Annotated in this window: 40 protein-coding genes, 3 pseudogenes and 4 riboswitches (1 of these 47 only partly in view); of the genes and pseudogenes, 24 read left to right on the forward strand and 19 right to left on the reverse strand. The window is 68.7% G+C overall.

The window, feature by feature from the left end; genetic code table 11:
• The 3 genes in view from galT to K3M35_RS18490 are tightly spaced (at most 40 nt apart) and all read left to right on the forward strand, a layout consistent with a single transcriptional unit that may run on beyond the window.
• On the forward strand, positions 1-239 hold the 3' portion of the coding sequence (gene galT, locus K3M35_RS18480) for a galactose-1-phosphate uridylyltransferase (RefSeq protein WP_217579510.1). 877 nt of this gene lie to the left of the window's left edge; only the last 239 of its 1,116 coding nucleotides appear in the window; its start codon lies beyond the left edge, outside the window; its stop codon occupies positions 237-239.
• Positions 236-1,357 (forward strand): galactokinase, encoded by a 1,122-nt coding sequence (gene galK, locus K3M35_RS18485; RefSeq protein WP_217579511.1) that lies wholly within the window; start codon positions 236-238, stop codon positions 1,355-1,357. The genes galT and galK overlap by 4 nt, the downstream gene beginning before the upstream one ends.
• 40 nt (positions 1,358-1,397) lie before the next feature.
• Positions 1,398-2,126 carry a lysoplasmalogenase family protein gene (locus K3M35_RS18490; protein WP_033096220.1) on the forward strand — a complete coding sequence of 243 codons (729 nt, stop codon included), beginning with the start codon at positions 1,398-1,400 and terminating at the stop codon, positions 2,124-2,126.
• Here K3M35_RS18490 and K3M35_RS18495 read toward each other — a convergent pair.
• Complete coding sequence (locus K3M35_RS18495; RefSeq protein ID WP_019291044.1) at positions 2,117-2,557, reverse strand: hypothetical protein; 441 nt, start codon at positions 2,555-2,557, stop codon at positions 2,117-2,119. The genes K3M35_RS18490 and K3M35_RS18495 overlap by 10 nt on opposite strands.
• A 67-nt stretch (positions 2,558-2,624) precedes the next feature.
• Between K3M35_RS18495 and K3M35_RS18500 the strand changes: the two genes are divergently transcribed.
• The 4 genes from K3M35_RS18500 to K3M35_RS18515 all read left to right on the forward strand — a co-directional run bounded on the left by K3M35_RS18500 (position 2,625) and on the right by K3M35_RS18515 (position 5,984).
• Positions 2,625-3,407, forward strand: a complete 783-nt coding sequence (locus K3M35_RS18500; RefSeq protein WP_033096219.1) for an SDR family oxidoreductase — start codon at positions 2,625-2,627, stop codon at positions 3,405-3,407.
• A gap of 59 nt (positions 3,408-3,466) precedes the next feature.
• Positions 3,467-4,075 carry a hypothetical protein gene (locus K3M35_RS18505; RefSeq protein ID WP_217580287.1) on the forward strand — a complete coding sequence of 203 codons (609 nt, stop codon included), beginning with the start codon at positions 3,467-3,469 and terminating at the stop codon, positions 4,073-4,075.
• A gap of 2 nt (positions 4,076-4,077) precedes the next feature.
• Entirely contained in the window at positions 4,078-4,764 is a 687-nt protein-coding gene (locus K3M35_RS18510) for an RNA methyltransferase (protein ID WP_019291047.1), read from the forward strand.
• A gap of 77 nt (positions 4,765-4,841) precedes the next feature.
• Positions 4,842-5,984: a glycoside hydrolase family 76 protein gene (locus tag K3M35_RS18515; protein WP_041803825.1), complete on the forward strand. Its 1,143-nt coding sequence runs from the start codon at positions 4,842-4,844 to the stop codon at positions 5,982-5,984.
• 72 nt (positions 5,985-6,056) lie between these two features.
• Here K3M35_RS18515 and K3M35_RS18520 read toward each other — a convergent pair whose 3' ends face one another.
• On the reverse strand, positions 6,057-6,794 hold the full coding sequence (locus tag K3M35_RS18520; protein WP_024101889.1) for a VTT domain-containing protein: 738 nt from the start codon (positions 6,792-6,794) through the stop codon (positions 6,057-6,059).
• A gap of 165 nt (positions 6,795-6,959) precedes the next feature.
• On the opposite strand from K3M35_RS18520, the gene fbaA reads away from it, so the two are divergent.
• Positions 6,960-7,994 carry a class II fructose-bisphosphate aldolase gene (gene fbaA / locus K3M35_RS18525; protein ID WP_006552988.1) on the forward strand — a complete coding sequence of 345 codons (1,035 nt, stop codon included), beginning with the start codon at positions 6,960-6,962 and terminating at the stop codon, positions 7,992-7,994.
• 132 nt (positions 7,995-8,126) lie between these two features.
• Here the strand turns inward: fbaA and K3M35_RS18530 are convergent, their stop codons facing one another.
• Complete coding sequence (locus K3M35_RS18530; protein WP_308257087.1) at positions 8,127-8,981, reverse strand: hypothetical protein; 855 nt, start codon at positions 8,979-8,981, stop codon at positions 8,127-8,129.
• A gap of 244 nt (positions 8,982-9,225) precedes the next feature.
• Here K3M35_RS18530 and K3M35_RS18535 point away from each other — a divergent pair, with 244 nt between their 5' ends.
• From K3M35_RS18535 to K3M35_RS18545, 3 genes are all read left to right on the forward strand, one after another.
• A complete protein-coding gene (locus K3M35_RS18535) occupies positions 9,226-9,642 on the forward strand; it encodes a DUF3151 domain-containing protein (protein WP_006552986.1) in 417 nt (138 codons plus the stop codon).
• 10 nt (positions 9,643-9,652) lie between these two features.
• Positions 9,653-10,816 (forward strand): aromatic acid exporter family protein, encoded by a 1,164-nt coding sequence (locus K3M35_RS18540; protein WP_220666849.1) that lies wholly within the window; start codon positions 9,653-9,655, stop codon positions 10,814-10,816.
• Between the two features lie 85 nt (positions 10,817-10,901).
• Complete coding sequence (locus tag K3M35_RS18545; protein ID WP_006552984.1) at positions 10,902-11,831, forward strand: cation diffusion facilitator family transporter; 930 nt, start codon at positions 10,902-10,904, stop codon at positions 11,829-11,831.
• Between the two features lies 1 nt (position 11,832).
• Here K3M35_RS18545 and K3M35_RS18550 read toward each other — a convergent pair whose 3' ends face one another.
• Positions 11,833-12,381, reverse strand: a complete 549-nt coding sequence (locus K3M35_RS18550) for a histidine phosphatase family protein (protein ID WP_094980101.1) — start codon at positions 12,379-12,381, stop codon at positions 11,833-11,835.
• An 80-nt stretch (positions 12,382-12,461) separates the two neighbouring features.
• A riboswitch (cobalamin riboswitch) is annotated at positions 12,462-12,531 on the forward strand.
• A 54-nt stretch (positions 12,532-12,585) separates the two neighbouring features.
• Here K3M35_RS18550 and K3M35_RS18555 point away from each other — a divergent pair.
• From K3M35_RS18555 to K3M35_RS18570, 4 genes are read left to right on the forward strand one after another with little or no spacing between them, the layout of a single operon-like run.
• A complete protein-coding gene (locus K3M35_RS18555; protein WP_006552982.1) occupies positions 12,586-12,780 on the forward strand; it encodes a CbtB domain-containing protein in 195 nt (64 codons plus the stop codon).
• A 14-nt stretch (positions 12,781-12,794) separates the two neighbouring features.
• Positions 12,795-13,565, forward strand: a complete 771-nt coding sequence (locus tag K3M35_RS18560; RefSeq protein WP_019291054.1) for a CbtA family protein — start codon at positions 12,795-12,797, stop codon at positions 13,563-13,565.
• Positions 13,566-13,569: 4 nt separating this feature from the next.
• On the forward strand, positions 13,570-15,048 hold the full coding sequence (locus K3M35_RS18565) for a cobyric acid synthase (protein ID WP_220666850.1): 1,479 nt from the start codon (positions 13,570-13,572) through the stop codon (positions 15,046-15,048).
• Positions 15,045-15,875: a cobalt-precorrin-6A reductase gene (locus K3M35_RS18570; RefSeq protein WP_019291055.1), complete on the forward strand. Its 831-nt coding sequence runs from the start codon at positions 15,045-15,047 to the stop codon at positions 15,873-15,875. The genes K3M35_RS18565 and K3M35_RS18570 overlap by 4 nt, the downstream gene beginning before the upstream one ends.
• Here K3M35_RS18570 and K3M35_RS18575 read toward each other — a convergent pair.
• Positions 15,778-16,326, reverse strand: a complete 549-nt coding sequence (locus K3M35_RS18575) for a hypothetical protein (protein ID WP_024101881.1) — start codon at positions 16,324-16,326, stop codon at positions 15,778-15,780. The genes K3M35_RS18570 and K3M35_RS18575 overlap by 98 nt on opposite strands.
• A gap of 121 nt (positions 16,327-16,447) precedes the next feature.
• Positions 16,448-16,969: a hypothetical protein gene (locus K3M35_RS18580; RefSeq protein WP_220666851.1), complete on the reverse strand. Its 522-nt coding sequence runs from the start codon at positions 16,967-16,969 to the stop codon at positions 16,448-16,450.
• A 102-nt stretch (positions 16,970-17,071) separates the two neighbouring features.
• On the opposite strand from K3M35_RS18580, the gene K3M35_RS18585 reads away from it, so the two are divergent.
• The gene (locus K3M35_RS18585; RefSeq protein WP_064061289.1) at positions 17,072-17,773 is read left to right on the forward strand and encodes a haloacid dehalogenase type II; all 702 of its coding nucleotides are present in this window, start codon (positions 17,072-17,074) and stop codon (positions 17,771-17,773) included.
• Between the two features lie 185 nt (positions 17,774-17,958).
• Here the strand turns inward: K3M35_RS18585 and K3M35_RS18590 are convergent, their stop codons facing one another.
• The 4 genes from K3M35_RS18590 to K3M35_RS18605 are packed head-to-tail and all read right to left on the reverse strand — an operon-like array spanning position 17,959 to position 23,751.
• On the reverse strand, positions 17,959-18,876 hold the full coding sequence (locus K3M35_RS18590) for a cobalamin biosynthesis protein (protein WP_024101880.1): 918 nt from the start codon (positions 18,874-18,876) through the stop codon (positions 17,959-17,961).
• Positions 18,873-21,248, reverse strand: coding sequence for a cobyrinate a,c-diamide synthase (locus tag K3M35_RS26695; RefSeq protein WP_308257088.1), 2,376 nt, complete (start codon positions 21,246-21,248; stop codon positions 18,873-18,875). Before K3M35_RS26695 ends, K3M35_RS18590 begins: the two co-directional genes overlap by 4 nt.
• The gene (gene cobO, locus K3M35_RS18600; RefSeq protein ID WP_006552973.1) at positions 21,245-21,859 is read right to left on the reverse strand and encodes a cob(I)yrinic acid a,c-diamide adenosyltransferase; all 615 of its coding nucleotides are present in this window, start codon (positions 21,857-21,859) and stop codon (positions 21,245-21,247) included. Before cobO ends, K3M35_RS26695 begins: the two co-directional genes overlap by 4 nt.
• Positions 21,859-23,751 carry a VWA domain-containing protein gene (locus K3M35_RS18605; RefSeq protein WP_094980103.1) on the reverse strand — a complete coding sequence of 631 codons (1,893 nt, stop codon included), beginning with the start codon at positions 23,749-23,751 and terminating at the stop codon, positions 21,859-21,861. Before K3M35_RS18605 ends, cobO begins: the two co-directional genes overlap by 1 nt.
• Before the next feature lie 22 nt (positions 23,752-23,773).
• A riboswitch (cobalamin riboswitch) is annotated at positions 23,774-23,970 on the reverse strand.
• A 41-nt stretch (positions 23,971-24,011) separates the two neighbouring features.
• Between K3M35_RS18605 and cbiE the strand changes: the two genes are divergently transcribed.
• On the forward strand, positions 24,012-25,232 hold the full coding sequence (cbiE, locus tag K3M35_RS18610) for a precorrin-6y C5,15-methyltransferase (decarboxylating) subunit CbiE (RefSeq protein ID WP_220666853.1): 1,221 nt from the start codon (positions 24,012-24,014) through the stop codon (positions 25,230-25,232).
• Entirely contained in the window at positions 25,229-25,990 is a 762-nt protein-coding gene (locus tag K3M35_RS18615; RefSeq protein WP_006552970.1) for a cobalt-precorrin-4/precorrin-4 C(11)-methyltransferase, read from the forward strand. The genes cbiE and K3M35_RS18615 overlap by 4 nt, the downstream gene beginning before the upstream one ends.
• A gap of 102 nt (positions 25,991-26,092) precedes the next feature.
• Here the strand turns inward: K3M35_RS18615 and K3M35_RS18620 are convergent, their stop codons facing one another.
• From K3M35_RS18620 to K3M35_RS18630, 3 genes are read right to left on the reverse strand one after another with little or no spacing between them, the layout of a single operon-like run.
• Complete coding sequence (locus tag K3M35_RS18620) at positions 26,093-27,649, reverse strand: precorrin-2 C(20)-methyltransferase (protein WP_039585528.1); 1,557 nt, start codon at positions 27,647-27,649, stop codon at positions 26,093-26,095.
• Positions 27,646-28,296, reverse strand: a complete 651-nt coding sequence (locus K3M35_RS18625; RefSeq protein ID WP_006552968.1) for a precorrin-8X methylmutase — start codon at positions 28,294-28,296, stop codon at positions 27,646-27,648. The genes K3M35_RS18620 and K3M35_RS18625 overlap by 4 nt, the downstream gene beginning before the upstream one ends.
• Positions 28,293-29,363 carry a cobalamin biosynthesis protein CobG gene (locus K3M35_RS18630; protein ID WP_308257089.1) on the reverse strand — a complete coding sequence of 357 codons (1,071 nt, stop codon included), beginning with the start codon at positions 29,361-29,363 and terminating at the stop codon, positions 28,293-28,295. Before K3M35_RS18630 ends, K3M35_RS18625 begins: the two co-directional genes overlap by 4 nt.
• 37 nt (positions 29,364-29,400) lie before the next feature.
• Positions 29,401-29,595: riboswitch (cobalamin riboswitch) on the forward strand.
• Positions 29,596-29,647: 52 nt separating this feature from the next.
• Between K3M35_RS18630 and cobN the strand changes: the two genes are divergently transcribed.
• Both cobN and cobF read left to right on the forward strand, forming a co-directional pair.
• On the forward strand, positions 29,648-33,259 hold the full coding sequence (gene cobN, locus K3M35_RS18635) for a cobaltochelatase subunit CobN (RefSeq protein ID WP_220666854.1): 3,612 nt from the start codon (positions 29,648-29,650) through the stop codon (positions 33,257-33,259).
• Complete coding sequence (cobF, locus tag K3M35_RS18640) at positions 33,256-34,002, forward strand: precorrin-6A synthase (deacetylating) (RefSeq protein WP_071935610.1); 747 nt, start codon at positions 33,256-33,258, stop codon at positions 34,000-34,002. Before cobN ends, cobF begins: the two co-directional genes overlap by 4 nt.
• On the opposite strand, the gene K3M35_RS18645 is transcribed toward cobF, so the two are convergent.
• A complete protein-coding gene (locus K3M35_RS18645) occupies positions 33,985-34,776 on the reverse strand; it encodes a class I SAM-dependent methyltransferase (RefSeq protein WP_220666855.1) in 792 nt (263 codons plus the stop codon). The genes cobF and K3M35_RS18645 overlap by 18 nt on opposite strands.
• A gap of 60 nt (positions 34,777-34,836) precedes the next feature.
• The gene (locus K3M35_RS18650) at positions 34,837-34,974 is read right to left on the reverse strand and encodes a hypothetical protein (protein WP_220666856.1); all 138 of its coding nucleotides are present in this window, start codon (positions 34,972-34,974) and stop codon (positions 34,837-34,839) included.
• Between the two features lie 126 nt (positions 34,975-35,100).
• On the opposite strand from K3M35_RS18650, the gene K3M35_RS18655 reads away from it, so the two are divergent.
• The gene (locus K3M35_RS18655) at positions 35,101-35,901 is read left to right on the forward strand and encodes an SDR family oxidoreductase (protein ID WP_019291067.1); all 801 of its coding nucleotides are present in this window, start codon (positions 35,101-35,103) and stop codon (positions 35,899-35,901) included.
• Position 35,902: 1 nt separating this feature from the next.
• Here the strand turns inward: K3M35_RS18655 and K3M35_RS18660 are convergent, their stop codons facing one another.
• The gene (locus K3M35_RS18660) at positions 35,903-36,436 is read right to left on the reverse strand and encodes a hypothetical protein (protein ID WP_006552961.1); all 534 of its coding nucleotides are present in this window, start codon (positions 36,434-36,436) and stop codon (positions 35,903-35,905) included.
• 264 nt (positions 36,437-36,700) lie between these two features.
• Between K3M35_RS18660 and K3M35_RS18665 the strand changes: the two are divergent.
• Positions 36,701-36,811: pseudogene (locus tag K3M35_RS18665) on the forward strand (SDR family oxidoreductase); the annotation flags it as partial.
• Between the two features lie 70 nt (positions 36,812-36,881).
• On the opposite strand, the gene K3M35_RS18670 reads toward K3M35_RS18665, so the two are convergent.
• Positions 36,882-37,598: a polysaccharide deacetylase family protein gene (locus K3M35_RS18670; protein WP_220666857.1), complete on the reverse strand. Its 717-nt coding sequence runs from the start codon at positions 37,596-37,598 to the stop codon at positions 36,882-36,884.
• A 48-nt stretch (positions 37,599-37,646) separates the two neighbouring features.
• A riboswitch (cobalamin riboswitch) is annotated at positions 37,647-37,843 on the forward strand.
• A 55-nt stretch (positions 37,844-37,898) separates the two neighbouring features.
• Here K3M35_RS18670 and K3M35_RS18675 point away from each other — a divergent pair.
• Positions 37,899-38,245, forward strand: a pseudogene (locus K3M35_RS18675) (ABC transporter substrate-binding protein); the annotation flags it as partial.
• A 2-nt stretch (positions 38,246-38,247) separates the two neighbouring features.
• Positions 38,248-38,496: pseudogene (locus K3M35_RS18680) on the forward strand (citrate/2-methylcitrate synthase); the annotation flags it as partial.
• Positions 38,497-38,608: 112 nt separating this feature from the next.
• On the opposite strand, the gene K3M35_RS18685 reads toward K3M35_RS18680, so the two are convergent.
• Both K3M35_RS18685 and metE read right to left on the reverse strand, forming a co-directional pair.
• The gene (locus K3M35_RS18685) at positions 38,609-39,823 is read right to left on the reverse strand and encodes a cobalamin-independent methionine synthase II family protein (protein ID WP_220666858.1); all 1,215 of its coding nucleotides are present in this window, start codon (positions 39,821-39,823) and stop codon (positions 38,609-38,611) included.
• Between the two features lie 29 nt (positions 39,824-39,852).
• The gene (gene metE / locus K3M35_RS18690) at positions 39,853-41,520 is read right to left on the reverse strand and encodes a 5-methyltetrahydropteroyltriglutamate--homocysteine S-methyltransferase (RefSeq protein WP_259444217.1); all 1,668 of its coding nucleotides are present in this window, start codon (positions 41,518-41,520) and stop codon (positions 39,853-39,855) included.
• Positions 41,521-41,638 lie beyond the last annotated feature (118 nt).

Genomic DNA, 41,638 nt, shown 5'->3' on the forward strand with positions numbered 1-41,638 from the left:
TCGGCCGCGTCGACCGGTTCTTCCCCGGCGTCGACCGCGCCCCCTACATCGCTGCCTGGCACCAGGCGCCGGTCGGTGCACCTCGCGGGGACATGCGGCTGTTCTGCCAGATCTTCTCGTTGCGGCGGGCCCCGGACAAGCTGAAATATCTCGCAGGGTCCGAATCCGCGATGGGCGCGTGGATCAGCGACACCACCCCCGAACGGATCGCCGAACGCCTGCGTGAGGTGGCGCCATGACGTTCGCAGAGACCGCCCGCGCACTGTTCGCGACCGAGTTCGGCACCGAACCCGAGGGCTGCTGGTGCGCCCCCGGGCGCGTCAATCTCATCGGCGAGCACGTCGACTACGCCGGGGGTCTGTGTCTGCCGATGGCGATCCCGCAGATCACCGTCGTCGCGGTGCGTCGGCGCTCCGATCATGTACTGCGCGTGCGCAGTTCCGGTTTCGACGGCGTCGACCTGGATCTGCGCGACCGGCACGTCGACGGCTGGGCCGCCTACGTCGCCGGCGTGATCTGGACGCTCGACCCGCCGGGATTGACCGGTGCGGACATCGCGGTCGCGTCGGACGTGCCCGTCGGAGCGGGACTCTCGTCGTCCGCGGCGCTCGAGACGTCGGTCGCGGTGGCGCTCGCCGACCTGTGCGGGCTGCCCCTCGGCGACGACGGCCGTGATCGACTCGCCGCGGCGTGTGTGCGCGCGGAGAACGATTACGCCGGTGCCCCCACCGGTGGGCTCGACCAGCGGATCGCCCTCCACGCACGTCCGGGCCACGCGCTGCTCCTCGACTTCGCCGATGGCAGCAGCGAACACATCCCGTTCGACGCGGAAGCCCGCGGGCTGACCGTGCTGGTCGTCGACACCGGGGCCGGACACGAGCTCGCCGACGGACAGTACGGACAGCGTCGCCGTGAGGTCGAGGACGCCACCCGGTTCCTCGGCGTGGAGAGCTTGCGCGACGCCTCGTCGGCGGACCTGATCGACGATCCCGTCCTACGTCGCCGCGCCCGGCACGTGATCGACGAGATCGCCCGCGTTCAGAAGGCTGCGGAGTTGTTGCGGGCAGGGCGGATCCGGGATCTCGGACCATTGCTCGATGCGTCGCACCGCTCGTTGCGCGACGACTTCGAGGTCAGCTGCCTCGAACTCGACACCGCAGTCGACGCGGCCGTCGCTGCCGGTGCACTCGGCGCCCGGATGGTGGGCGGCGGTTTCGGCGGGTCGGCGATCGCGCTGTGCGAGGACGACCGCGTGGACTCGGTGCGGAAGGCCGTCGCCGACGCCGCTGTGCAGCGCGACCTGCCGGCGCCGACCTTCCTGCGCGCCACGGCGTCCGGCGGTGCGCGCCGTTGCTGAAGCTTGCGGGACGATCGATGCAGCCGGGTACTGTGCGCGCATGGGTTGGTTCAGTCGCAAGAGGTGGGGCGTCGAGCACGCGGTGTTCGCGGCGGCGTCGGCCGCCACCGTCGTCGGGGGAGTGTCGGGGAACGAGAAGTTGCAGCAGATCGCCAAACCGCTCATCGCACCCGCGCTCGCCGTGCGGGTGCTGCGCCGCTCCCGCGACACCGATCGCGCCGACACCGCCCTGCTTGTCGCAGGTCTCGCAGCCGCCACCCTCGGTGACATCGCCATGATCCGCTCCGACGAGGACCGCCGGATCCTGAGCGGTGCAGCCTGTTTCGGTGTCATGCAGACCGCCTACTCGAGCATCCTCGTCCGGCGCGGTGCGCGGGTGTCGAAGCCGGTCGCGGTGCAGCGTGCCGGTGCCCTGGCCGGTGCGGCCGGTCTGCTCGCCGCCCGCAACCGCTCGGTGGCCGCGCCGCTGACCGGATACGGCGCCCTGCTCGCCACCACTGCGATCCTTGCCGGAGACCCCGCCCTCGCACCCGGTGCGCGAGTGCGCGCAGGGCTGGCCGTGCCGGGTGCCGACAGGCGTAGTCGGCTCGGTCTCGGCGGCCTGATCTTCACGCTGTCCGACGGATCGATCGTGGTGCGCCGCACCCTCCTGAAGGACGAGAAGATGCGCGCGGCAGCGGAAGGGTTCGTGCTCGCCACCTACACCGTGGCCCAGCTGTTGCTCGTGGAAGGGCTCCTTGCTCTCACGAGCCGGAACAGTCAGGGATAGAGGACGATCCGGTCGCGGTCGAGCGGGTCCACCCAGATGCTCACGACCTCCCCGGGCGCGTAGCGCTGCAGGTTGCGACGGTCGACCTCGTAGACGACCGTGCCGCGATAGGACTCCGAGCCGGGCACCGTGAGCTCGAGATCGAGCCGGGTCAGCTGACCGGTCGAGGTCAGATCGAGCGGGGTCGCGGAACGGATGGTCGCCCATCCCTCGTACCCTTCGCGTTCGATACGGCGCATGACCTTCGAGCGGCGACCCGCGAGCGCCATCGACAGACCGAGCACGGTGCCGTACAGGCAGACGAGGAAGACCACCTGGAAGCCCTCGGTGCCGGGTTCGGAGATCGGCAGGAACAGGTGCATCCACAACGCGAGAACGACGACATATCCCACGGTGACGAACGCGACGGTGGCAACGATACGACGATTCACAGCTCCTCCGATCCCAGCCTATCCCCGCTGTGCGCCGTCGGCTCCCGCCCGTGACTAGGGTGATGCCATGTCTGCCCCCAGCGTGGTGATCACCGGAGCCGCCGCCGGTATCGGCCGCTCCACAGCTCTGTTCTTCGCCCGTCACGGTTACCGCGTCGGCGCCTTCGACATCGACACCGCGGGGCTCGCGAGCCTCGCCGAGGAGGGCGCCTCGGTCACCGCGGGGCAGATCGCCACCGGTGCCCTCGACGTCACCGACACCTCCGCGTGGACCCGCGTACTCGAGGAGTTCTGCACCGACGGCCGGCTCGACGTCCTCGTCAACAACGCCGGGCTGCTGTCGTCCGGGCCGTTCGAGGACACCCCGGCGAGCCGGCACCGGCAGCTCGTCGACGTCAACGTCACCGGTGTCGTCCTCGGCTGCCACGCGGCCTTCCCGTATCTCCGCGACACCCCCGGCGCGCACATCGTGAACATGTGCTCGGCGTCGGCGCTCTACGGACAGCCCGAGCTCGCCACCTACAGCGCCACCAAGTTCGCGGTGCGCGGCCTGACCGAAGCACTCGAACTCGAGTGGGCACGCCATGACATCAAGGTGCAGGCGTTGTGGCCGCTGTTCGTCGACACGAACATGGTCGACGGGATGGACATCGGCTCGCGACGCTCCCTGGGCGTGAACCTCGGCGCCGACGACGTCGCCCGCGCGGTGTTCGACGCGACTCGTCCCACGCGGCGCTCGGGACGGGTGCATCGGCCCGTGGGCCGGCAGGCGACCGTGCTCGCCACGCTCGCCCAGGTGTCGCCCGGATGGATGAATCGCCTGGTGAACCGGCGCCTGACCGGCCACTGACGCCGCTCGATAGAGTGACACCCGCACGTCGTCGGGAAGGGTGTTGCGTGAGAATTCGGATGTGGCCGGTCGCAGTCGTCGCGGGTGTGGCACTGTTCGTCGCAGGATGCGGAGGCTCCGCGGACGGGCCGGAGGCCGACTCCGAAGCGACGTCGACGACGACCTCCGCGGCTGCCTCGACGACCCCCTCCACGACGGTCGCTGCGAGCACCACCGAGGAGGCGACCCCGTCGACGACCGAACCGGCTCCCGAGCCCGAGACCTCCCCGGAGGAACCGGCTCCGCTCGCGCAGGTCGAGTACCAGCGCAACGAGTCGTACTACTTCAGCAGCCCCGACGGCACCTTCGAATGCGGCATCGTCCGGCTGCCCACCCGCACCGAGGCGGGCTGCGAAGGACCGACCGATCCGATCCCGCCGCGCCCCGAGGACTGCATGGTCAACTGGGGACTCGGCATCCGCGTACAGGACTCCGGAGAAGGCGAGTTCGTGTGCTCGGGCGGACCGGTCTACCTCTCGCCCGACGGGGCGAGCCCCGTCCTGCCGCCGGGATCGTCGTTGTCGCAGCTCGGCTACACGTGCGCCACCACCGCAGCCGACGTGACCTGTACCAACGACGCCACCGGCCACGGTTTCCGTGTCGCAGCAGGTTCGAACGAGACGTTCTGACGGTGACCGACACGCATTCCGAACCGGCCGTCGAGGACGTGGCGGGCCCCACCGAATGGGGTGAGCACCCGCACGGCGTCGGACCGTGGATCGAGGAGTTCGGCACCGAGCCGCCCACCGACCCGCGCTACGACCCCGAGCTGCTCGCCCACGGCGACCGGCGCAACGTCGTCGACGCCTACCGCTACTGGACCCGCGAGGCGATCGTCGCGGACATCGACCGTCGCCGGCACCCGCTGCACGTCGCCATCGAGAACTTCGCCCACGACGCGAACATCGGGACGGTCGTTCGCACCGCCAACGCGTTCGCCGTGGGCACCGTGCACATCGTCGGGCGACGCCGATGGAATCGGCGCGGAGCGATGGTCACCGACCGCTACCAGCATCTGCTCCACCACTCGGATGTCGACGCGCTCGTCGCGTGGGCGGCCGAACAGGACCTCGAGATCGTCGCGGTGGACAACACCCCCGGCTCGGTCCGGTTGGAGACGGCGACCCTGCCGCGCCGCTGCCTGCTGCTGTTCGGGCAGGAGGGTCCCGGCGTCACCGAAGCGGCCCGCAACGTCGCCTCGATGACGGTCTCCATCGCCCAGTTCGGCTCCACGCGGTCCATCAACGCGGGTGTCGCCGCGGGGATCGCAATGCACGCGTGGATCCGGCAGCACGCCGATTTCTCGGACGCCTGGTAACACCTGCCCCGCAATCCGGGATGAAAGTCGCGCGGACCGTCGTCGGGGCGGCCGCCGGTCGGGCAGTGTGGAGGGTGATGAACACCGCAGCAGGACAGCGTTCGGACGGAGTCGAGGCCGCCCGGTGGTCGGAGCGGGCCGACGCCGCGGAGGGTGCGATCGTGTCGCGACACATCCGTCGTCTCTGGGCACTGCCCGGCACCGCGCTCGGGGTGGTCGGATGGCCCGCCGTCCGACGTGAGCGACTGTTCCTCTCCTGGCACTACTGGTGGCAGGCGCACCTGATCGACGCCGCCGTCGACGCCGCCGAGCGCGACGCCACCCCGCGCCGCCGGCGCCGTGTCGTGCGGCTCGCACGCACCCACCGCATCCGCAACCTCACCGGCTGGACCAACAACTACTACGACGACATGGCGTGGCTCGGCCTGTCGCTCGAACGGGCCGAACGGCATCTCTACGTCGACCACCGCGGCGCGATCGCGACCCTCGTCGACGAGCTCGTCGACGCCTGGCAACCCGAGAGCGGCGGCGGCATCCCGTGGCGCCGGCGGGACACCTTCTTCAACGCCCCCGCGAACGGTCCGGCGGCGCTGCTGCTCGCCCGCACCGGCAAGGTCTACCGCGCCGAGGAGATGGCCGACTGGATCCACGACGTGCTGCTCGACCCCGAGACGGGCCTCGTCCTGGACGGCATCCGTGATGGCGTGCACGAACGCGCGATCTACAGCTACTGCCAGGGGGTGACGCTCGGCCTCGAGACCGAGCTCGCCCTGCAACTCGACGACCCCAGGCATCGCCGCAGGGTCCACGCGCTCGTCGCCGCGGTCGACGATCACCTCACCGAGCGCAGCGTCGTCACCGGCGGGGGAGGCGGCGACGGGGGACTGTTCAACGGGATCCTGGCCCGCTACCTCGCGATGGTCGCCACGACACTGCCCGTCGTCGACCGCGACGACATCCGCGCCCGCAACGTCGCGGCACGGATCGTGCTGGCGTCGGCGGAGGCCGCCTGGGAGAACCGGCTGCAGGTCGAGGAGCTGCCGGTCTTCGGCCGCGACTGGTCGCGGCAGGCGCGGCTACCCGGCCTGGGCACCTCGGTCGCGCGGTTCGCGGGCGGCACCGTCCGCGAGTCGGCCGTCGCCGAACGTGACATGTCGGTGCAGCTCGGCGGGTGGATGCTCATGGAAGCGGCCTACGCTGTCGCGGCCTCGCGGTCCTGAAACGGAAGAAGGTGGATTCCGACCCGTTCGTTCGACGGGCGGAAGCCACCTTCTGTGGTGCCAGGTTCGTTCCTACGTGCTCTCGATGCGGTTGATCGGCATCGTCGCGGCCTCGGCGGCCGGCGCCTCACCGTTCTTGGCCGCACGACGCGAGTTGAGCACGCGCTTGCCGACCTCCGTGATGATCGGGATCACCGAGACGAACACGATGCCCAGGAAGATGATGTCGATGTTGTCGGCGATGAAGCTGATCTGTCCCAGCAGGTAGCCGAGCAGCGTCACGCCGGCGCCCCACACGATGCCGCCGATGATGTTGTAGGTGATGAACACGCGGTAGGGCATCTTCGCGGCGCCCGCGACGAGCGGGGCGTAGGTGCGCACGATCGGCACGAAACGTGCCAGGAAGATCATCGCGGGTCCGTGGCGCAGGAAGAAGCGGTGCGCTTCGTCGATGTAGGCCTGCTTGAAGAGCTTCGAGTCCGGCTTGAACAGCCTGGTCCCGCCCTTCGCGCCGATGAGATAGCCGACCTGGTCGCCGAGGACCGCCGCGATGGGGATCGTCACCATCAGCACCCACAACGGGGCGAACGGTTCGACCTCCGCCGACTTGGCCGCCGCGATCAGGCCCGCGGTGAACAGCAGCGAGTCGCCGGGCAGCAGCGGGAACAGCAGACCGGATTCGATGAACACCACGAGCAGCAACCCGATGAGCATCCAGGTACCGAACGAATTGAGTAGATTGACAGGATCCAGAAACCCCGGTAGCAGGGCCAGATTGGTCACGGACTCCGAGGCTTCGAACACAGTCACGCGATCCAGGGTACCGGCGGCGTCCACCTCCCCCCGAATCCCGACACCCACCCCGGACGGCCCGAGTATCGAACGGACGTGTCACTTGACATACTGCAAGGACAACCGGGCACCCACCACATCCCGGTGGGGTGCCAATCGACTCTCATCTGGAGGACAGCCGCTGTGCCTATCGCGACTCCCGAGGTCTACGCCGAGATGATCGCCCGCGCGAAGGAGCACTCCTTCGCGTTCCCGGCGATCAACTGCACGTCGTCCGAAACGATCAACGCCGCCATCAAGGGCTTTGCGGACGCCGGCAGCGACGGCATCATCCAGTTCTCGACCGGTGGCGCCGAGTTCGGCTCGGGCCTGGGTGTGAAGGACATGGTCACCGGCGCCGTGGCACTCGCCGAGTTCGCCCACGTCGTCGCCGAGAAGTACGACGTGACGATCGCTCTGCACACCGACCACTGCCCGAAGGACAAGCTCGACGGCTTCGTCCGCCCGCTCATCGCGATCTCGCAGGAGCGCGTGAACAACGGACAGAACCCGCTGTTCCAGTCGCACATGTGGGACGGCTCGGCCATCCCGATCGACGAGAACCTCGAGATCGCGCAGGAACTCCTCGCTGCCGCCAAGGCCGCGAAGATCATCCTCGAGATCGAGATCGGCGTCGTCGGCGGTGAAGAGGACGGCGTCGAGAACGCCATCAACGACAAGCTCTACACCACGGTCGAGGACTTCGAGAAGACCGTCGACGCGCTCGGCGCCGACAAGGGCCAGTACCTGCTCGCCGCTACCTTCGGCAACGTCCACGGCGTCTACAAGCCGGGCAACGTCAAGCTCAAGCCGTCCGTCCTCGCCGAGGGCCAGGCCGCCGCGTCGAAGAAGCTGGGTCTGCCCGAGGGGTCGAAGCCGTTCGACCTCGTCTTCCACGGCGGTTCGGGCTCGCTGAAGTCGGAGATCGACGAGGCGCTGAGCTACGGCGTCGTGAAGATGAACGTCGACACCGACACGCAGTACGCGTTCACCCGCCCGATCGCGGGACACATGTTCACCAACTACGACGGTGTGCTCAAGATCGACGGCGAGGTCGGCAACAAGAAGGCCTACGACCCGCGCAGCTACCTCAAGAAGGCCGAGGCGTCCATGACGCAGCGTGTCATCGAGGCCTGCAACGACCTCAAGTCGGCGGGACGCTCGGTCTCGGCCAAGTAAGGCCCCACCGATACCAGGAGGGCGCCGACGTTCTCGTCGGCGCCCTTCGTCGTCCCTACGGTGTGCAGAAATCCTCGCGACACGCCGAGGGCGAACGACGACTTCTGCACACTCGTGGTCGCTGTCGTCCCGTTATTCGCTGCAGACCTTCCACTGCTCACCGTCGAGCGTGAGGTCGAAGGTGCGGTCGGTGACATCGTCGGGATCGTTCACCGTGTGCGCGGTGACCTGCGCGATGGCGGTGCCCTCGGTGATCTGGATGCGATCGACGCTCGTCACCACCGGGATCTCGCCCTGTTCGACGGCGAGCCGGTGGATGTCGCGGAAGTTCTCCGGATCGACCGTCTCGTAGAAGTCGGAGAGCGCTCCGCAGGTCGACTCCCGCAGAGTCCCCAGGTCGCCCGATTCGAGTGCTCCGACGAAGGTGTCGATGCTCGCGCGGATCCGGCTCTCGGGGGAATTGTCGGCGCGGTCCTTCAGGAACACGATCACCCCGGCCGCGACGATCGCCACGACCACCAGCACGGCCGCTGCTCCGACAGCGATCAGCCGACGACCGCGGCTCTTGTCGCGGGCCGGCGGGATGCGCGTGGGCGTGGGCTGGACGGCGACGCGGACGGGCTCGGGCTGAACCGTCGGTTCCTCACGGCGCGGAGCGATGCGCTGCGGCGGCGCCTTCGGCACGTGGCTGCGGACCGGGATCTGCACCGTGGGCGCATCGGCGGAGGTGACATCGGGCGCGGGCTCGGATTCGGGGGTCGGGCGGGACTCGACGGTCTCGGGTTCGACGAAGGGAAGCGCCACGGTCTCGTCCGTGGTGACGCTCTCGTCTGCAGCCTGTTCCGGCTCATCGCTGCTCGCGTCCTCACCCGAGGACGCCGCATCGGTGGTCGGCTCCTCAGGTTTCTCGGAGACCTGCTCCGCCGGCTCGTCGGCCTTCTCGGTTCCCGCGCCCACTGCATCCTCGGGCACTGCATCCTGGGGCACTGCATCCTGGGGCACTGCATCCTCGGATACCGCTTCTTCTGCGGCTGCTTCGTCGGTCGCCGCCGGCTCGACAGGGGGTTCGTTTTCCGCACTCTCGTCCGGTGTCTCGACAGAAGGGGTCGTCGAAGTCTGCTCGGGTGACTCTTCGTTCTTCGGGTCCGACAACGTGCTGCACCTCGCTCGACGGCCTGCGGTTACCCGGGGACTCTATCGAGCCTTCGCCACGGAAGGGCACAATGACCCCATGACGTCTTTCGGTGATCTTCTCGGACCGCAGCCCACCCTTCTCCCCGGCGACGACGACGCGGAGTCGGCCCTGCTGAACAACGAGGACCCGGCGAAGGTCGCAGCCGACCATCCCACCGCCTCGATCGCCTGGGCGTACCTCGCCGAGGCCGCACTCGACAGTGGCGAGACGATCCAGGCATACGCCTACGCACGCACCGGATATCACCGCGGTCTCGACCAGCTGCGCCGCAACGGCTGGAAGGGTTTCGGTCCCGTGCCCTACAGCCACGAACCCAACCGCGGTTTCCTGCGTTGCGTCGCCGTCCTGGCCCGGGCAGCCCGAACCATCGGTGAGTCGGACGAGCACGCCCGCTGCCTGGACCTGCTCGAGGACTGCGACCCGCGGGCAGCGGAAGAACTCGGCGTCGAATAGACGCCCGTACATGTCTGTGTTGAACAGACTGTCCGCGGCGACCCGGCGTCGACCCACCCGTCAGGGAGCTCGTAAACGCCTGACCGACTCGTTCGAACGGCTGCGCACATCGGCGCTGCCGATCGTGCAGTGCGCGCTGGCGGCGGGCCTGGCGTGGTGGGTCGCGAAGGATCTGGTCGGGCACCAACAGCCCTTCTTCGCCCCCATCGCGGCAGTCGTCTCCCTCGGGCTCGGTCTCGGCGCCCGATTGCGGCGTTCCGTCGAACTCGTCTGCGGTGTGACCGTCGGGATCGGCGTGGGCGACCTGCTCGTCTCGCTGATCGGCAGCGGACCGTGGCAGATCGCGCTCGTCGTGACCATCGCGATGAGTACGGCGGTCGCGTTGAACAGCGGCCCGATCTTCGCGATGCAGGCCGGGAACTCCGCGGTGCTCGTGGCGACGCTGCTGCCACCCGGTGGCACCGGTGGGCCCGATCGGATGGTCGACGCCCTGGTCGGGGGTCTCACGGGCATCGCGGTCGTCGCGATGATCCCCACCCATCCGGTGCGGCGTGCCCGGCGCAACGCCGCCGAGATCCTCGCCACGGCGAGCGAGGTCCTGAGGAAGGTCGAGACCGGGCTCGTCGAGAACAACCCGAAACCGATCGAGGACGCCCTCAAGCAGGCGCGGGCCACCCAGCCCGCGATCGACTCGATGCGCACCCACCTCAAGGGCGGTCGGGAGATCAGCCGGATCTCGCCGCTGTACTGGAACAGCCGCAAGCGTCTCGCGGTCCTGACGGCTGCCGCCGACCCGATCGATCACGCGATGCGCAACATTCGCGTGCTCGCGCGCCGGTCGCTGACCCTCGTCCGCGACGACGAGATCCTTGATCCGCGGCTCGTGCAGCTGTTCGCCGAGTTGGCCGATGCGGTGGACGTGCTCCGCGAGATGGTTCTCGCGGAGCCGGGGGAGCAGCCCGACCAGGCCGAGGCTGCACGTGTGCTGCGCAGCATCGCCAAGAAGATGGATCCCGAACTCATCGCCGGGGCAGGAGTGTCGGCCACGGTGGTGTTCGCGCAGATGAGGTCACTGATCGTCGACCTGCTGCAGACCGCCGGACTCAAGCGGATCACCGCGATCGCGACCCTTCCATCCACCGTCGAACATCCGGCCTACCACCCGGACGAGTAAGCCCTCCGAGCCCGCCGGGCACGTAGCCGTTGAAACATATGCGCATTCGTGCATACGATGGCCCGAGGTTCGGAGAGGGAGTTCGATGGGTTCGGGTCACGGGCACTCACACGGCGTCGGCCACGGTCACGGTCAGGGCGCCGGTCCCACGCGCGCCGTCATCCGGCGCATGGCCTTCGCGCTGGGCATCCTCGGAGCGTTCTTCGTACTGGAGGCGTTCGTCGGTCTCCTGATCGGTTCTCTCGCCCTGCTCGCCGACGCGGGCCACATGCTCACCGACGTCGTCGGGGTGTCCATGGGCATGGTCGCCCTCATCCTCGCCCGACGCGGGAGCAGCGCGGCCTCGCGCACCTTCGGCTGGCATCGCGCCGAAGTCCTCACCGCGATGGTCAACGCGGTGCTGCTGCTCGGCGTCGCCGGCTGGGTGTTCTACGAGGCGATCGACCGCATCGGCGACGCCCCCGAACTTCCCGGCCTGCCCATGATCGTCACCGCCCTCGCGGGACTGGCCGCCAACATCGTCGTGATGCTCATGCTGCGGGCCGACGCGAAGGACAGCATCGCGGTGCGCGGCGCCTACATGGAGGTGCTCGCCGACGCCGTCGGATCCGTCGGCGTCCTCATCGCGGGCGCACTCGTCATGATCTTCGGCTGGAGCCTGGCCGACGTCGTCGTCGGTGTGCTCATCTCCCTGTGGGTCGTGCCGCGCGCCCTGCGACTGGCCGCCGAGTCGCTGCGCATCCTCACTCAGACCTCGCCGGCGCATCTCGACGTCGACCTGCTGCGCACCGACCTGCTCGCGCTGCCCGGCGTGTGCGGCGTGCACGACCTGCACGTGTGGACGCTGACCACCGGCATGGACGTCGCGACCGTGCATCTCGTCAGCGACCACGACCCGCAGTGGATCCTCGACTCGGCGCGCACCGCGCTGTCGTCGCACGGGCTCGAGCACGCCACCGTCCAGGTGGAGTCGACAGTCGACGGCAAGCAGTGCGAGAAGGACGTCACCTGGTAGCTCACCGCGCGAATCGGTTCGGCCGCAAAGTCCACCGACCCGGCCCGCCGTAGAGCCGGACGACGTCCAGCGGTCCCACGTCGACCCTCCGGAACGACGCCGCCGGAGCGTCGAGAGCGCACACCGTCGCCGCTCGCACGACCGCCGGGTGTGTCACCACCCCGACCCGTTCGTAGCCGTCGTCCTGTGCCGCCAGCCAGGTGCCGACCCGGCGGATGAGGTCCTCGACGGACTCGCCGCCGTGCGGTGCGGCCGCCGGCTCGGTCAGCCACATCGCCAGCTCGCCCTCGGGCACATCGCCCATCGCCGCCCCGCACCACCTGCCGTAGTCGAGCTCGCGCAGCGCGGAGTCGATCTCGGCGGGGACACCGAAGGCGTGGACCGTGTCGACCGCGCGTCGCTCGGGTGCACATACCCACCGGTCGACGACCGGCACCGCGAGGCGTCCGAGTTCGCGGCGGCCCCGATCGGAGATCGGTTCGTCGCACGGAAATCGGGCCTGTTCCGTCGCGCGCGTGGAAGCGTGTGCGACGACGAACAATCGGGTCACGGCAGGTACGTCCTCTCCGCTTGACATCGCACAACGCCCGGTGCGAAGGTGCGTCGGTAAAGATGTGCCGAGGTGTAGGCAATCCGGTGGAAAGCCGGAGCGGTCGCGCCACTGTAACCGGAGATGTCGAAATCTCCGGAAGCCAGAAAACTCCCGCGGCACATGACGGAATCGAATGGGGCGCGAAATCCCAGGAGGATTGTCATGGCTGTTGTCCATACCCCCGACGAGTCGCTCGGCTCCGCCGCACTCGCAGTCGCTCTCGCCGCAGTGATCGTCGCGGCTTTTCTCGTTCTCTACCTGGTCGGATTCGATCAGGGCGCGATCTCGCGCACCGGCATGTTCATGCACGAACTGATGCACGACGGCCGGCACCTCCTCGGTCTTCCGTGCCATTGAGAACGGGGACCACGATGCCCGGAACCTACCTCCACCTGCTGCTGCGGGGCCTGCTCGCCGGACTCGTCGCGGGTCTGCTCGCCGGCGGTGTCGCCTTCGTCGTCGGCGAACCCCACATCGAATCCGCGATCGCGCTCGAAGAAGCTGCCGGCGAAGCGCATTCGCATGATCACGACCACGCTGCGACCACCGGGGAATCCCACGGTCACAGTCACGGCGAGGATGCGCTCGTCGACCGTACCGGGCAGAAGGCCGGACTGTTCCTCGCGACGACTCTCGCCGGTCTCGCGTTCGGCGCCCTCTACGCGTCGGTGCTGCACTTCGCGCGTCGCCTCACCGACATGCCGGGCTGGAAGCTCGGATTGTTCGGGGCGGCCGGAGCGTGGCTCGCCGTCGAGGCCGTCCCGTTCGTGAAGTATCCGGCGAATCCGCCGGCCGTCGGTGATCCCGACACGATCGATCAACGCACCCTGCTGTGGCTCGCCTCGGTCGTTCTCGGACTCGTCGCGATCGCCGTGGCCGTCGCGGTGGCGAAGGCGCTGGCCGCCCAGGATCTGCACACCGTCCGCATCGCAGGCCCGGCGGTTGCCTTCCTCGTCGTGGTGGGTCTCGGATATCTCGCCTTGCCGAAAATCGACGAGGTGGGGGAGGGCTTCCCCGCGACGCTGCTGTGGGAGTTCCGGGTCGCGTCGTTCACCGTGCAGCTCACCCTGTGGGCGGTGCTCGGTGTGGTCTTCGCGTACCTCACCGAACGCGCGTCCCGTCGCGTGACGATCCCGGCCTGACGGCATGGGTTCGGGTCTGCTCGTCGCCGGAACGACCTCGGATGCAGGAAAATCCGTGGTCGTCACCGGGATCTGCCGATCCTTGGCGCGGCGCGGCCTGAAGGTCGCGCCGTTCAAGGCGCAGAACATGTCGAACAACTCGATGGTGACGAGCGAGGGCGCGGAGATCGGGCGCGCCCAGTGGATCCAGGCAGTGGCTGCCCGTGCGATCCCCGAGGCCGCGATGAACCCGGTGCTGCTCAAGCCCGGCGACGACCGGCGCAGCCACGTCGTGGTTCTCGGGCGGCCGGCCGGAGCGCTGGAGGCGGGTGAGTTCGCCGGTGGACGAAAGCATCTCGCCGACGCGGCATTCGGTGCCTTCGACGACCTCCGGCGTAGATTCGATGTGGTGGTGTGCGAAGGTGCCGGGAGCGCGGCCGAGATCAATCTGCGCGACCACGACTATGTGAACATGGGTCTGGCGCAACATGGTTCGATGCCGACCGTCGTGGTCGGCGACATCGACCGCGGTGGTGTGTTCGCCTCGATGTACGGGACGCTGGCCCTGCTCGACGCCGCGGATCAGCAGTTGATCCGCGGCTTCGTGATCAACAAGTTCCGCGGCGACGTCTCGCTCCTGAAGCCCGGACTCGACACGCTCGAACGGCTCACCGGCCGCCCGGTGCTCGGCGTGCTGCCATGGCAACGCGACCTGTGGCTCGACTCGGAGGATTCACTCGCCCTCACCTCCCGTCCCGCACACGATGGTGACGGCGCACTGAGCATCGCCGTCGTGATGCTGCCGCGGGTCAGCAACTTCACCGATGTCGACGCGTTGTGCCTCGAACCGGACGTGCGGGTCCGCTTCGTCGACGACCCGCGAGCGCTCGCCGGCGCCGACGTCGTGATCGTGCCCGGAACACGCGCGACCCTCGCGGATCTCGCGTGGCTGCGCTCGCGAGGACTCGACACCGCGATCGTCGACCACGTCCGCCGAGGTGGACCGGTCCTCGGTATCTGCGGCGGCTTCCAGATGCTCGGCACGCGCATCGACGACCCGCACGGCGTCGAGGGTGTTCCCGGCGCAAGCGCGGCGGGTCTCGGGTTGCTCCCGGCCCGAACCGAGTTCGGACACGAGAAGGTCCTCCGATTGCCGAGGGGGTCAGCGTTGGATGCGGCTGCCTCCGGATACGAGATCCATCACGGACGCGTCACCGTCGACGGTGGCACCGAATTCCTCGGTGGCACCCGGGAGGGTTCGGTGTTCGGCACCATGTGGCACGGCGCCCTCGAAGGGGACGCGTTGCGCTGGGCGTGGTTACGCGAGGTCGCTGCGGTGGTGGGCCGCGAGATCCGCACCGGGGAAGTGAGTTTCCCGGCCGCACGCGAGGTCCGCATCGAGGCGCTCGCGGACCTCGTCGACGAACATCTCGACATGGACGCTCTGCTCACCATGCTCTCCGACGAGCGAACCCTGCCCGTGCTGAGGGGAACCCTGCGGTGACGGTCCTCATCCTCGGTGGGACGGGGGAAGCCCGTTCCCTCGCCGCGGCATTGGACGACGCGGACATCGCGTTCGAATCCTCCCTGGCAGGCCGGGTCCGCAATCCACGCCTGCCCGTCGGTCCGGTGCGCATCGGAGGGTTCGGCGGAGCGGACGGTCTCGTCCGGTACCTGACCGAGCGCGGTATCCGAGCCGTCGTCGACGCCACCCATCCGTTCGCCGCGGGCATCAGCGCGAACGCCGCCGCGGCATGCGCCGCCGCGAACGTGCCACTGGTGCGCCTGCAACGACCGGGCTGGCACGACGCGCACGGCCGGTGGACGTGGGTCGACGACCACGACGGCGCCGCGCACGTCGCCGCGACCGGCCGGAGGATCTTCCTCAGCACCGGACGGCAGACACTCGACCGCTTCGTCGGACCGCTCGCCACGCACGACGTGCTCGTCCGCGTCGTCGATCCACTGACGACCGAACTGCCACCGAGCTGGTCGGTGCTGCTCGGACGCGGCCCCTACACGGCGAGTGACGAACGGAAGCTACTGCTCGACAACGGGATCGATACCCTCGTCACGAAGGATTCGGGTGGTTCGCTCACCCGCGGCAAACTCGACGCCGCCGATGAACTGGGCGTGCGCGTGATCGTCATACGCCGCCCGCCCACACCCCGCGGTGTCGCCGCGGTGGAGACCGTGACGGTAGCGCGGGAATGGGTCCTCCGGGTGGCGGAGGTCAGACCTGCGGACCTTCGGAACGCAGATCGTCGACCTTCTTCATCGCTTCGCGCAGTTCCCGGAGCCACTGCTCCGAGTGCTGCCCCACGAGCCTGACGGTCCACTTCAGTGCGTCCGAACGGGACCGCGCGACACCGGCGTCGACGAGGGTGTCGAGCACCTTCCGTTCGGGTTGGCGCAGTCGCGTCATGACCGGGACGGCGAGGTGGGTGAACAGGTCGGTCCGGTCGCCGACCGTCACGCCCCAGGCCACCTTGCGGCCGTAGCGGGCCTCGGCCTCGTCGGCGATGCGCATCCGGTCGGCGCGCGTGGTCTCGCGGAATCGAGCGATGCGTCCGTCGATCTCGGTGTCGCTCGTGCCGTCGGGTACCCCGAGGGGGCCGACGACGAAGATTTCTTCTCTGTCGATCTCGATGTCGGGCGGTCCGGTGAACCAGTCGTCGGGGAGCCTGCCGGCGAACCACTCGGCGGCATCGCTCGCGTCGGGGACGTCTGCCTGTTGCCAGCCGCCCGGTCGTCCGAATCCGTGGATGTGTGAATGTCGCATGATGTCCTCCTCGGGACGCGACCCGGTGCGTGTCGCACCGATCAACCTGTGCGCGTTGCACTGATTACAGTGTTGCACCGCAAGCGTGTCGTGCGCCACTGTCGAGCGGCGAACGGTGCGGTCAGCGACCGTTCCGGGGAGTCAGAACTCCGGAGGTGACCGGAGGGGCGCTGCGCAGGGGAGCGGTGGAGAGCACGACGGGTAACCACACCGCGGTGGATGCCATCACCGCGCCCCAGCACAGATACAGGCCGACGTGCGGTGCGTGAGAGGTGTGGGCGACCATCCCGGACTGTGACCAGACGGCGAACAGTCCCACCATCGACGCCGCCCCCGAACCGAGCATCGCGAGCGTTGCGGCACCCCACCGGCGGCGGAGCAATGCGACGAGCGGTACGAGGATGCCGAACACCACCACGAAGACGTCGAAGACACGGAGGGGAAGGGTTGCGGCCTCGGAGTCCCAGCGCAGAAGGGTCGTCAGGGACGTCACCGAAGTGGCCTGGGGAAGCAGCAGACCCATGACCAGCAGCGCGACGCACCCGGCCAGGATCCGGACCCGCGAGCGGCCGACGACCACCTCACCGGCGACGCGGTGTTCGATGCGATCGAGATCGTGACGGAATTCCGCCAGGTCGTCCATGGTGCACCCCCGGAGCGCGGCGACGCTTCGGTCCCAGTATGCGACGCGGGTCACATCGGCGTGCGGGTTCGGGAAAGCAGTTTCGGGCAGGCGCGATCGGGCATGCTCCAAGGCGTGAGCCGATACGACGCGTACATCTTCGACGTGCAGGGCACGCTGATGGACTTCTACACCCCGGTCACCCGGGCGGTGGCCCATGCGCTCGGACCCGATGCCGATCCGGCGACCGTGGGCGACCTGGTGCGGGCCTGGAGGGGCGACTACTACGAACGCATCCTCCGTCTCGACCAGTCGGTGGAGAAGTGGTATCGCGTGCAGGACTCCTACGTCGACGGACTCGGCGACGTGTGCGAGCAGTTCGGGATCGACCTTCCCAAGGACGTGCGCGTCGAGACGGCGCGGGCCTGGCAACGCCTCGAGGCATGGCCGGACGTGCGGCCCGGGCTGAACGAACTCCGTTCGCAGGCAGTGGTGGCGACACTGTCCAATACGGACATGGCCACGATGATCGCGCTCTTCCGCGACCAGCAGCTCGAGGCCGATGCCATCCTCACGGCCGAACTGTTCGGCGCCTTCAAACCCGAACGTTTCCTGTACGAGCGCACCTGCCGGTATCTGGGCGTCGATCCCTTCCGGGCCGCGATGGTCGCGTCGCATCCCTACGATCTGCGGGCCGCCCGCGAAGTCGGACTGAACACCGTCTTCGTGTACCGGCCGCTCGAGAACGGCCGCGTCGAGGACTCGGTCGACGACACCGAGGGGGAGTTCGACCACCGCATCGAGGACCTGCGGGACATTCCGTGACAGGTTGTCGGCCGTGGACGCCGACGTGTTGTCGGAGTTGACGCGACCGACTCGGCGTGGCGCAGTGCGCCATGTTCGTCGCGCACAGCAACCGGAGTTACGTTTCGGGCAGAACGAACACGGATTCACCCCGGAATTTCACCCTCGGCCGGAATTCCCGTCGTGGCTGGGTAATATCGGGGAGGCTATCGACGGACGAGGGCGACCGCGATGGCGGTCGCCACGGCTCCGAGTCCGACCTTGGAGGCGAGTCGCGCGGTACGGCCGATATCTTCCGGGGCCGGCGCGGGTCCGTCGCCGAGCGTGCCGCGATCCTCGACCACACCGTGGTAGACGTTCGAGCCGCCGAGCCGGATCCCGAGAGCACCGGCGAACGCCGCTTCGACCGGACCGGCATTCGGACTCGGATGCTGACGGGCGTCCCGGCGCCACGCCCGGACCGCGCCCCGGCCGTCGTCACCGAGTGCGACAGCCAGCAGGGCGGTGAGGCGAGCGGGGACGAGATTGAGCAGGTCGTCGAACCGGGCCGAGGCCCAGCCGAACCGTTCGAGCCGCGGTGTGCGGTGACCGACGCGCGCGTCCAGGGTGTTCGCGGCGCGGTACCCGAGCAGGCCGGCCGGACCGAGGACCGCACCCCACCACAGCGGGGCGACGACGGCGTCGGAGGTGTTCTCGGCGACCGACTCGATCGTGGCGCGCGCGATCCCGTTCTCGTCGAGCCGAGACGGGTCGCGGCCCACCAGGTGGGTCACCTGTTGCCGCGCCGCGGCGAGATCGCCGTCGCGGAGTTGGGCGTCGATCGTCCGGGCCTCGAATCCGAGGGAGCGGCCGCCGAGCACGGTCCAGGTGGTCAGCGCCGTGACCGCCACCGCCGGCACCGGACGACCGCGGGTCGCGTGGTCGGCGACGTATCCCAGCGCTCCGGCAGAGCCGACCAGCAGCGAGGTGAACACCACCCCGGCAACGCGGTGGTCGGCATACAGCCGGCCCTCGGCGGCGCGCGCCAACTTCCCGAAGCCGCTCACGGGATGCCACCGCTGCGGGTCGCCGACGAGTTGGTCGGCGGCGTAGCCGAGCGCCAGTCCGAGTGCCCTGTGCTTCACAGGATCGTTCTCCACGCCTCGACGAGCGTTGCCGTGGTCGCCGCGTCGCGCACCGCGATCCGTACCCAGTCGTCACCGAGGCCGGGGAAGGTGTCGCCGCGACGCAGCGCGAAGCCCTTCTCCCGCAATCTCTCCCGCGTTCCCTCTGGCGTTTCCGCCAGCACGAACGGGGCTGTCGCGGGGGAGACCACGTGGATTCCGAGTCCGGTGAGGGCGTCGACGAGAACCTTCCTGTCGCCGGCGATCTCCTGTGCGATCACCTCGGTCTCGCGTACTGCGTCACCGGATGCGCACGCGATCATCGCGGCCCCTGCGGGAGTGGACACCGACCAGGGTGGTTGCTGCGCGGCGAAATCCGCGAGCACTGCGGCGTCGCCGACCACGTATCCGGCGCGCAGACCCGGGATCGCCCACGTCTTGGTGAGCGACCGCAGCACCACGAGTCCCGGAACGAGCTGTCCCGTCAACGATTCGGTTTCGCCGGGAACGGCGTCCATGAACGCCTCGTCGACCACGACCACCCGTCCCGGTCGGGTCAGTGCCAGGAGCGTGTCGGCCGGGTGCAGGACCGAGGTGGGGTTCGTCGGATTGCCGACGATGACCAGGTCGGCATCCTCCGGGACCGCACCCGGATCGAGGACGAACCCGTCATCGCAGCGCAACACGACCCGCGTGACACGATGTCCGGCGGCCAACAGTGCGGCCTCCGGTTCGGTGAACTGCGGGTGCACCACCACCGGCTTCCGCCACGCCCGTGCCCGAGCGATCAATGTGAACGCCTCGGCACCTCCGGCGGTCGGGAGGACCTCGTCGACGCTGCGGCCGTGACGATCGGCGAGAGCGGCGCGTGCATCGCTCGGGTCGGGATACCGGGCGAGATCGTCCAGCGATGCACGCAGGGCGTCGTCGAGCCATGCCGGTCGCGGTCGGCGCGAGACGTTGACGGCGAGGTCGACCAGCCCCTCGGTCGCGTCGCGGTCGCCGTGATGGTGCAGGTCGGGTTCGGGTGTTCGACGACGCGCAGGTGCCGAGGTGGGTTCGGGGGCGGGTTCCGCCGACCGTGCGGCGTCTGCGAACCGTCGTGCGAGATCGGGATGTCCGGCCCAGTGCGTGTGCAGGTACGACGCATGCACCGTTGCGGTGGCGATGCCGTCCGGCCGGCCGTCGAGCAGCCACGCGGCAGACGAGCCGGAATCGATCACGGTGCGGTGGAATTCGTGGCCGGTGACGCGGGTGCCGGCGGAGGCGAGCAGGGTGTCCTGCGGCGCGATCGCGGTGCGGTAGCCGAGGGTCAGGCGCGGGGTCATCCGTGCCGCAGTGTCGAGGGCTCCCACCATCTCGTGCCCGTCGACCTCACGCCCCAGATAGAGCAGACCGGCGCACTCGGCGACGGTCGGAACTCCGGCCGCGATCGCGGCACGCAGGTGCGTGCGCAAGGGGAGGTTCGCGGCGAGGTCGGCGGCATGTACCTCGGGGAACCCGCCGCCGAGGTAGATGCCTGCGGCGCCGGCGGGCAGTCGTTCGTCGCGCAGGGGATCGAAGGTCACCGGTCGGCATCCGTGTGCGCGCAGCAGTTCCTCGGTCTCGGTGTAGCGGAAGGTGAAGGCGCGGCCTCCGGCGACGGCGATCACCGGCCCGTCCTCGGTGGATGTGCCCGGTGACCACGGTGTCGCCGACAGAGCGGGTGCTGCCGAGGCGATACCGAGGATCTCGGTGAGGTCGATGCGCTCGGCGATCCGCGCGGCGAGACGATCCACCTGCGCGGTCGCCTCGTCGCGCTCCTCGGCGGGCACCAGGCCGAGATGGCGCGAGGGGACGGTGACGCCGTCGTCGCGACCGAGCACACCGAGCACCGGGATACCGGTCGGTTCGAGGGCGCGGATCACCTCGTCCGAATGTCGCTGCGATCCGGCCTTGTTCAGGATCACGCCGGCGATCCGCGTGCCGCGGTCGTAGGACGCCATGCCGTGCACGATCGCCGCGATCGACCGGGAGGCGTGCGAGACGTCGACGACGAGGATCACCGGTGCGGACAGCAGGGCCGCGGTGTGGGCGGTGGACGCGTACCCCTCGGTGCCGATCATCCCGTCGTACAACCCCATGACCCCTTCGATCACGGCGATGTCCGCACCGGCGGCGCCGTGCAGGAAGAGAGGAGCGACGAGGTCCTCGCCGACGAGGTGCGGGTCGAGGTTGCGGCCCGGTCGGCCGGTGGCGAGCGAGTGGTAGCCGGGATCGATGTAGTCGGGACCGATCTTGTGCCCCGACACGATGTGGCCGGCGCGACGCAGTGCCGCCATGAGACCCGTGGCGACGGTGGTCTTCCCATGCCCGGATGCCGGTGCGGCGACGACGACGCGTGGAACCCTCACCACTCGATCCCTCGTTGGCCCTTCTGTCCCGCATCCATCGGATGCTTGACCTTCGTCATCTCCGTCACCAGGTCGGCGACCTCGACGAGTTTCGGGTGCGCACGCCGCCCCGTGATCATGACGTGCTGGTGTCCCGGCCGTGAGGTCAGCGTATCGACGACCTCGTCGATGTCGACCCAGCCCCAGGCGATCGGATAAGTGAACTCGTCCAGCACGTAGAGGCCGTGCTGCTCCGCGGCGAGACGTCGCTGGATCTCACGCCACCCGGCGAGCGCATCGGCGGCATGATCCTCCTCGGTGCCTTCCTTGCGCGACCACGACCAGCCGGAACCCATCTTGTGCCACTCGATCGGCCCCCCGGTGCCGCGCTCGGCGTGCAGATCGGCGAGGGTTTCGAAGGCGGTCTGCTCGCCGAGTCGCCACTTGGCGGACTTGACGAACTGGAAGACGGCGACCGACCAGCCCTGGTTCCAGCCACGCAGTGCGAGGCCGAATGCGGCTGTGGACTTTCCTTTTCCGTCGCCGGTGTTGACCATCAGCAGCGGCCGGTTGCGGCGCTGCCGGGTGGTGAGACCGTCGGCGGGGACGACGGTGGGTTGTCCCTTCGGCATCAGGCGGCCCTCTCTCGGACGATTCCGGTCAAAGCGTCGGCATCGACCTCACCGACGGGCACATACTCGGCGCCGAGGCGTTCGGCGAGACGGGCCGCGAGACCCATCCGGAACCGGCCCGTCTCGGAATCGACCACCACGGAGGAGATTCCCTGTGCAGCGATGACGTCCGCGGCGTCGAGCGAGCGCTGCACAGCGTCCGGTCCGGCGGTGGCGCGACCGTCGGTGACCACGACGAGCAGGGCGCGTCGACGCGGATCCCGCAGGGAATGACGCCGAAGGGTGGTGGCCGCTTCGATCAACCCCTCCGCCAGCGGGGTCCGCCCACCGGCGGGAAGTTCTCGCAGCCGTGCGGCAGCCACGTCCACCGAATTCGTCGGCGGGAGTGCGACGGTCGCACCGGTGCCGCGGAAGGTCACGAGTCCGACGGTGTCGCGACGGCGGTAGGCGTCGAGCAGCAGCGACAGGACAGCGGTCTTGACCTGCACCATCCGGTTGCGTGCTGCCATCGACCCGGATGCGTCGACGCAGAGCAGGACGAGATTGGTCTCGCGGCCTTCGATGATCTTGCGGCGCACCTGCAGACCCCGATCGGTGAAGGCGGACGCGCGGATCGTGGCGGGCAGATGAACCGGGCCGGTGTCGCCGCGGCGACTACCCACGGTACGGCCGATCGTGGTGACCGCCCGCGACCGGCGACCGGCCGCCCCGCGCCCGACCCGATCGACGGAGAACACCCTGGCGCGAAAAGGATCCGTCGCCGACGCCAGGCTGGTGGACGACCGATCACCCGAACCGGAGGACGTCTCCGCCGCCGAGTCGTCGGGTGCGCTCTCGCCACCACCGGGATCGTCGTCGGGGCCAGGATCCGGATCGTCTCCACCGAGAAGTTCGTCGAGCAGATCGTCGCTGCTGGTGGGGGCGTCGAAGGGGTTGCGGCGCCGACGGTGTGGCAGGGCGAGTCGGGCCGCTGCCGCGATGTCCTCGCGTGTCACCTCGAGCCGGTCGTGCCAGGCCGCGTGTGCGATCGCCGTGCGGGCGGTGACCAGGTCGGCGCGCATGCCGTCCACGTCGAACGCCGCGCACACCTCGGCGATCGAGACCAATGCGTCGTCGCTCAGTGCGACCTGCGGGACGAGTTCGCGGGCGGAGGCGACTCGCCGCGACCACTCTGCGTCCCGATCCGCCCATCGCGCGGTGAACCCGGCCGGGTCGGCGTCGAAGGCCATCCGCCGCCGCACGATCTCGGCGCGCATGTGCGGGTCGCGGGGCGCGGTCACGTCCACGGCGAGTCCGAAGCGGTCGAGCAACTGCGGGCGAAGCTCACCCTCCTCGGGATTCATCGTTCCGACCAGTACGAATCGGGAGGCGTGCTCGACGGAGACCCCGTCGCGTTCGACGGTCGAGCGGCCCATCGCCGCGGCGTCGAGCAGCAGGTCGACCAGGTGGTCGTGCAGGAGGTTGACCTCGTCGACGTACAGCACGCCGCGGTGGGCCAGTGCCAGAAGACCGGGTTCGTATTCGGCCGTGCGGTCGGCCAGTGCCTTGCCGAGATGCAACGCTCCGGTGACGCGATCCTCCGCCGCGCCGACGGGTAGTTCCACCAGCCGGACCGGCCGGACATGCGAGGCCGCACCGGGCGGATGGGGGCCGTCCGGGCAGGACGGATCGGGGGCGTCCGGATCGCACGAGAACCGGCACCCGTCCACGACGGTGACCGGGGGCAACAGTGCGGCGTGGGCACGCACCGTCGTCGATTTCGCGGTGCCCTTCTCGCCACGCACCAGCACACCGCCGATCGTCGGCGACACCGCACACAGGGTCAGGGCCAGCGCGAGGTCGTCGGAACCGACCACCGCACCGAACGGATACACGTGCACTTCGACCTCCACAGGCTCCCGCTGGGATGTTTTTCGCGGCAAGCTGTTCGAAGGCCGGTATTCGGACTTCCCGGTCGGACGCCGTGCGATCGCCTTCCCGGACCGGACGGTCCAGTGGCTGCGCGGATGCGCGTGATCGACGACTCCCGGGTCACCGCAGCGGGCCTGTGCCGGATTCTCACCGGCTTCCCGATTATCCCCGTGAGGGGCACCTTCGATCGCCTTGCCACGGCCGAGTCTAGGCCATGGCGCGTGGGCTATGGTTCACCGCCATGGGACCGATACGACAGACGACAGGCATCACCGTTGTCGGAATCGGGGCGGACGGATGGTCCGGTGTGCCGTCCACCGTCCGGGAGCGGATTCTCGCGGCCGAGGTCCTGCTCGGCGGCCGGCGCCACCTCGACCTGGTTCCCGCCGGCACAGCGGTGCGCGAGGAGTGGCCGTCGCCGCTCCCGTCCGGGCTCGACGACCTCCTCGACCGGCACGCCGGCAAGGACGTCGTCGCGCTCGCATCCGGTGATCCGCTGGTCTCCGGGATCGGCACCACGCTGATCCGACGCCTCGGAGGCGACGCCGTGGAGGTGATCCCGGCGATCTCGTCGGTGGCACTTGCCCGTGCACGCATGGGCTGGTCCGCGGAGGAGTGCGAGACGATCACCGTCGTGGGTCGCGAGATCGATGCTCTGCGCAGAGTTCTGACGCGCGGACGCAAACTCGTCGTCCTCGTCGACGGTGCACGTGTCGCGGATGTTGCGATGCTCCTGGAGGCCGCCGGTTTCGGGAACTCACGGGTCGCGGTGTTGTCGCATCTCGGTGCTGCGGACGAGTCCCGGATCGATGCGAAGGCGGCCCATCTGACCGATACGGGCGTCCGGTCTCTGAGTCTGATGTGCGTCGAGGTCGACGGACCCGCCGGGTTGTCGGTGCTGCCCGGTCTCGACGACTCCCTGTTCGAGCACGACGGGCAGCTCAGCAAGCGGACCGTACGCCTCGCGGCGGTGTGCGCACTCGCACCGCGACCGGGCGAGTTGCTGTGGGACGTCGGTGCGGGAGCCGGGTCCGTCGGAATCGAATGGGCGCGAACCGATCCGCGCTGTCGTACTCTCGCGATCGAGAAGGACGAGCGGCGCGCCGGCGCGATCGAACGCAATGCCGCCGCGTTGGGTGTGCCGTCGATCGTGCGCATCGTCCGAGGTGCTGCACCTGCCGCGCTCGTCGGACTCCCGACGCCCGATGCGATCTTCGTGGGCGGGGGAGGAAGTCGCGAGGGTGTGCTCGACACGTGTTGGGACGCATTGCCTCCCGGCGGTCGGCTCGTCGCGCACGCGGTGACGCTGGAGACCGAGGCGGTCCTGGTGCAGTGGTGGAAGACGCACGGCGGTGAACTCACCCGTCTGTCCGTCGAACACGCAGATCCCATAGGAACATTCACCGGCTGGCGTGCGCAGCGACCGGTCGTGCAATGGAGCGCAGTGAAAGGCGAACGATGACCGTCCATTTCGTAGGATCCGGACCCGGAGCGGCCGACCTGCTCACGCTGCGAGCGGTGAATTTGCTGCGCGAGGTCCCGGTCGTGCTGTACGCCGGTACCTATCTCGATGCCGACACGCTCTCGCACTGTCGTGACGACGCCGAACTGGTCGACACGCAACACCTGGACCTCGACGAGATCACCGCGCATCTCGTCGACGCGCACCGGCGCGGGCTCGACGCCGTGCGGCTGTGCTCCGGCGACCCGTCGCTGTACTCGGCGCTCACCGAGCAGACGCGACGGCTCGACGCCGCGGGCGTGCCGTGGGACGTCACACCCGGTGTGCCCGCCTACGCCGCGGCCGCGGCGGCACTCGGTACCGAGCTGACGGTCCCCGAACTCGTGCAGACGGTCGTGCTGACCCGCACGCAGGCCCGATCGACGGCGATGCCCGACAGCGAGGCTCTGGCGCGGGTCGCAGGAATCCGGGCGAGTCTCGTCCTGCACCTGGCGATCACCCGCATCCGCGTCCTTGCCGAAGAACTCACTGCCGAATACGGCGCCGATTGCCCCGTCGCGGTGGTCGCGTTCGCGTCGCGACCGAACCAGGTCGTGCTGCGCGGCACCCTCGCCGACATCGCCGACGGTGTCGAGGCGGCGGGACTGAAGCACACCGCGGTGATCGTCGTCGGACACGCTCTCGGCGTGCGTGAACGGCCGGATGTGGCCTGTTCACACCTCTACGACCCTTCCCGCGAGCGCGCCGGTCTCGGATAGCTCCATCCTCGCGCGCCGAACCGGGGTTCGCCCCGGTTGCAACAGTGGCGAACCCCGGTTCACCGCGCGAACCTGTTGACAACCCGCGGGTGAACACCGCAGTCAAACGGTTGTCGAGGATCCCGAATGGCGACCGCCGACCGACCGTTTCGTCCACACCGCACCCGAAGGCATCACGAAGGTGCCCGCAGCGCCGACGATGAGCAGGCACTTCATGTCGATGCTCGCCGGATCGAGCTTCTCGAGTGTCGTGACCTCGAGCGACTCGCCGGACCGTCCCACATCGCGCCCGATCACGACGACGGTGTCGGCCGGACGATGCTTCAGCAGTACCGTTTTCGCGTCTGCGACCTGCGTCGTCCGAGACCGCGACGCCGGGTTGTAGATGCCCAGGACGAGATCGGCCTCGGACACCGCTGCCAGCCGCTTCTCGATCACGTCCCACGGCTTGAGTCGATCCGACAGGCTCATCACCGCGAAGTCGCCGCCGATCGGGGCGCCGGCACGCGCCGCGACGGCCTGCACCGCGGAGACCCCCGGCAGGACGCGGATCGGCACCGACGCGTATGTCTCGTCCTGCGCGGCCTCGAACACCGCCGACGCCATGCCGAACACCCCGGCATCACCGCCGGAGACAACGGCGACCTTCTCACCCGCCAGGGCGAGGTCGAGAGCGAATCGCGCGCGGTCCACCTCGACGGTGTTGCCGCTGGAATGACGGTGCAGGCCGGGACGTACCGGGACGCGATCGACATACGGTCCGTATCCGACGACGTGATCGACCTGTGCGAGTGCGTCGGCGGCCTCGGGGGTCAGCCACTTCTCGTCCGCCGGGCCCAACCCGACGACGAGCAGTTCGTTCGCGTCCGGATGTGTCGCCTCGACCGCGACGGACGGCCGCGATCGGTCGGCGACCGACCGATTCGTCGGAGAGCGATCACCGGCGGTGAGGATCACCGAGAAGTACGGCACCGCGTCGGCGTCGACCTCGGCGACCGGAAGGATGCGTTGCCGATCCATCGACGCGCGTTCGACATAGACGGCACCGTCGAGGCGCCCGGACTGGGCGAGAGCCTCCCGGACGGAGGGAAACGTCCTGCCCAGCTTCATGATCGCCGCACCGTCGGTGTCGGCGAGTCGCCGTGCGAGCTCCGGGGCGGGCAGTGTGCCGGGCAGGATGGTGAGGACGTCGGTGCGCCGCACCATCGGTTCGGCGGCTGCAGCAGAGGCGGCGGACACCGAGGTCACCCCTGGCACCACCTCCGTCGGATATCGCGGAGCGAGGCGGTCGTGCAGGTACATGTACGAGCCGTAGAACAGAGGGTCGCCCTCGCAGAGCACGACGACAGTGCGTCCCGCGTCGAGGTGGACGGCCAACCGGGCGGCGGACTCGTCGTAGAAATCGGCGATCGCACCGTCGTAGCCGCCCGGGTGATCGATGGTGCCCGTCGTCACCGGGTACACCAGCAGTTCCTCGATCACGCCGTCAGGGATCAGATCGGCGGCGATCGATCGGGCGATGGAGCGGCCGTGCGTACCGGAGTAGTACGCGAGGACGTCCGCTTCGGCGATCAGCCGCGCAGCCTTGCGTGTGATGAGTTCGGGATCGCCGGGGCCGAGACCCACGCCGTAGAACCTGCCTGACACCATCTCGCTCATTCCTTCTCCTGCGCAAGTGCATTGATCGCGGACGACGCCATCGCCGACCCGCCGCGGCGTCCCCGGACCACCAGATGGGGGATCTGCAGCCGATGGTCGAGCAGCGCCTCCTTCGACTCCGCGGCGCCGATGAAGCCGACGGGAACACCGACGATCGCCGCCGGTCGCGGGGCGCCGTCGTCGAGCATCTCGAGCAGGTGGAACAGGGCGGTCGGGGCATTGCCGATCGCAACGACAGCCCCCTCGAGGCGGTCGGCCCACAGTGACACCGCCGCCGCGGAGCGGGTCGTGCCCCAACGTTCGGCGAGTTCGGGGACACGCGGGTCGGCGAGCAGACACATCACGTCGTTGTCGGCAGGCAGGCGCGTACGGGTGACCCCGGAGGCCACCATGTTCGCATCCGTGAGGATCGGAGCACCTGAGTTCAGTGCAGTGCGCGCGGCCGGAACAAGATCGGGATGGATGACGAGGTCCCGTGCCAGATCGGTCTGTCCGCTTGCATGGATCATCCGGACCGCGACCTTCTCCGCACTCGCAGGAATCGCGGACAGATCCGACTCGCTGCGGATCGTCGCGAACGACCGGACGTAGATCGCGGCGCCGTCGGTGACGTAGTCGTACCGACGCGGGGGAGGTCGAAGGGTCACGGGGTGCTCCTGGCAAGAACGACGCGGTGAGGCGAGTGTGGTGCGCCGCAGACGCGCTCGCATCCGGCGACGTGAATTCGGGGATCGGTGGTATTTCCGGCGACGATCCGGCGAGCCAGCGCTCGGGTGTCACCTTCGGCGAGGCTACACCCGGGCGCTCCCGTGCACGCTGTCACCCGCTGCCACGCCGAATCCGGGGCCGTCTCGAAGCCGGTCTCGCGAAGCGCGACGAGATCCGACGCGGACGGGAGTATCAGGCCGCGCCAGGGCGTGACGACCACACCTCGATCGGGCAGCGCAGCAACCATGGCGGGGGTGAGGATTCCCAGGGGGACCAGCACCGACACCGCATCGCCGAGCATGCCGTACGGCATCGTGAAGGCCGGTGGCCGCGGAGCGGGATCGGTGCCACCGAGTTCCGCTCCCGCACGCGGGAGTTGACGCACGTGCCACACCGACTCGCGAATCTCGACGAACCGGCGGGCCTGGCGCAGGAGCATCTCGGGAACCTGGGTGAGCCGCACCGTCGGCCCGTCGAGTCCACCCACGACGATGCGTGCGGTCCCGTCGTCGAGTGCGACAGCGGTGAGGTCGCACCGCAGCGTCGCGACGTCGCCGCGGCCGTCGTCGAGGCCGAACAGGAACCGGCCGGGCAGATCGGCGAGGACCGGATCGGCGCACAGTCCGGCGTCGAGATCGCGGACGAGAGGCCGGACGTCGGTGAGTCCACCCACGAGTCCCGACAGCGGCGACGCGACGATGTTCCGCACCCGTTCGTGGCTCGCCGAGGGCAGCAGCCCGGCCGCCGTGACGGCGTCGGCCAGTCCCGCGGGGACGGCACCGCACTCGTCGAGGTCGATACCTCTGAGCTGCAGGTTCCCTCGCGACGTCAGGTGGACGTCGCCGTCGGCGTAGGCGGTCGATGCGTTCGACAGTGCTCGGAGCGCCCCGTCGGGTACCTGCCCTCCGGGCACGCGGAGCCGCACCAGCGCGCCGTCCGCCGCGACATGCGGGCGAAGGATTCCGGGGCACCGATCGGGAGGGAGAGGGGGTGGCAGAGCATCCACGGACGCACATGGTTGCACACCTTTCCGGCCGGGTGCGCTACTCTCGGTTTGCCGTGGTGCTCGGGAAGCCGGTGGGAAACCGGCGCGGCCCTCGCCACTGTGAGCGGATAGTTGCTCGCCCTCGTCCGTACCGGTCCGCCGGTGTGGAGGCCACTGGATCTCGGTCCGGGAAGGTCGGTGGAGCAGCGACGACCCGTCAGCCAGGAGACCGGCCACGGCACGTGAGGTCCACGAGGGTTTTGGAGACTGAACATGGCTGTACGCCTGTGTTTTCGGGTTGCGTCGTGACGCGCCTGACTTTGTTGTCGACGTCCGACACCGACCTGCTGTCGGCTCGGTCGAGCGATGTCGAGTGGGCGCTGGGTAACCCGTCCCGCCTCGACGTGTCCACCGAACTGCCCGGTCTGCTCAGCGGATCGCACCTGGTCGTCGTGCGGATCCTGGGGTCCGCGCGCAGTTGGCGCGACGGGCTCGACACCGTGCTCGCGACCGGCGTCCCGGTCGTCGTTCTCGGTGGTGAACAGACCCCGGACGCCGAGCTCATGGGGCATTCGACGGTGCCGATCGGCATCGCCGCCGAGGCTCACCGCTATCTCGCGTACGGCGGTCCCGCCAACCTCGCGCAGCTCCATGCCTTCCTCACCGACACCGTGCTGCTCGGCGGTGAAGGCTTCGAACCGCCTGCCGAACTGCCCGAATGGGGCGTGCTCGACCGGCCTGCGAGGCCGGCGGGCGAAGAGTTGCCCCGTGTGGGCGTGTTGTTCTACCGCGCCCACCACACCAGCGGAAACGTGCAGTTCGCGCACGATCTCGCCGACGCGATCGACGCGACCGGCAGGGCCCGCGGCGTCGTGATCCACTGCGCCTCGTTGCGGGGAGCGTCCGAGGATCTGCTCGCCGAACTCGGCACCCTGGATGCGCTCGTCGTGACGGTGCTCGCGGCCGGCGGAACCAAGCCCGCCACCGTGAGCGCGGGAGGTGAGGACGAGGCGTGGGACGTCGGGGCGCTCGCTGCGCTCGACATCCCGATCCTGCAGGCGCTCTGCCTGACCTGGAGCCGCGATGCCTGGGCGGAGTCCGACGACGGTGTTTCACCGTTGGATTCGGCCACCCAGATCGCAGTGCCCGAATTCGACGGGCGCATCATCACGGTGCCGTTCTCGTTCAAGGAACTCGGCGCCGACGGTCTGCCCCGTTACGTCACCGACCCGGAACGATGCCGCCGTGTGGCCGGTATCGCGGTCGCGCACGCGCGGCTTCGGCACGTGCCGGCGGCGCAGCGCCGGATCGCGATCATGCTGTCCGCCTACCCCACCAAGCATTCTCGCGTCGGCAATGCCGTCGGTCTCGACACACCGGTGTCGGCGATCCGCATGCTGCGCGCCCTGCGCGAGGCCGGATACGACCTCGGCGACGGCTTCCCCGGCATGGACGTCGAGGACGACACCGAAGCCGGTAACACCCTCATCCACGCCCTGATCGATGCGGGCGGTCAGGACGAGGAGTGGCTCACCGCCGATCAGGTCGCCGGAAACCCGGTGCGGGTGAGCACATCCGACTATCTGGCATGGACGAAGGACCTGCCTGCCGAGCTCACCGACGCGATGAGCGAGGCGTGGGGCCCGGCGCCCGGGTCGCTGTTCGTCGACGGCAGCGGTGGCGACAAGGCGATCGTGCTGGCGACCCTGCAGGCCGGCAACGTGGTGCTGATGATCCAGCCGCCCCGGGGATTCGGCGAGAATCCGGTGGCGATCTACCACGATCCCGACATGGCGCCCTCACATCACTATCTCGCCGCCTACAAATGGGTCGAGCACGGTTTCGGTGCCGACGCCGTGGTTCACCTGGGCAAACACGGGTCGATGGAGTGGCTGCCGGGCAAGAACGCGGGTCTGTCCGCCGCTTGTGCGACCGACGCCGCGATCGGGAACCTGCCGCTGATCTACCCGTTCCTCGTCAACGATCCGGGCGAAGGGGCACAGGCCAAACGCCGAGCCCACGCGACGATCGTCGACCACCTCATCCCACCCATGGCGCGCGCCGAATCCTACGGCGACATTGCTCGTTTGGAGCAGCTGCTCGACGAGTACTCCAACATCGCCGCGATGGACCCGGCGAAACTGCCCGCGATCCGCGCGCAGATCTGGACGTTGATCCAGGCGGCGAAACTCGATCACGATCTCGGGCTCGACGACCGCCCGCACGACGCCGAGTTCGACGACTTCCTGCTGCACGTCGATGGATGGTTGTGCGAGGTCAAGGACGCGCAGATCCGCGACGGCCTGCACGTTCTCGGTGCCGCGCCGACCGGCGAGGCGCGAGTGAATCTCGTGCTGTCGATACTGCGAGCCGCGCAGGTGTGGGGCGGCAGGAGCAACGCCGTCCCGGGTCTGCGCACCGCACTCGGGCTGAAGTCGGATGCTCCGTCGAAGGAGGTCGATGCCGTCGAGAGCGTCGCGCGGTCGCTCGTGCAGGCCATGGAGGACGACGGCTGGAACGCCGGATCATCTGCACGCATCGTCGAAACCGTGCTGGGCCAGCCTGATTCCGAGGTCGCGAGGGTGCTCACCTTCGCTGCCGACGAAGTGGTTCCCCGCCTCGCGGGCACGACGGCCGAACTCGACGCGGTGCTGCACGCACTCGATGGTGGATACGTCCCGGCCGGTCCGTCCGGCTCACCCCTGCGCGGCCTGGTCAACGTTCTGCCGACCGGGCGCAACTTCTACACCGTCGACCCGAAGGCAGTCCCGAGCCGGCTTGCCTACGACACGGGTGTCGCGTTGGCGGACAATCTGATCGAGCGGTATCTCGCCGATACGGGGGAGTACCCGCAGTCGGTCGGCCTGTCGGTGTGGGGGACCTCGGCGATGCGCACCGCCGGCGACGACATCGCCGAAGTGCTCGCACTCATCGGTGTGCGGCCGGAATGGGACGCCGAGTCGCGTCGGGTGCGCGAACTGACCGTGATCCCGCTCGAGGAACTCGGCCGGCCCCGCATCGACGTCACGGTCCGCATCTCCGGTTTCTTCCGTGATGCGTTCCCGCACGTCATCGGGATGCTCGACGACGCGATCCGCATGGTCGCCGCCCTCGACGAACCCGACGAGCAGAACTACGTGCGAGCCCACGCTCGGCGGGACGAAGCGGAACACGGCGACGCCGACCGTGCGGTGCGGCGCATCTTCGGATCGAAGCCCGGCTCGTACGGGGCCGGCATCCTGCAACTCATCGACTCCGGCAATTGGCGCACCGACGCCGATCTCGCCGAGGTCTACACCGCCTGGGGTGGCTTCGCCTACGGGCGTGGGCTGCACGGTGTTCCGGCCGCCGACGACATGCGTGCGAACTACCGACGGATCGCGGTGGCGGCGAAGAACACCGACACCCGCGAACACGACATCGCCGACTCCGACGACTACTTCCAGTATCACGGCGGCATGGTCGCAACGGTGCGGGCGCTGACGGGCACCGACCCGAAGGCGTACATCGGCGACTCCACCACCCCCGATGCGGTGCGCACCCGATCACTGGCGGAGGAGACCGCACGGGTCTTCCGCGCCCGGGTCGTCAACCCGCGGTGGATCGGTGCGATGCGCCGGCACGGTTACAAGGGTGCGTTCGAACTCGCCGCGACCGTCGACTACCTGTTCGGCTACGACGCCACTGCCGGTGTGGTCGAGGACTGGATGTACGAGTCGCTCGCACAGAACTACGCGCTCGACCCCGAGAACCAGCAGTTCCTCCGCGAGGCGAATCCGTGGGCGTTGCGCGGGATCGTCGAACGGCTCACCGAGGCGGCCGATCGCGGACTGTGGGCCGAACCGGATCCCGAGACGATGAACAGACTGCAGCATGCCTATCTCGACGTCGAGGGCGATCTCGAGGATCGGGGGTGAGGGTTCGGCTCATCGGGATCGGCCCCGGGGGCCCGGACGATCTCACGGTTGCGGCAGTGCACGCGCTCGAGAGCGTCGACGTCTTCCTCGTGCCCGACAAGAAGCGGGGCGTGGACGATCTCGTGGCGGTCCGCGAGGAGGTCTTGCGCCGCCACACCTCCGGTGCGCATCGGGTGATCGTGGTGCCCGACCCGCCCCGGGACCGTAACCCGGCGCACTACGGCGACGAGGTACGCGACTGGCACGCCGCCCGCGCCGAGGCCTACGAGACCGTTCTGCTCGACCGGATCGGAGACAACGAGACCGTCGGCTTCCTGGTCTGGGGCGATCCGAGCCTGTACGACAGCACGATCCGTGTCGTCGAACGCATCCTCGAACGCGGGAGGGTCCGGTTCGACTACGACATCGTCCCCGGGGTCAGCAGCGTGCAACTGCTCGCGGCCCGACATCGTCTCGTGCTCAACACCATCGGCGGGCCGATCACCGTCACGACCGGTCGCAGGCTGGTGCAGGACGTCGCAGCGGGTGCGTCGAACATCGTGGTGATGCTCGACGGCGGCCTCGCCTGCGCGGACCTCGACGGGGCCTGGAACATCTGGTGGGGTGCGAATCTGGGGACCGACGACGAAGAACTCGTCGCCGGCCCGCTCGCCGAGGTGCTCCCGGCGATCCGGGAGGCTCGTGCCCGGGCCAAGGGGGCCCGAGGCTGGGTGATGGACACCTATCTACTGCGACGAGGATGAGTTCGGGTCGCCCGGAACCGTTCCCCGCGCGTACCAGGCGCGGGCGTCGAGCGAGAACGGTCCCGACGGAAGAGCATCACGACAGGCGGCACGTACTGCAGCGCGGTGCCTTTCGGGCATCGACACCAGGTGCCGCCCGGCCGGTCCTACGCCGAACGTGAAGGGCTCCCAGAAGTCGGAGAAATCGGCGTAGTCCGCGCGTGCGGACAGGGCACCACCGATCACGTCGTCCAGACCGGCACGGCGGAACCGCTCGGCGATGTCGCCCTCGGTGGTACCGGCCAACCTCGTCTCACCCGGAGACCCGGGCTCGACCGTTCCCACCGCGGCCCAGAAGATGCGGAGCATCGCCATCCCGCCGGCCGTGGTGTCCCACATGCATGCGGCGACGGTGCCGCCCGGGCGGGTCACCCGCACCATCTCGCGCACGCCCAGTTCGGGATCGTTCATGAATCCGAGGACCAGCGACGCCAGGGTGACGTCGAACGTTCCGTCCGGCCACGGCAGATTCTCGGCCACCCCAACGCGGACGTCGATCTCCGGTGCTATCTGCCGGCACGCCGCTGCGAACTGGGGAGCCGGGTCGATCGCCGCGACGTTCGCTGCGCCGACCCGACCGACCAGTTCACGGGTCAGCCCTCCCGGCCCGCAGCCCACGTCGCAGACCCGATGCCCGGCCCTCACCTCGCTCGCGTCCGCCAAGGCGGGCGCGAGCGTCGCTGCGTAACGGCCCATGAAACGGTTGTACTGTTCGGCCGGTCCGGCGAACTGCATATGCCCAACATATCGGCCCGATCGGTGGCCTCGTGGCCGTTCACATCGTCCTGATCGAGATCACTTCTCGTCGTCGTCCGAGCGCTCGACCACCTCGGGAACGTTCTCCCGCGTTGCCATGCCGCCGTTGCGACCGTGATCGACCGGCCCCGGTGGGTCCTTGCGCACCTCGTCGTCCTTCTTCTTCGACGTCGTCACTTCTACCTCCGTACGCTGGGCCGACTCGTGTCCGGACGGATACCCGCAGACGTGCACGCGCACACTTCGGGGTGGCGTCGGTGCTCCGGACCGGATTGACTGGACCCAACGACACAAGGAGGCAGCATGCAGATCCGTGACAGGGTTTTCGTCGTCACCGGTGGAGGCAACGGGATCGGACGCGATGTCGTCCTCGAACTCCTCGTGCGTGGCGCGCGGGTCGCGGCGATCGACTTCCGCACCGAGGCTCTCGACGGCACCCGTGCTCTGGCGGACGCCTATGTCGACCGTCTCACCACCCACACGGTCGACGTCTCCGATCGCGCCGCCGTCGAAGCCCTGGTGACCGAGGTGACCGCAGCACACGGGCGGGTTGACGGCGTCGCCAACGTCGCAGGCATCATCCAGAAGTTCGTCCCGTTCGCGGACCTGCCGTACGACGAGATGAACAAGGTGCTCGACGTCAACTACTGGGGTGTCGTGCACATGTGCAAGGCGTTCCTCCCCGAGCTGCTGAGCCGTCCCGAGGCGAGCCTGCTCAACGTGTCGAGCATGGGTGCCTTCGTGCCGGTGCCGGGCCAGTCCGTCTACGGCGCGAGCAAGGCGGCGGTCAAACTGCTCACCGAAGGTCTGTACGCCGAACTGCGCATGACGAAGGTCGCGGTGACGCTGGTGTTCCCAGGCGCCGTCCGCACCGGCATCGCCGAGAACTCCGGTGCCGCCATCCCGGGACGCAGCACTGACGCCTCCGTCAAGATCACCTCGTCCGCCGAGGCAGCCCGCAGGATCGTCGACGCGATCGAGAAGGGCACCTTCCGGGTGTGCATCGGCAAGGACGCGACGATGCTCGACCTGCTCGCCAGGCTCATGCCGCGTCGCAGCATCGAGTTCCTGGCGAAGAAGATGGGCTCGCTCGTCGAGCGCTGACCTACCGGCGACCGGTCCGCAGCGGATGCGGCCGGGGCGGGACGTCCGTCGGCGACCGGCTCAGCACGATCGGCAACCACTGCGAGGTCATCACGATCATCACCAGCCATTCGGCGACCAACGCCACGGTCGGGTGATGCGGAGCGTTCGTGATCATTCCCGCCTGCGACCAGTACGCCAACAGCCCGAAGAACGACGACAGCCCCGAGCCGAGCATCGCGAGCGACGCCAGCTTCCATCGTCGCAGCCACAACGCCAGCGTCGAGATCACCACCCCGAACACGAGGGCTAGGGCCGCGAAGATCCGCAGCGGCACCGCCACGGGTGCGGTGTCGCCGAACCAACTACCGAAGACCGTCCACGACCACGCCGACGACGTCTGCGGAAGCACCATGCACACCGTCAGGACGACGACGCAGATCGCCAGGACCCGTCCGCGGCGACCGGCGTCGAACTCCCCGGCGACCTTCTTCTCGATCCGGGCGAAGTCGTTCCGATAGGCCGACAGGTCCGCGCTCGTACCGTCCGCGCTCATGCCTCGACCTCTCCGTTCCGACACATGGGTGGCCATTATGCGCCGCACACCGATGTGACCTCGCTCATGTCGTCCACCTGCGATTATGCTCCGACACATGCGTCCGGAGCGGTGCCGGTGTGGCGCCATGGTGCACCGGGTATCGCCCCTTACGAACCCGATCGAGGGAGGGCGAGAATGCCGGACCAGGACCAGTACCGCATGCAGCACCCGGGAGAGCAGCACCCCGTTCCGCCGCTCGAGGAGCAACCGGAGATCGCCTACCCCGGCCAGCCCGCCGAACTCGCCCCGGCCTACGTCTTCCTCGCCTCCCAGGAGTCGAGCTACATCACCGGGGAGACCATCGCCGTCACCGGCGGAGTCCCGTTCACCTGAGAATCAGAGCGCGAGATGGTCATCGGAGCGCGTAACAGCGCGCATCGATGACCATTTCGCGCCCCGGAGTTCACGAGGTCTGCATGTCGAGCAATTCCGACACCGTCACGAACCGGTAGCCCTCGGCGCGCAAGCCGTCGACGATCCCGGGAATCGCCTCCAGCGACGCTGTCCGGGAGGAGTACATGACGTGCAGCAGGATGATCGAGCCGGGACGGGTCTCGTCGAGTGCGGTCTGCACGATCGTCTCGGTGTCGGACGCATCGGAATCCGGTTCGACGTCCCACATCACGGTGGTCCGGTCGTGCTGGTCGAGATAGCGGGGGAGCGCGACGAGCTTCTTGCCGTAGGGCGGGCGAAAGGTGATCTCCCCGTCGAACCCGGTCTCGCGGATCGCGGCGTCGGTGCGCTCGATCTCCTCGGCCACCGTGCCGCTGCCGACGAGCATCATCCTGCGGTGCGTCGCGGTGTGATTACCGAGTTCGTGCCCGGCCTCGACGATGGCCCGGCCCAGCTCCGGTCGTTGTTCGAGTTCCGAGCCGGTGACGTAGAAGGTGGCGGGGACGTCGGCGTCCTCGAGGGTCTGCAGGACCTGCGGGGTGAGGACGCTCGGGCCGTCGTCGAGGGTCAGCGAGACCACCTTCTCGGGTGTCTCCACCCTATGGACGAGTGCCCCGAACAGCTGGAAGGTGCGGGAGTTCGAAAGCTGGAAGATCGCGACGGCGACGACGACCAGCACCACGAGCACGGCGGATACGACGACGAGGGTTCTTCGGCGGGATGCCATTCGGACATGGTGCCTCATCCGGTGTCGATGGGTGGAGGACGCCCGGTTGCGCGGTTCCGGGACCGACGCCGGGTCTTGCACTGTTCGTAGCGACGTAGGGAACAACGGTGCGAATCCGTGGCTGTCCCGCAACTGTCACCGAGGAGTGATCCCCCAATAGCATGGTCACGGCCCACAGGGGTTGGAAGGCCGGGGCGAGCGTCGATCCGGGAGCCAGGACACCTGCGTCGCCGAAGCAGGACCCACGAGGATGGACATGAGCAATTCGACATCGACCGCCCGCAAGGGCGGAATTCGGCGCTGCGCGCAGCCGGCGCACTGCTAGCGGCGGCGTTGGCCGTCTCCGGTTGCTCGTCGAGTGACGACACATCCGGGACAGTCGAACAGGACACCGCGGCATCGGTCTACCCGCTCACCATCGAGCACTGCGGCAGGACGCTCACCATCGACGCGCCACCACAGCGGGCGGTGTCCCTGATCAGGGATCCACCGAGATCCTGCGGTCGCTCGGTCTCGCCGACCGCGTGGTCGGCACCGCGACCTGGACCGATCCCGTTCGGGAGAATCTCGCCGACGAGAACGCGAAGGTTCCGCGTCTGTCCGACAACAAGCCGTCCTTCGAGGTTGTGCTCGACACGGAACCGGATAGTGGGTGCAGACGTACGACATCCTCGAGAAGACCATGGCCGAGGCCACCGGCATCGAGCCGAATCCGGACTTCCCCACCGGGCCGGCCTACCACGTGATGGGCTTCGACCTCGAGGTGTTCACCCCGATCTTCGTCATGAGCCGTATCACCGGGTGGACTGCGCACATCATCGAGCAAGGTGAGTCCAACGCCCTCATCCGTCCGCTGAGCGAATACACGGGGGTGCCGCAGAGGTCGATCGTGGCCTGACACCCGCTCGAACTGCATCCCGGGGTATTTCCGTCGCCGTCTCCTGACCCCGGGATGCTTCCGATCGGGCCCGCAGCGTTCAACGCTGCGGGCCCAATCGTTTGCGGTCATGTCATGCGATGCGCTTCGTCGCCAACTCTGCGCCTCGGACCAGGGATTCGAGCTTGGCCCACGCGATCTGAGGATGAATGCGTCCGCCGAGTCCGCAGTCGGTGGAGGCGACCACATTCTCCGCACCGACGAGATTCGCGAAACGTTCGATGCGGTCGGCCACGAGTTCGGGATGTTCGACGACGTTCGTCGCGTGGCTGATGACGCCGGGCACGATCTGCTTCCCGTCGGGAAGCTTCACGTCCTCCCACACCCGCCACTCGTGTTCGTGACGGACGTTGGCGGCCTCGAACGAGTACGACCCGGCGTCGATGTCGAGCATGGTTTCGACGAGGTACTCGAACTCGAGATCGGTGGTGTGCGGGCCGTGCCAACTGCCCCAGCACAGATGGAAGCGGATCCGGTCCTGGGGCAGACCCCGCAGGGCGTAGTTCAGCGCTTCCACCCGGATGCGGGTGAAAGCCAGGTAGTCCTCGACCGTCGGCTCGGGGTTGATCTGGTCCCAGTTCTCGGCGATGGACGGGTCGTCGATCTGCAGGATCAGACCGGCGTCGATGATCGCTTTGTACTCCTCGCGCATGGCATCCGCGCATGCCCAGATGAATTCTTCCTCGGTTGCGTAGTGCTCGTTGCCGATCCGCGAGGCGCTACCCGGTGACAAGGAAGTCATGAAACCGTTCTCGACCCCTGCGGCCGCCAGCGCGGACTTCAGATTCGCGATGTCCGACGCGATGGCGTCGTGGCCGATATAGGTGACCGGTCCGGTCGCAGTAGGGAAGAGGGGTGCCTCCTTCCCGATCGACACCCCGCTGTCGGGATCGCCGTAGGCCTCAGCGAACAGCGTCCCGTCGCGCCGGTCGGGGAAGGTGGTCAGACGCACGTTGCCGGGTGTCGACCGGATCGGTGTACTGCCGAACGGTCCTCCGTCGGTCAACTGGAGACCGGACAGGCGCTGGAACGAGTACGACCACCAGGCACCGTAATCGACCGTCGAGGACATGGCCTTGCCGTACTCGCCGTCGCCGGGAGTGCAGATGCCGAGGTCGACCTGGCGCCGAACCAGCGCGGTCACCTCGTCGCCGAGCAACTGTGCGAACTCCTCGGAGGTATCGAGGCGGAAGCCGTCTGCCGCTTCTCGTCGTGCTCGGTTGGCTTCGACGAGGGCCGTGGTGCGCGGGAGACTTCCCGCATGGGTGGTGCGAATATGGGTGGACATTGTCGACGACTTTCTTCGTAGTGCGGTAGTTATCGGTTCAGCTCGGCACGCACGGTGGCGGCAGCGGTGACGAGATTTGCCAGTGAGGCCGTGACCTCCGTCGTACCGCGGGTCTTGAGCCCGCAGTCCGGGTTGACCCACAGTCGCTCGGCGGGCACTGCCTGCAGAGCCTTGCGCAACAGTGCTGTGATCTCGTCCTCGCTCGGGACGCGCGGCGAATGGATGTCGTACACGCCGGGGCCCACGCCGAGGTCGAAGCCGACGGCGTCGAGATCGTCGAGGACCTCCATGTGCGAGCGGGCCGCTTCGATGGACGTGACATCGGCGTCGAGTTCGGCGATCGCCTCGATCACCTCTCCGAACTCCGAATAGCACAGGTGGGTGTGGATCTGCGTGGAGTCGGCGACACCGGACGTCGCCAACCGGAACGCACCGACCGCCCACTTCAGATACTCGGGCTGTTCCGACGCGCGCAGCGGCAGGAGTTCACGAAGTGCAGGCTCATCGACCTGGATGATGCGCACCCCGGCGGCCTGCAGGTCCACCGTCTCGTCGCGGATCGCGAGCGCGATCTGGTCGGCGGTCTCGGCGAGCGGCTGATCGTCGCGGACGAACGACCACGCCAGGATCGTCACCGGGCCGGTGAGCATGCCCTTGACCGGCTTGTCGGTGAGGGACTGGGCGTAGGTGATCCAGTCGACGGTCATCGGGCCGCGGCGGGCGACGTCGCCGTAGAGGATCGGCGGCCGCACACAGCGCGTGCCGTAGGACTGCACCCAGCCGTTGGCAGTGGCGAAGAATCCGTCGAGCTGCTCGGCGAAGTACTGCACCATGTCGTTGCGCTCGGGTTCGCCGTGCACCAGGACATCGAGTCCCAGTTCCTCCTGCAGCGCAACCACTTCGGCGATCTCGTCGCGCATCTGTCGCACGTACTCGCCGTGGTCGATCTCGCCGTTGCGCAGCGCGGCACGGGCCACCCGGATGCGGGTCGTCTGCGGGTACGAGCCGATCGTGGTCGTCGGCAGCAGTGGTAGATCGAGATGGCGACGCTGGATCTCGCGCCGTCGATCGGCGGGGGTGCGGGTGCGATCGGTGGAGATCGAGGCGAGGACACCGCGCACCCGATCGTTGCGTAGACGCGGATCCGACGCTCGTACCTGCGCGGCGGTACGGGCAGCGGCGAGTTCGTCGGTGACGGCGTCGCGCCCCGTACGCAGAGCGGTAGCGAGAGTGACTATCTCCGAGACCTTCTCGTCGCCGAAGGCCAACCACGTGCGCAGCGACTCGTCGAGATCCGGTTCTGCATCGATCGTGTACGGCACGTGCAGTAGTGAGTACGACGACGACACCGCCACGTCGGCTGCGGAACCGAGCAGTGTGGCCAGCGTCGCCAATGCCTGTTCGAGGTCGGTGCGCCATACGTTCCGGCCGTCGACGACACCGGCGACGATGAGCTTGTCGGCGAGCTCGGGCAGGCCTGCGATTCCGGTGGTGGTACCGGCTACCAGGTCGACGGCGAGGCCTTCGACTCCGGTGTGTGCGAGTCGCTCGAGCGCAGGCCCGAGGCTGCCGAAGTACGACGCGACGAGGATCGCCGGCCGCTTCTGTGACTGAGACAGCGCGTTGTATACCCGTCCGATCGCATCGAGGGCAGGTGCGTCGAGATCGCGGACCAACACCGGTTCGTCGAGCTGCATGTCAAGTCCCGAGTTTTGTTGAGGCTGAGCGTGTGTTCAGTTCTCAGGCCGCAGAAGCGGCTGGCGGTTGTGCGTAGTGGGCGGTCTCGACCTCGGCCGGAGTCCGATAGTCGAGCAT

It is taken from the genome of Rhodococcus sp. DMU2021, assembly GCF_019641445.1.
Classification (GTDB): Bacteria; Actinomycetota; Actinomycetes; order Mycobacteriales; family Mycobacteriaceae; genus Rhodococcus; species Rhodococcus pyridinivorans.

Excerpts from the sequence above, each read along its gene's own strand:
- galK (WP_217579511.1), top strand. The coding sequence starts at position 236 with ATGACGTTCGCAGAGACCGCCCGCGCACTGTTCGCGACCGAGTTCGGC.
- K3M35_RS18490 (WP_033096220.1), top strand. The coding sequence starts at position 1,398 with ATGGGTTGGTTCAGTCGCAAGAGGTGGGGCGTCGAGCACGCGGTGTTC.
- K3M35_RS18500 (WP_033096219.1), top strand. The coding sequence starts at position 2,625 with ATGTCTGCCCCCAGCGTGGTGATCACCGGAGCCGCCGCCGGTATCGGC.
- K3M35_RS18505 (WP_217580287.1), top strand. The coding sequence starts at position 3,467 with ATGTGGCCGGTCGCAGTCGTCGCGGGTGTGGCACTGTTCGTCGCAGGA.
- K3M35_RS18515 (WP_041803825.1), top strand. The coding sequence starts at position 4,842 with ATGAACACCGCAGCAGGACAGCGTTCGGACGGAGTCGAGGCCGCCCGG.
- K3M35_RS18535 (WP_006552986.1), top strand. The coding sequence starts at position 9,226 with ATGACGTCTTTCGGTGATCTTCTCGGACCGCAGCCCACCCTTCTCCCC.
- K3M35_RS18540 (WP_220666849.1), top strand. The coding sequence starts at position 9,653 with ATGTCTGTGTTGAACAGACTGTCCGCGGCGACCCGGCGTCGACCCACC.
- K3M35_RS18545 (WP_006552984.1), top strand. The coding sequence starts at position 10,902 with ATGGGTTCGGGTCACGGGCACTCACACGGCGTCGGCCACGGTCACGGT.
- K3M35_RS18555 (WP_006552982.1), top strand. The coding sequence starts at position 12,586 with ATGGCTGTTGTCCATACCCCCGACGAGTCGCTCGGCTCCGCCGCACTC.
- K3M35_RS18560 (WP_019291054.1), top strand. The coding sequence starts at position 12,795 with ATGCCCGGAACCTACCTCCACCTGCTGCTGCGGGGCCTGCTCGCCGGA.
- K3M35_RS18565 (WP_220666850.1), top strand. The coding sequence starts at position 13,570 with ATGGGTTCGGGTCTGCTCGTCGCCGGAACGACCTCGGATGCAGGAAAA.
- K3M35_RS18575 (WP_024101881.1), bottom strand. The coding sequence starts at position 16,326 with ATGCGACATTCACACATCCACGGATTCGGACGACCGGGCGGCTGGCAA.
- K3M35_RS18580 (WP_220666851.1), bottom strand. The coding sequence starts at position 16,969 with ATGGACGACCTGGCGGAATTCCGTCACGATCTCGATCGCATCGAACAC.
- K3M35_RS18585 (WP_064061289.1), top strand. The coding sequence starts at position 17,072 with ATGCTCCAAGGCGTGAGCCGATACGACGCGTACATCTTCGACGTGCAG.
- cobO (WP_006552973.1), bottom strand. The coding sequence starts at position 21,859 with ATGCCGAAGGGACAACCCACCGTCGTCCCCGCCGACGGTCTCACCACC.
- cbiE (WP_220666853.1), top strand. The coding sequence starts at position 24,012 with ATGGGACCGATACGACAGACGACAGGCATCACCGTTGTCGGAATCGGG.
- K3M35_RS18615 (WP_006552970.1), top strand. The coding sequence starts at position 25,229 with ATGACCGTCCATTTCGTAGGATCCGGACCCGGAGCGGCCGACCTGCTC.
- K3M35_RS18620 (WP_039585528.1), bottom strand. The coding sequence starts at position 27,649 with ATGAGCGAGATGGTGTCAGGCAGGTTCTACGGCGTGGGTCTCGGCCCC.
- K3M35_RS18645 (WP_220666855.1), bottom strand. The coding sequence starts at position 34,776 with ATGCAGTTCGCCGGACCGGCCGAACAGTACAACCGTTTCATGGGCCGT.
- K3M35_RS18655 (WP_019291067.1), top strand. The coding sequence starts at position 35,101 with ATGCAGATCCGTGACAGGGTTTTCGTCGTCACCGGTGGAGGCAACGGG.
- K3M35_RS18660 (WP_006552961.1), bottom strand. The coding sequence starts at position 36,436 with ATGAGCGCGGACGGTACGAGCGCGGACCTGTCGGCCTATCGGAACGAC.
- K3M35_RS18670 (WP_220666857.1), bottom strand. The coding sequence starts at position 37,598 with ATGGCATCCCGCCGAAGAACCCTCGTCGTCGTATCCGCCGTGCTCGTG.
- K3M35_RS18685 (WP_220666858.1), bottom strand. The coding sequence starts at position 39,823 with ATGTCCACCCATATTCGCACCACCCATGCGGGAAGTCTCCCGCGCACC.
- metE (WP_259444217.1), bottom strand. The coding sequence starts at position 41,520 with ATGCAGCTCGACGAACCGGTGTTGGTCCGCGATCTCGACGCACCTGCC.